Genomic DNA, 57671 nt, shown 5'->3' with positions numbered 1-57671 from the left:
AAAGGGTGTAAATTTAACGCTGAACAAAGGTGAAATGGTATCAATCGTCGGCGCATCCGGCTCGGGCAAAAGTACGCTGCTGCATGTACTCGGAGGATTGGATGCACCGACGAGCGGGAGCATTGAGATTCTCGGGCAGGATATCGCGAATATCAATGAAGAAGCACGGTGCCGGTTACGCAATGGTTCTCTGGGATTCATTTACCAATTTCACCATTTGTTACCGGAATTCAGCGCGCTGGAAAATGTCGCCATGCCGCTGCTGATCCGACGTTTGCCGAACCAGGAAGCGTATGACCGTGCGGCTGATATCTTGAAGCAAGTGGGTTTGAGCCACCGCCTGACGCATACCCCCGGTGAATTATCCGGCGGTGAACGCCAACGCGCTGCCGTTGCTCGTGCCTTGGTAACACAACCCGCGTGCATTCTGGCTGATGAACCCACAGGAAATCTTGATCGCCACACCGCTGAGGCGGTATTTGATTTAATGCTGGAGTTGAATCACAAAGTCAACGCCAGCCTGATCATCGTAACGCACGATGCGCGCCTGGCTAATCGCGCGCAACAGGTCAAGCAACTGATTGACGGTGTGTTATGTGATATTACGAATGTACCGTGAATATAAAATCATCAAAATGATATTTGTAGCGCTGATGGAAATTCAACGCATCAAATAAAAATGTTACGACAATCCCAAAAAGGATAACAATGATGAACATTACGACCATACTAGGCAATGAAAGCGACTTTCTACTCGATCATGTCTGCAACACCATACCCAAGAGCAGCTTGCAAGTACCTGGAACTGATTTTGTCGATCGCGTGATGGCCTTGAGCGACCGCAAACCCAGCGTATTACGCAATTTACAGATGCTGTATAACCATGGGCGCTTGGCTGGCACAGGCTATTTATCACTATTGCCTGTCGATCAAGGCGTTGAGCATTCCGCAGGCGCATCGTTTGCGCCCAACCCAATGTTTTTCGATCCGCGACACATTGTTGAGCTCGCGATTGCAGGCGGTTGCAATGGTGTGGCGTCCACACTGGGTGTGCTCGCCATCGTGGCGCGGCGCTATGCACATAAAATCCCGATGATTCTTAAAATTAATCATAATGAATTGCTCACCTATCCCAATAAATTCGACCAAACGCTTTTTGCCAGCGTCAATCAGGCTTTTGATATGGGCGCCTGCGCAGTCGGTGCGACGGTCTTTTTCGGTTCTGAAGAATCGCGTCGACAAATTCTGGAAGTTTCTCAGGCATTCGAACATGCGCATAGTCTGGGTATGGTGACCATATTGTGGGCTTATACACGCAATAACGCATTCAAAACCGCAGAGCAAGATTACCACGTAAGCGCTGATCTGACCGGTCAGGCCAATCACTTGGCAGTCACTATCGGCGCCGATATCGTCAAGCAAAAAATGGCTACCAACAATGGCGGTTATAACGCCATTAAATTCGGCAAAACGCATCCCAAGGTATACAGCGAATTGACCACCGATCATCCGATCGATCTGGTGCGTTATCAGGTCGCTAATTGTTATATGGGACGAATTGGAATGATTAATTCGGGTGGTGAGTCAGGCAGTGATGATCTGCACCAGGCAATCCGGACTGCGGTCATTAACAAGCGCGCAGGCGGCATGGGACTCATTTCTGGACGCAAGGCATTCCAAAAACCATTTGCGGAAGGTGTCAAGCTGCTGAATGCTATCCAGGATGTTTATCTATCTGAAGCCGTAACGATTGCCTAAATAATCCGGGCAACCTGCATCATGAACTCGAATTTATTTTCATCAACAACACACTGATGACTGATCAGTTTTTCTAACTCGCCTATGCGTACTTTATTTACGTACATTATGGTCTTTCCCCGGCGCAGTGCATTCGTTCTGATTGCATTGCTCATCGCCGGCATCGCCGAAGGATTGAGTTTAACTGCGTTACTGCCTTTATTATCGATCGCTGTGGGCGAATCCGGTGGAGCAAATGATTCCGGTATCGGCAAATTCATGGAGAAAGCGCTGCAAGATATCGGTATTGAGCCCACGCTGGACACAATCCTGCTGATTATCGTCGGCGGTATGTTCTTCAAAGGGTTGGTGCTGCTCCTGGCCAACCGCCAAGTGGGTTACACCGTCGCACATGTCGCGACAGCATTGCGCCTGGATCTCATTGAAGCGTTGCTGGCCAGTCGCTGGCAATATTATTTACGACAACCCGCCGGTTCCCTGGCCAACTCGGTTGCGACGGAAGCCTATCGCGCGGCCAATGGTTTCGAGCACAGCGTAAATGTACTGGCGCTTGCCATTCAAGTGCTGGTGTATTCCATCGTGGCATTATTCATTTCATGGGAAGCGACGCTGGCCTCATTAGTCATCGGCTTATTCTTATTGCTTGTATTGAATCGTTTAGTCAGCGCCACTCGCCGTGCAGGCACCAAACAAACTCATTTGCTGCGCGATTTATTGACTTATTTATCCGATGTACTGAGTTCGGTCAAATCACTGAAAGCGATGGCACGCGATAACGTTGCCGATGCCATTCTGCATGAACAAACACAGCACCTGGAAAAAGCCACGCGCCGGGAAGTCATGAACAGAGCGGCATTGACCGCATTACAGGAACCCATTCTCGCCGCGCTGACAGCCAGCGGTTTGTACCTTGCGCTGGTAGTTTGGGAATTATCCCTGCCGGAAGTCATGCTGATGGTTTTCTTGCTTACGCGCATTCTGGGGTTACTGAATAAAACACAGCGCCGACACCAGCAACTTGCCGCACAAGAAAGCGCTTACTGGGCTTTACGCAAGGCGGCCGATGATGCGCGTGCCGCAGCGGAGAGAGCAACCGGAACGCTGCAACCCACGCTGCAAAAAGGCATCACCTTGCAACACGTTAAATTTGATTATGATCAGAAAGTCATTTTCAAGAACCTGAACATCGAAATACCGATCAACACATTCACCGCAGTCATGGGATCATCCGGCGTCGGTAAAAGCACTTTGCTGGATTTACTGTGCGGACTGACTGAACCAAAGTCCGGCGAAGTGCAGATCGACGGCATATCCTTACACGACATCAATCTGCGTCAGTGGCGCCACATGATTGGTTATGTTTCGCAAGACACTGTGCTGCTGCACGACACCGTGATGAGCAACATCTTGGTCGGGGAACCCGCATTGACTGCTGCTGATGCAGAACGGGCACTGCGCCAAGCCGGCGCGTGGGATTTCGTCAGTATCTTGCCGGAAGGGCTGCAAACCGTTGTGGGTGAACGCGGTGGACTACTTTCCGGCGGACAGCGCCAACGTATCGCTATCGCACGTGCTCTGGCACACAGCCCGTCATTCCTGATTCTGGACGAACCCACCAGCGCACTGGACCCGGAAAGCGAGCAAACCATCTGCGAAACGTTGCAGAAACTCGCTCAGAATTTGACAATTATTGCTGTTTCTCACCAACCGGCGGTCATCAACGCGGCGGATCGCGTCTTTATCCTTTCCAATGGCGTGGCGGAACTGCTGTCGCAAGGTCCTGATCAGCACTAACAACCGTATTTATCTTATGTTTTCAAAAGTATCTCACACGACGTCTGTGATCAGTTTTTCGTAATAATTACCTTGCACCCAATCAAATCCCGCAGATGCAACGATGTCCACTTGTTCTCTCTGTTCGATTTGCTGCAATATCGTTTGTCCGCCGGCCAATTTTTGTAATTCTATCAATTTTTTTAGATCCGCTGGCCAGATGGCATTCGAATGTCGGATGGTTTCAATATTGGGCGTATTGATACGCAAATAATTCGCCGACATCTTAACAATCAAATCCCAAAGCCCGGTTGCAGTGTATAACGAGCCGATATTCAGTGCGATTTGATAGCCGCGGCGGCGATAATTGTATAAACCATCCAGCAACTCTTTGTGATTTAAAGCATGAGAACTATTGATTGCCGTTGAAATGACCACATTCTTGGTCGTCAATCCGCATTTGAAAATAATTTTCTCAAAATAAGCACCATGTTCTTGCTGAACACTCAGTATATGCCTTGGATCAACATCCAGAAAAACGACGCCATCGTTATGCGGATGATTTAGATAATTCAGCATATGCACTGTTCTGCATAGGCGATCCAGGCTGATAATCGATTGAAAATTGGCAGGTTGCGTAACCGTATCGGTAATCAAATTACCTATTTCTGCGGTCTGCTCGCTATGCGAGTTACTGTCATAGGGTGTAACGGATAGCTGCGCGATATGGCCGACAAGTCTTTCGTTATTATCCGCTTGCCGTACCGGCAAAAAAACACTACTCACCCGAATGGGTCCAAAAATACCACTGACCACCCCCCTGTCCAAAATAAATGGACGAAAACTGGAATGATGTTCGTGCTCAAAACGATCGTTAAAATAATCGACTAATTGTTGTAAAGGTATTACTTGTTGTATAGGCATAGTGACTCCATAGTTTAAGCGTGCGTTATCAAAGCGCAATTGGCTCATCAAGCGACATAAAACTTTGCAGCATGCTCAAAGATCGAAACGAATCTCATATTTTCCTTGAAGTCGTCATGCAAAACACCTCAACGTGTTTGCACGACATCATTCGTTCCATTCTTATGGCTTGGGAACAGATCCAGGCGGCGTGGCTTGATAAATACTTCATCGCCTTTTACCAATTGTAATTCACGAAAACGCTCCTTACTGATTTCAACTTGGATGGGGGTTTTTTGTTCGTCATTGTTACGCACCAGCTCCAGCCGTACAATCGGACCCACCGAAAGTACATGAACGACGCGCGCCGCCAGTGCGGCTTCACCATTTTGCGCACGCTCCACTTCGATTTCATGCGGGCGCACGTAGGCAACTGCCGCCAGTTCTTCGGCTTCAGCATGCTCCGGCGCATCCATTTCGATATCGCCGATCCAGGCACGACCGCGATGCAACCGGCTATGAAACAGATTGACGTTGCCGAGAAATTCATACACAAATGGACTGGCCGGTTGTTCGTACACCTCATCGGGTGTGCCGATTTGCTCAATACGTCCTTCATTCATGACCACCACCCGATCGGCGACTTCAAGGGCTTCTTCCTGATCATGCGTCACAAACACACTGGTGATATGCATGTCGTCATGCAATCTGCGCAACCAGGAACGCAACTCCTTGCGCACCTTGGCATCCAATGCACCAAAAGGCTCATCCAGCAACAATACTTTCGGTTCCACCGCCAGTGCTCGCGCCAGTGCAATACGCTGACGCTGACCGCCGGAGAGTTGGTGCGGGTAGCGATCCGCCAACCAATCCAGTTGCACCAGATGCAATAACTTCATAACGCGATCGTGGATTTCCGCATTGGAAGGACGGAACTTCTTGGGGCGCACGCGTAAACCAAACGCCACGTTTTCGAAAATCGTCATGTTGCGAAACAATGCGTAGTGCTGGAATACAAAACCGACTTGACGCTCGCGTACGTGTTGATCGGTGGCGTCTTCGCCATGAAACAACACTTGCCCGCTATCAGCGGTTTCAAGCCCGGCGATCACACGCAATAACGTGGTTTTTCCGGAACCCGAAGGACCCAACAACGCCAGCAGCTCACCAGAGTGCACTTGCAAGTTCACATCATGCAGCGCGGTGAAAGTACCAAATTGTTTGGATAAATTAAGGACTTCGATACTCATTCGTGACCTCTTGGTTGTTGATGTTGTTGATTACGAAATTCAATCAGTGTCTTCAGCGCCAGTGTCACCAGTGCCAGCAACGCCAGCAGTGAAGCCACGGCAAAAGCGGCTGCAAAGTTGTATTCGTTATAAAGAATTTCGACATGCAGCGGCATGGTATTGGTGCTGCCGCGAATATGCCCTGACACCACCGATACCGCGCCAAACTCTCCCATTGCCCGCGCATTACATAAGATAGCGCCATACAACAAACCCCATTTGATATTGGGCAGCGTCACCTTATAGAAGGTCTGCCAACCACTCGCACCCAGCACCACGGCCGCTTCTTCTTCCTCGGTGCCTTGCGCCTGCATCAGTGGAATCAACTCACGCGCGATGAATGGCACGGTCACGAAAACGGTCGCCAGCACAATCCCAGGTACAGCAAAAATAATTTTCATATCGTGCTCCGCCAGCCATGGGCCAAACCACCCTTGCAAACCAAAGACGAGCACATAAATCAGCCCGGAAACCACGGGAGATACTGAAAAAGGCAAATCGATCAGCGTGATCAGCAGATTCTTGCCGCGAAATTCAAATTTGGCGATGGCCCATGCCGCAGCAACGCCGAACACCAGATTCAGAGGTACCGCAATCGCCGCCACCGTCAGTGTCAGTTGGATCGCTGACACCGCATCGGGATCGGTAATCGCAGCAAAGTAGACATCGCTGCCTTTCTTGAATGCTTCATAAAAAACCGAAATCAGTGGAATAAAAAGAAACAGGGTTAAAAAAATAAGCGCCACGCCAATCAAGGACCAGCGTACCCAGGCAGGCTCCTGCGTCGCATGTTCTTTTTGAGCACTCGGGGACAAGGGAAAAGTAATCGTCGTCATTGTCATCACCTCATGACTCAATACTGCGGCGCCGACTCCACCATTGCAGCAAGTTGATAATTAGTAGCAAAATAAACGAAATCACCAGCATCACCACCGATAATGCCGTAGCACCCGCGTAGTCATACTGTTCCAACTTGGTAATAATCAGCAGCGGTGTGATTTCAGAAATCATTGGCATGTTTCCGGCAATGAAAATAACCGATCCGTACTCGCCAATCGCTCGCGCAAAGGCAAGTGCAAATCCGGTCATCAATGCCGGGAAAAGTGCCGGGAAGATTATTCGCGTAAAGGTTTGCCAGCGATTGGCGCCGAGCGTTGCTGCCGCTTCTTCCAACTCGGATTCAATATCCTCGAGTACTGGTTGCACTGTGCGCACCACAAATGGCAGACCGATAAAAGTCAGCGCCACAAAAATCCCCAGTGGTGTAAAAGCAACCTTGATACCCAGCGGCTCAAGGTGCTGACCAATCCAACCATTGCCCGCATACAACGCAGTCAACGCAATACCGGCCACGGCGGTTGGCAGCGCAAAAGGAAGATCCACCAAGGCATCGACTATTTTCTTACCGGGAAAGTGGTAACGTACCAACACCCAGGCCACCAAAAGACCAAATACTGCATTGACGACGGCAGCTGCAAATGACGCACCAAACGTCAAGCGGTACGAGGCCACCACGCGTGGTGTGGTGACAACCGACCAAAATTCCGGCCAGGTCAGTTCAGCGGTGCGAATAAACGCTGCCGACAGCGGGATCAATACGATCAAGCTGAGATACAGCAATGTAAACCCAAGCGCCAGATTGAATCCCGGTAAGATACTGTGCTGCTTAAAAGTATTCAATTAGGGACTCCCATGATTGATTTAGATTCACAAATCGACGGCTGGAAACTAATTCGCACGAAATACAATGACCTTCGATTCATTAACCGATGGCAGTTTTTTGTAGAACGCATATTTTCTTCTCCGGATATCAAAAGTTACCGCGCCCACCTTGGATACGGTGTAATGCAGTGACTAGCGCGTCAATATCCGCGCATGTGTTGTATAGCGCCAGTGACGGACGGACTGTGGCCTCCACGTCAAAGCGACGCAAGATAGGCTGTGCGCAGTGGTGACCGGAACGCACCGCAATGCCTTCACGATTCAATGCTTCACCCACTGCTTCGGAAGTAAATCCCTTTAATGTAAAAGACAGTACCCCGGCTTTTTCCGCTGCAGTACCAATAAGTCGCAAACCAGGAACTGTGCTGAGGCCGCGCGTCGCATAAGCCATCAATTGATGCTCATAGCGACTGATGTTATCAATGCCGATACGCTCTACATAATCAATCGCGGCACCCAGGCCGACGGCATCGGCAATATTGCCTGTCCCGGCTTCAAAGCGGGCAGGCGCACCATGGTAAGTGGTTTTCTCGAACGTAACATCCTGGATCATATTGCCACCGCCTTGCCAAGGCGGCATGGCATCCAGCAACTCAGCTTTGCCAAATAGCGCACCGATTCCGGTCGGACCGAATACCTTGTGACCGGAAAAAACAAACCAATCGCAATCGAGTTGTTGCACATCAACTCGCATATGTGAAACGGATTGCGCACCATCCACCAAGACACGCGCACCGACTCGATGTGCCATTTCTATCATTTGACGAGCCGGTGTAATGGTGCCCAGTGCATTCGATACTTGCGAGAATGCAACCAGCTTGGTACGCGAGCCGAGCAGTTTCTGGTATTCCTCCAGCAATATTTGCCCGTTATCGTCCACCGGCGCCACCCGCAATTGAGCTCCTTTTTCGGTGCACAATTGCTGCCAAGGCACGATATTGGCGTGATGTTCCAGCCAGGTGATAACGATTTCGTCTCCTTCAACGATGTTTTGCCGTCCCCAGCTTTGAGCAACCAGATTGATACCTTCGGTAGTACCACGAACAAAGATAATTTCGTTAGCGGATGGCGCATTCAGAAAACTGCGTACTTTTTCTCGCGATTCCTCATAAGCATCAGTGGCACGTGCCGCCAACTCATGGGCGGCACGATGAATGTTGGAGTTCTCGTGTTGATAGAAGTAGCTGAGGCGATTTATGACGGCCTGTGGCTTCTGCGTTGTGGCGGCATTATCCAACCAGATCAAGGGACGACCTTTCACAAGTTCTTTTAGAATCGGGAAATCACGCTTGATGGCATTAACATCGAAAGGCGGATGCGCAGAAGCAAACTCCACTCCCTGTCCGGTGCGATCCGGTGATGTTATTTCATCAAGAAAATAGAATGAAGATCCCCGGGCTGGATGAGTGAGTGTGCCAGCATCTACGGGTACGGCGCTCTGCACCGGTACAAATAGGGCACGTAATTCATCTTCAAACGGTAACGGGATAACTGAAGGTGGAACGGAAAAAGAATTTTTCGCACCGAAATGATCCGCGGCAAACGTCGGAATATCGAGTTTTGGTTCAGTTGTCGCCGGAAATGACACATCAGTGGCTGTTACCGTATTCGGCGAAGCAGAGAACATCTCGTTGACTATGCGCGTCAACAGCTCAACATCCGGCAGGTAACCGGATGCCGAGTTCACGCCTTCACCTGTCAGATTATCGAGATTACTTGTACTCATGATATTTACCCACCTCGACATTTTCGAGTACGCCGAGTGCATCTTCGGTCAATACTGCCAGCGAGCAATAGAGAGAGACCAGATAGGAAGCAATCGCTTTGTGATTGATGCCCATGAAGCGTACCGATAAGCCCATACCCTGTTGGCCCGGTAAATCGGGTTGATATAATCCGACCACACCTTGACGGCTTTCACCGGTGCGTAATAAAAGAACATTGGTCTTGCCGCCTGTGACGCGGAGTTTGTCGCAAGAAATCAGTGGAATTCCACGCCAGGTCAAGAACTGTGAGCCAAACAGCGTTGCGGTTGGAGGAGGCACACCACGGCGTGTGCACTCGCGGCCAAATGCAGCAATCGCCAGCGGATGTGCCAGAAAGAAAGCGGGTTCTTTCCAGACACGCGCGATTAGTTCATCGAGATCATCGGGTGTCGGGGCACCTGTACGCGGCTTTACTTTCATCGATTTAGCGATATTATTCAGCAAACCATATTCTTTGTTGTTAATCAGCTCGCTTTCCTGGCGTTCTTTTATGGTTTCTATGGTCAAACGAAGCTGTTCACGAATCTGGTTGTGCGGACTGCTGTAAAGATCTGAAACGCGGGTATGCACATCCAATACCGTATTCACCGCGTTCAATACATACTCCCTGCCCCATTCTTCGTAATCCACAAATGTAGCGGGCAATTCGCGCTCATCCTTGGCAGAGCAATCCACCTCAACCTGATCAGGATCTTTCACTTTATTGACACGGTAAATACCCGCCTCGACCGGCACCCATTGCAGCATGTGGGTCAGCCAACGCGGCGTGATGGTTCCCATCATAGGTACTGTCTTGGTGGCATTGGCAAGCGTTCGAGCCGCTACGTCGCCTAGTGCAGTATGTGCCTGATGAATATCAGTCATTCTATTCTCCTTGTCTTATTAAATATAAACACATTCATAATGTGATACTTGTATTTGTTCTTTTATGGATTGACTGCTCCAGAAACAGGTAAACGATCAATCACTTCAACTGCATGTGCCGGTTCTCTGAGTAAGTTTCCTTGCAGATAGTCTGCATTAGCTCGTACGGCAATCGCTAATTGCGCGGATGTTTCAATGTCCCGCACCAACAGCTTTGCGCCAAAGCCGTGTATGGTTTCTACCAGTGGCGTGATGGTTTCATGTCGTATCAGATCGCCCGCTTCAATGCGCACAATGTTCGGGTACAAACTCCCCAATTCCGCCATCCAATCACTACGATCACCGCTGTAATTCGCAGCGATTTGATAACCGCGAGAACGGTAATTGGTAATGACATGCTGCAGCAGTTTCCAGTTGCGATTGACGATGGCCGGGATCTCAATGACTATTCGCGACGTTTTCACACCGATCAAATCGAGAAAATTTTCAAATGCACGACCGTGATCGTCTTTAACACTTTCCAGAAGACGCGGATGAACTTCGACAAACAAGTTGTCCGATTTGGAAATATTATTAAAATAATAATTCAGTGCGTGAATTGCCCGGCATAAGCGGTCCAGATCAACCAGTTGATCATCTTTTGATGCCAACGAGAAAACCTGCCACGGCCAAAGCGCAACATCATTATTGGATTTGGAGCGGATATACGCTGCATGGCCAATGGTTTTGCCTTGCTCGATACTAAAAACGGGCTGAAAAACGCTCGTCAACTCGCAATGATAAAAATGTCCACTGATCCAGCCATTGTCAGCGCGCTTCAAAGAATAGTCGGTAGCTGATTGGATGAGCTCAAATTCATCCCTGACAGTAAACGTATTGTTTGCTAATGCATTCATGGAATAATCCCTGCATAAATTTATGATACTAGCCACAGACAGCAAGCCAAATTGTTCTGAAACCACTTTGCTGTCTTGCTCTTGGTTCTTGGCTGTTGCCGATCGGATCGATCAGTGAAATCTCTGAAATTGATCCTTGCTTCCACAAAAATTTTTACAACAACAATCCTGATCTGTTTGATCGATATTCCGTAACTTGCACTTCAGTTCATTGACCGAGCGATGGCAATACACTAACGGAATACCGCTACGACTCGCTTTTTCCTTCACTGCATTGGCCAGGCTATGATTGACGTAGTCGCAAATAACGACAACCAGCTGTGTTTCGTTTGGAAATGAACGTTTGTTCCATCCTTTCTTGCGACCACTCCAATGCTCAATACGCGCATGGCGCTGAGTAGAAATGAGATGCTTGAACGATGTCACATAATCCCCACCGACAATTAGAACAGTCATATTCAATCCTTTATAGGGTGTAGCGCGCTACACCGTGTCATTTATTGCTTCAGGTAAATCTGATCAAATGTGCCACCATCCGCGAAGTGGATTTTGTGCGCATTCTTCCAACCACCAAAAGCATCACCGATTTTGAATAACTCGACCTGTGGAAACTTGCTGGCATATTTTTCAGCAACTTTCGCATCAGTAGGGCGATAAAAATGCTTGGCAGCAATCTCCTGCCCTGCTTCGGAATACAAGTACTGAAGATAGGCTTCAGCAACCTGGCGTGTGCCTCTTTTGTCGACCACTTTATCGACGACCGCGACCGGTGGCTCTGCAAGAATACTCAGTGACGGTATGATGATTTCAAATTTATCCGCGCCATATTCCTTGATGGCTAGAAAGGCTTCGTTCTCCCAGGAGATCAACACATCGCCCACGCCACGCTCTACAAATGTTGTGGTTGAACCGCGTGCGCCGGAATCGAGAACAGGTACATTTTTGTAGAGATCTCTGACAAACCCTTGCGCCTTGTCTTCACCATAACGCTGCTTGCCGAACTCCCATGCCGCTAGATAATTCCATTGAGCACCGCCGGAGGTTTTCGGATTCGGTGTAATCACGGACACCCCGGAACGCGCCAAATCGTCCCAATCTTTAATACCTTTGGGATTGCCTTTGCGCACCAGGAAAATGATCGTCGAGGTATACGGCGTACTGTTGAGTGCCAGTCGCTTCTGCCAATCTTCTGGGAGTAATTTGGCTTTCTCTGCAATGGCATTGATATCGTTGGCCAAAGCTAACGTTACAACATCGGCTTCCAAACCATCAATGACGGAACGTGCCTGCTTACCGGAACCGCCATGCGATTGCTTGACGGTGACGGTTTCTTTGGATTTTTCCTGCCAATACTTGGCAAAAGCCGTATTAAATTCCTGATATAACTCCCGCGTTGGATCGTAGGAAACATTGAGTAATGTTTTTTGCGCCAATACGCTGCCACTGATCACGAGACTTGCAGTCAGAAAACTTGTTGTCAGCCATGTTTTAATGTTCATGATTTTTCCTCCAATAGAAATAATAGAAATTTAAGATGCTTTATAAGAGACTGATGAGTACTTCAAAGTATAGAAAGTCAGTATCGCCTGAACGTTGATCGACGCAAGGGTGCGAGTGACGGGTAGCGCAGGAATTCGCTGCAATGCGGTTTTTTACGAATTCACCCGCGGTAAAATGGGTATAGCCTAAAGTAGTGCTGATTCTTGAGGTAACCTGATAGCGTATGCGTCCTTCAAATGCGTGGCCACCGAAATCACCACTTTGCCCGGTCCGGTCGCGGTTGAATCCGGGATCCTTGACGGTATTACTGATGTTACCGTCGAGAATATCGAACATGCGGTCGGTGCTGCTGGCCAGGAAATACGCACCATAGCCGAGTTCAAATCCCAGTTTCTGGGTTGGGCTGAGTTCAAACCTGATTTTCGGCGCTTTCAAGTTCTCGTAAACCACATAGTGATCCGCTGACCAAGGCCGTGCGAATCCAAAGAAGCGATCAAAGCGATTGTCGACGCCGTCATTAGGATCCTTGTCACCGCTGGCGTAACCGTAGAAAAGGCCGATCCTGGGTTTCCAGGCGTAGTCAAAATTCCGTCCTACTTCGATGGTATAGCCTTGCGCATCCTGCCGCAAAGGTCCGCTATAACCGAGCTGATGGTTGTAGCTGACGTCAAAATCAAAATAATTACTGACTTTGCCGTAAGCGCGGAACCCTGGCATATGAATCTCCCGATCCAACTTATTGGTGTTGGTAAATCCATTTGGATCACCTTGCTGCTTCTGGCCCATGTAATAAGGTTGTATGGTGACGACGTCAGACCATTTGCGCCACGAGCCGATCGCACCAAAGAACCACAGATTGTCGTTAGCCTCATCAAATCTGGTTTGCAGGCGCCTGACCGGCTGCATGCCGAACAGATCGAGTTCCCAATCATTGGCTTCACGACCCAGATTCAGGCGAAATCCTTCAAATGTATTGGTGGTATTGCGCCATTCATTGCGCGCGACAAAACGCCGATCCGTCGCTTCGTACGCCATGCGGCCTACACGGAATCGAATTGGACGATCCTGATTCCGGTCATCGACACCGAGTCCTCTTTTGAAATACAATTCACCATAGGCGTTGAGCAGATCATATTCATTCCTTTCCTGATCCGTAATCGCATGCTTATTGTTGTACACTCTGGAATCCTGGAATTCGACCCCGAAGCGGAATGGATCCAGGATATCCCGTATCCCGATCCATGCACGATTGCGTAAAAAGAAGGGATTATCTGTTCCACCCTCAATGCGCCGTATGTCATCATGGCGCATCTCATAACGCGTACGATGCTCAAAGCCGATATCCAACCAGGTAACATCTTTAAATGCCTCGACACCGATATCACTTAACCGGCGCACATACCGTGGCGGATCGGAGTCCGGGTTGGTGGCATAACTGTTGGAGCGGCGATGATAACTGGTCCCTTGATTGCTCACTGCCGGCGCCTTTGCTTCCGGCACAATGGCAGGCAATGATTGTCCTGGCGCTTGCGGTTTAGCCTGATCTAGCGATTTGTCGATTGACTTGCCAGTGTCAACAGCGATCATCTGCTGTGCAACCTGCATGATATTCCGTTGCATCGCTTGAAAATCCACCGATGTTTTATGATCGGATGATGCTTTAGTGGAACTGACTGTCAGTCCGCTCAATGCCGCAATGTGTAAAAAAAACCAAAGAAACTTCACTTCACTCTCCTAAGTAAACCCTCCGGAAATCCGGTTGAGCCACTGATATTTTTTGCTATTTCACCGCCTATGTTATGGGTGGGCGTTATGTTGCCAGATGGATCCGTTGATCTTGATTCATCAAATCTAAAATAGATTACGCTATGCTTTCGATGCCTTACGTCCGGAGGATCCGTTTTGATTCATGCGAATTTTTTCCCGGCACTCTATTTGTACAACTTTGCCATCGTGTATGACGATTTCGACTGATCCATATTCAATACCGTCAACAGCGCGCAGAATTTCCTGCGCAACGTCTACAGACACCCGTTTAGAGTTCTCTTTAACAATTTTTGCTTCTACATCGGTATTCATTTACATCACCTTGTTGGTAAACAATATCAACGGGAGCGAACAGTAGCAGTGTTTTTATATAAACAAAAATACTGTTTAGTTAGAATGTTATTCTTATATGTTATATATGTTGTTTTTTAATGCTTATTCATTAACAGCTCGTTGAGAAACGTTTTTGAAGCAACCGATGCCCGGCAAAAACGGGCGAGAAAGCGCAGTTTATGCGTAAAAAATAAGCATTCTGAGCCTGTTTTTGATACCGTAGCGGCAGGGAAGTAGCGCATATGTACGGGTTAAACGATCGTGTAGATCTTTTTCGCTTTCCGGGAACGCAAAAAACTACAAAACCGGCTGTCCCGAAGGATCGAAGGATCGAAGAACAAATGACATCAATAGACTGTTGTTATTTTATTAAAAAAGTAAGGGAAACAATAAAATACTCCAATTGCTTTCCATACCTGATTCTGATGCAGTGCTAGAATTAACGGGATCAGCAATCCTTGGTTTTATATGAAACAACGCTTAGAAAAATTACCGGTCGTTCTCATTACACGCATCTTATTGTTAGCCGCAGCTTATTTTGTGGGGGGAAAACTTGGGTTAAGCATACCTTACGTAAACTCCAACATCACTCTGTTCTGGCCATCTTCCGGTATCGCCTTAGCGGCACTTTTAGTGTGGAGACTATCGTGCTGGCCCGGTATATTTCTGGGTGCATTTGCCATAAACCTGACTATCGGCGATCTTAGCCTGCTTGCTGCCATAGAAATCGCTTTCGGTAATACCATCGGTCCGATAGTAGGTGCTTTGCTGCTCAAACGAACCATGGGATTTCAAAACAGCTTCGTACGCGCATACGATGTGATCTCTTTCTTGCTGATCGGGCCAAGCAGCATGATTTTAACCGCAAGTATTGGTATTTATGCGCTGCATACAGGTGGAAACCTCCCAGCTGATCTAGCAACTCAAGCTTGGCTAGGTTGGTGGCTGGGCGACACGGTTGGCGTTTTGGTTTTTACTCCGCTGCTGCTGTTCTGTACAACCCACCAAATGACCGCCATATTCCAGCTTTCGCTCGCCAGGTTGGAGTTTATTTTAGTCATGGGGAGCTGTATCTCTTTAGCGTGGTTAATATTCGGAGGCGCTCCGGTAGCCGGTCTGCTCAAGTTATCGCTAGCTTTCATGGTGCTTCCCCCCTTGATATGGGCAGGTCTACGTCTTAGCTCGCTAGAAACTTTTATCGCAGTCTTGGCAATCGTTTCGGTTGCTGTCATTGGAACCGCGCACGGTTTTGGCCCTTTTGCCAAAGGAAACCCCCAGCTCGATCAATTGATTTTGTGCATTTTTGTAGCAACCACAACCTTGATTGCTTTCATGTTGATCGGTGTCCAGGCCAACCGACGTCAAATTGAGCAAAATTTGCGTGACAGTGAATCCCGCCTACGCTTGGCCCTGGCGGCGGCAAACCAAGGCCTTTTTGATCTCAATATACAGACAGGAGAGGTGATAGTAAGTCCCGAATACGCACTCATGCTGGGCTATGATCCACAATCTTTTGTAGAAACCAATATCAGTTGGCTTGACCGCATGCATCCCGAAGATCGTGATCCTGTTTATCAGATTTACAATGATTATATTACCGGGTTACGCAAAAACTATCAGGTGGAATTCCGGCAGCTCACTCAACAGGGCGAATGGAAATGGATACTTTCCTTAGGTAAAGTCATTGAATGGGATCATCAAGGTCGGCCGTCCCGAATGTTGGGTACACACACCGACATCAGTGATCGCAAAACCAAGGAACTTATCCTGCAACAAAACGGAGAAGCGCTGCTGCGTGCGCAAGCGCTCGCCAAGCTTGGCAGTTGGCACTTTGACTTAAAAACCGATGAGCTGACTTGGTCTAAAGAAGCTTTTCAAATTTTTGGTATTGAAGACAACACGCCGTTTACCTATCAAAGTTTTCTGGCGTGCGTCATTCCGGAGGATCGCGAGCGGGTTAACTTGGCCTGGCAAGCGGCTTTAAAAGGAGCAACCTATGACATCGAACATCGCATCAATGTGAGAGGACAAATAAAGTGGATCAGAGAACGCGCCGAGATTACAGTCAATAATGTCGGCAAGCTCGTTGAAGCACTTGGTACAGTGGAGGACATCAGTGATCACAAACAAGCAGAAGCAGAAATCAGTCAAGCTAAAAATCTATTGCGCACCGTAATCGATGCCACTCCCGACTGGATTTTTGTAAAAGATGAGCAGCACCGTTTTGTATTGGTAAACCAGGCCTTTGCAGACAGCCAAGGACTGAAGCCAGCTGCAATGCTGGGCAGGCCGGACACTGATTTCTGGGCAGAATATCTATGTTATGGCGATGTGGCGCAAAATATCCGAGGATTTCATGCGGATGACAACGCTGCACTCGCCGGTGAGAAAATACATAACTCTACTGATCCAGTAACATTGGCAAATGGACAATTACGCTGGTTCGATACTATCAAGTTGCCGTTACGGAATGGCAACAGCAGCGAAATCATTGGTATCGTGGGGTATGCGCGTGATATTACTGATCGTGTGAGTATCGAATCGAAATACCGAACACTGGTCGAACAAATCCCAGCAGTCACTTACACGATTGCCATCAATTCTGCGGATATCCAGACAGTTTATGTGAGTCCGCAAATCGAATCACAACTAGGTTTTACAGTAGAAGAATGGCTTGATAAGCCACAATTCTGGATTAATCAAATACATCCTGATGATCGGCAGCGCATTATGTCCAGTTTGTCAGTCAGTCTGATAACTGGAGCGCCTTATTACTCAGAATACCGTATCTATAAAAAAGATGGCGACATTGCCTGGGTTCGGGATGATGCAGCGTGGCTGAAGGACGCGGACGGCAAACCCAGGTTGCTGCAAGGTGTTATGCTGGATATTACACATCAGAGACAGACCGAGAATGAATTAAGCTTAACCTTAGAAGAATTACGCATGTCGGAGAAATATCAACGCGAGCTGCGCACACTCGCGGAGCAGGAACAAAGTCGTATGGGTGCATTATTGTCAGCCATGAGTATTGGCATTTTATTCGAAGATAATCAGCAACGGGTAGAATATGTCAATCCGGCATTTCTACACATGTGGAGTATCAGCACGCATGACAGTCTACTGAACGAACCGACAAAAGCTGTACTCGAGCGTTCTACCAAGCATTTTACGCAACCGACACACGCTTCCCAACACGTGCTCAACGCATTGGATACACATGAGACTAGTGAGCGGCTTGAGCTTGAATTGAATGACGGACGGATACTGACCCAGCTATCTTATCCCGTCAACGACATCGAAGGCCGAGTGATCGGGCGGCTCTGGATCTATGAAGATATTACACAGGAACGCCAAACCGCTCAGCAGCTCCTTCATCTCGCTGAACACGATCCATTGACCGGACTGTATAACCGCCACCGTTTTCAGGAAGAACTCAATCTGATGATTGCAACGTCGCTACGTAGCCATCATCAATTTGCACTGCTCTACTTTGATTTGGATGATTTCAAATACATCAACGATACGTTTGGACACAAAGCCGGCGATACGGTATTGATCCGTACTGCCGGAGAAATTTCCACTATTGTTCGCCATATCGAAGTATTTGCGCGGCTGGGGGGAGATGAGTTCGCCATTTTGAGTCTAATACAACCCCATGATGATATTAGTATATTACCTGCCCGTATTGTGGCATCTATTGCAGCTATCCCGTTACGTTTCCGTGGCACGAACATTCGTTTGACTACCAGCGTCGGCATCGCCATTTTTCCTCAGCATGGCGAAACAGCAGAAGATTTGGTTGCCCATGCCGATGCCGCTATGTATCAAGCCAAGAATCAAGGCAAGAACACCTGGACAATCTACGATCCTGCGCGCGACTCTTCCGAAATTATGATGCACCGGATGACTTGGTACAATCGAATCGCCCAGGCACTGGAGCAGGATCTTTTTGAAATCCATTTCCAGGGCATCTACGAAACTGCGCGCAACACCTTGTCTCATTTGGAAGTACTCGTCAGGATGCAGAATCCGAATGAGCCGGATAATTTGATCATGCCGGGACAATTCATACCGATTGCGGAGAAAAACGGGCAAATCGTCAACATCGATCGGTGGGTAATCAAGCGCAGTATCGAATTACTTCATCAAAATCCGGATATGCCGCCGGTTGCGATTAATATTTCTGGACGCACATTTGATGATCCAGCTATTCCGCACTATATCCGCAGCCTGCTGAATGAGCTGAATGTAGATCCGGGTCGTCTCATTATCGAATTAACTGAAACAGCGGCGGTATCCGATATCCAAGATGCCCAGCGTTTTATCGAGGCCGTTCATCAAACCGGTTGCCGTGTTTGCTTGGATGATTTTGGCAGCGGATTTTCAACTTTTGGTTATCTGAAATACTTGGGCGTCGAGATTCTCAAGATCGATGGATTATTCATTCGTGACCTCCCTAATAATCGGGACAATCAGATTTTTGTCAAAGCCATGGCAGAAGTCGCTCGCGGACTTGGCAAAATAGCCGTGGCGGAATTCGTTGAAGATGCGGCAACATTGGATATGGTAAAAAGCCTGGGCATCGAGCTTGCTCAAGGTTATTACTTCGGGTGTCCAACCGCAGAGGTCCCCGGTAAATCCTGAAATAGAGTAATCGATACCATGCAACTCCTCTTGGTTAGTAGTCTGTTAATTCAGCTTTTATTCTGGCGATACGTGCTTCACACACTTTGGCATTGATCGCGCCGGGTAATTCTGCTGCATCCAACTTCCGGCTCAGTTCAGCCGCAATTGCACCCGCATCGACGCGCTTAGCTGCGGCAAATGCTTTTTGTAATCGCTCCGCTTGAGGATACGGCTTGGCCGCATAGCCTGGTCGTCCATGAAAATCACAGGCGCAGGCTTGCAAGAATTCTTCGAATCTTTGTGGTTTGCGATAAGCATCGACCACTTGCAGCATATTTGCCATGGTGGAAGGTTTCAGTTCTCCAGCCCGATGCACATCGCCGTGATAGCGGGCAACCAGTAACGCAAGATCGCGGCAGTCTTTGGGAATTTTGATGCGCTCGCATAAATCCTGCGTCAACCGGACACTGCGTGCTTCATGACCGATGTGGCGCGGCCACTCTTCGGGAGGAGTTGTACCTTTGCCTAAATCGTGCGTCAGCGTTGCAAAACGCGCAGGCAGCGAATAGCTTTTCGCTGCGGCGTAATCAATGGCCAACATAACATGCACGCCGGTATCGATTTCAGGATGTGCGTGTGCAGGTTGCGGAACGCCAAACAGCGCATCGACCTCAGGCATGATCCGAGCCAGCGCACCACACTCGCGCAGAATATAGAACATTCTTGATGGATTATTTTCCATCAATCCTCTGGCAAGTTCTTGCCAAACACGCTCCGGTACCAGCGCATCGACTTCGCCGTTATGCACCATGTCATTCATCAGCATCAGTGTTTCCGGTGCCATATGGAAACTGAAACGTGCCGCAAAGCGTGCCGCCCTCAAGATACGCACAGGATCTTCGGAAAATGCAGGACTGACATGACGCAGGATGCCGGCCTCCAGATCCGCAACACCGTTAAACGGATCGATGATATTGCCTACTTCGTCTTTGGCAATCGAATTGATGGTCAAGTCACGCCGCGCCAAATCTTCCTGCAAGGTGACTTGAGGCGAAGCAAATACTTCAAATCCTTTATAGCCGCGGGAAACTTTCCGTTCTGTACGCGCTAACGCGTACTGTTCATGGGTTTGAGGGTGTAGAAAAACCGGAAAATCCTTACCAACCGGACGATAACCGAGTCGTGCCATGTCTTCCGGCGAGGCGCCCACAACAACATAATCATGATCTTTTACGGGAAGTCCCAGTAATTCATCGCGAACGGAACCGCCCACCAGATAGGTTTTCAATGTTTTTGCTGAGGTATTACAAAAGTTAATGGATCGATGATGCTGATTTGGAGAATCTTAAAGGCTATTGGTTATTCTCAAAATTCTTGGCCCAGATATCATAAACTTCATCCGGCCATAAGGATTTTATCCAGACAATCACATCATCCACCTGCTGTTCAGTCAATTTTCCTTCCCACGCCGGCATCGATCCAATCTCAGGGGGAGTACCTTTAAGTATGGTTTTCTTTAAAACTTCCGTCGAATGATGCCAGGCATGCGCTGTGCCATCCAGTGGCGGTGGCGGATATTTGCCATCCGCATTCGGTTTTCGCCAATCTGGCGTGCCTGCGCCATTCGGTCCATGACAACCGACGCAATTCGCAACATAAACCGCTTCACCGCGTTCAATTTGCGCTGCGTCAAAATTTCGCTCTACCAAACCCGTTTTGCTATTGATTTGAGGTTGCCCCGACAAGGCACGAAGCGGTGCAGAATCACCACAGCCCAGCATCAGCGCAGCGATGCCCAGCAGCACAACACAATATTTCGTCATGAAAAAACCACAATCACTTCAGGCGCATAACTGAGGTATTCTTCTCAGATTCAGGCGCCGGTTGTGATGGCTCTGCCTTTTTGGCATAAGGATCATAGCTATTATATATCGTCGTATCCTTGCGCTCTTCATCGCGTTCCTTAATCAGAAGCACGTTATAAGGATCGCTCCGAGCACCCTCCATACCCGGTGTTCCGTGTGGCATGTCAGGCACAGCTAAACCGACTGCTTTGGGCTTTTCTTTCAGTAGCCGTATGATATCTGCTGCCGGTACATGTCCTTCGATGGCATAACCATTGACCAAAGCGGTATGGCATGAACCCAGTGTATTTGAAATTCCGGATTTTTTTCTTATTTCTTTGTTGCCGACATCATGCGTTTTTACGGTAAAACCGTTATCGCGCATATGATCAACCCATTTATCACAGCATCCGCAGGTTGGGCTTTTATAAACATCAACCGTCGCGGTGGCAGCTGCTTGTGAGACAACACTCAATAGACTAACCGTCATGATTGATCCGACTAATAGGTTATTTATTCGTATTTTCATTTCTTCTCCACAGTGATTGTTCCACGCATCTTCTTAAAATGGCCAGGCAGCGGACAGGCAAAATCAATAACCCCTGCACTGGTAAATTGCCAGATTAACTCTTTTTGCTCGCCAGGCTCAAGCTGCATTAAATGTATTTCAGCGTGATCCTTTTCCGGAAACCTGCGCCGCGTGTTAGCAGCCTTTTTCAGTTCCGCCATCGAACCCATCAACATTTCATGTTTATTATTACCGCCATTTTTAATAATTAACCGGACTGTCTCGCCTTCACTGACCTTAATCTCAGCAGGCAAAAACATATTATCCACTTGGGTCAATTTGATGGTGTGCGACACCTTGTCTGAATCACCCGGCCTGCCAATATCAATTTCTCTGCTGGAATAGCCTGCACTTGAGTAGCTATTGGTTGAAAACAAGAACAAGGCTAGCAATGGTATAATTCGATAGTTCATAGGATTATCCTGAAAAATTACTCTCGAACCCATTTATCTGTCCGCTCATTAGAATCTGATCATGCTAAATTGTTCCACTTCATTTGTCTAATATTCTGCCACAAGATCCATATAGCTCACTATTTACACAATGAATATTTTCTCTCCTACCCGCTTATAGAAATCATGCAGAAAAAAGAGCAATACAATACCAATAAGCTACATAAGCGCTTACGGCGGCAAGTAGGAACAGCCGTTGCCGACTTCAACATGATTGAGGCCGGTGATCGGATCATGGTGTGCTTGTCCGGTGGCAAGGACAGCTATGCATTGCTGGATATTCTGCGCAATTTACAGGCTCACGCGCCATTGGAATTCGAATTGGTGGCGGTTAATCTGGACCAAAAACAGCCCGGCTTTCCTGAACAAGTACTCCCTGAATACTTGACGAAAATCGACATGCCTTTTCGTATCGTTGAACAAGATACTTACAGTGTCGTGAAACGTGTCATTGCGGAAGGAAAAACCACGTGCAGCCTGTGCTCTCGGTTGCGCCGGGGCGTGTTATATCGGGTTGCCAGTGAGTTGGGAGCCACCAAGGTAGCGCTGGGTCATCACCGCGATGATATTCTTGAAACCCTGTTTTTGAATATGTTTTATGGCGGGAAACTGAAAGCCATGCCACCCAAACTAGTCAGCGACGACGGTAAACACATCGTCATCCGGCCGCTGGCTTATTGCAAGGAAAAAGATTTGGCGGCTTACGCCGAAATTGCGGATTTTCCAATTATTCCGTGCAACCTGTGCGGATCGCAAAAAAACCTGCAACGTCAAGCCATCAAAGAAATGATGCAGCAGTGGGACAAAAAATTTCCCGGTCGATTGGAAACCATGTTTCGGGCTATACAAAACATTCAGCTGTCGCATCTGGCCGACGCAACTCGTTACGATTTCTTTAACTTGAAAGCACAAGGGCAACCTGTTATCGATGGCGACACTGCATTTGATGAAGAAACATTTGAACCGACCATCGAAGAAATGCTGATACCTGCCGCCGAAGAAAGAGATGACAATCCGCTGGTTTCAGGATAATGAACGACGATTCTCGCCAGCCTTGGGCGGTACCCATTTGAAAGTCACTGCAACCAAACCGGCAAACAGCACATACATTATCGTCAATACGCTCTCGGGCACGTTGTAAAACATGATTTCGTGTATCCAGCGCTGAATAAAACTTCCATCCATTTCGGCTTGGCGTAATGAATTTTCCCATGCAGTCAACGGGCACACGACCCCCAGAAAAGACTCGACCACGACAAATAAAATAGCGGCAAGGTGCGCATAACGAAACCAGCGGTTTCTGACAAATGGCAGCTTAAGCCACGCACCTAGCCAGATGACGGGCAGGCTTCCAACCACGAACAATACATACAAGAAGTGAATGATCAGCACCAGGTCGGCTAACAGCATATGATTAATTAATTGTTCGGAGACTTGTCGTATTCGCTGGTAAATTGAGCAGAGCACAAAGTCCCTGCCCAATTTGCAGTTAAGCCATTAATAATGATCGCCGACCCTCTGCAGCAGCCGTATGTCATTCTTGACTAATCCTATGCCCTTGATACTGCGTGCAATAGCGACCGCTCTTTCCATCTCATCCCGGGTATTGACGATACCGCTTAGCTCTACGACGCCTTTGATAGTACTGACATTAATCTCGTAGGGTCTCAAAGATCGCTCATCGAGAATTGCTTCATGAACCTTAGCGGTAATGACAATATCATCGAATTGTTCACTGCTTCCCTGATACCTAGATTCGGATGTCGATGCGCAACCCGAGAAAAAAACCATTTGAGTCATTAAAAAGAATACGATGAAACGGCTATTCAATTGCGTCATGATAAGGGTCTCCTAAATAATTAACGGAAAAAATACCCTCATTACATTTAGATTAAAGGTGCTTGCTTTACTACCTTCAATACGATACTCAATCTGAAATTTACGGCTTTATTGAATTCTCCGGTAAGTACTCGGCAAAAATCAGAATGCGGGGTATTGTAAGGATAGAGTAGCTCGTGTGTAAGCTAGCGTACAAAGCATTCCATTCCTGCGAACAATATTACATGATTATTGCTGACGGAAACAATGTTTGCTGGCCATGCCTTGCATGCGTCATCAACTGGCCTGCTGTGGTGACTGGGCTTGTGGAGTGTCTTTCAGCAGCGGCACCACCAGCTTTTCCAGTTTCTTCAGATTGACGCGACCCAGATAGGTTTCAACAATCTCCCCGGATCGATTGATAACCACCGTATAGGGTAGCGCAGACTGGCGATTTCCCGCCGCCTCTAACAGCGACCAGGTATTAAAACTACCGACCAATACCGGATAATTGATGCCTAGTTCCTGACTAAACATTTTTACTTTGTCGGTTTGATCAATCGCAATTCCCACAAACACCAATCCTTGATCGCGAAATTTTTTCTGCGCTTCAATGAACTCTGGGATTTCCTCGCGGCAGGGCGTACACCAAGTGGCCCAGAAATTCACCACCATCACGTTTCCCAGCCACTGCGAAACAGCCTGACTTTCTCCTTGAATATCCGGCAAATTGGCAGCGAGAATTGCTTTTGCACCCTGCTGAATTGCATCACCTGGCAGGACGGACTGCGAACCGCCCATGAGTTGTGCTCGCACCATAAAGCCCGTGGTAATAGCTAAAGCAGCTAAGGCTACATATATCAATAGTTGTCTCAATTTTGCCATCATGATTCCTTTAAATGAAACGACGAGTAGTAAGATGATTCATTTTTCTGCTTAGCTTTCTCTCACTAACAGGCGTTTAAAAACAATCTGCGTTGCCGCTACGGTATTAAAAACAAGCTCTAAAACGTTTCTCAACAGCCTGTTAAATCAACACCGCATTCAGCACGGTCAGAAAATCGTTTTTGTTGAGAAAACCAATAACCTTGATATCAGGGACATCATCACCCTGACGATCAATAAATAGTATCCCGGGAGGTCCAAACAGTTTAAAACGCTTGAGTAAAGCCGCATCATCAGGAGTACCCTCGGTCACATCAATCTGCAGCAGAACAACATCCTTTAAACGGGACTGTACTTTGGCATCGGAAAGCGTGAAGCGCTCCATTTCTTTACAAGAAACACACCAGTCCGCATAAAACTTAACCATGATGTATTTATCTTTGGATTGCCGAATCGTTTCATCCAATTCTGCAATGGTTTTCACACGCTGAAAAGGTAGTGATTCATAAGTAGAAGTAATTGCTTCCCCATTATTAGCGTTATTGACACTGGCCAAACCGATTTTTGACAGCGGCTGCAACACATCGCGACTGCCGGACAAAACACCAATCAGCAAAGCAATACCAACCAGCAATGCAATGACACCGATACCTTTGAGAAATTTCTGCAACCCTGAAGCCCGTTCCGACAATGGATCAATGGCATGCAGATAGATGGCGGAGATGATCAACAATGCCGCCCACAACAACATATGAACCACTTCGTTGATGACGGGAGAAATCAGCCAAATCGCCACTCCCAGCAACAATACGCCAAAAAACCGCTTGATTGATTCCATCCATGCGCCGGCTTTCGGCAGTAATGCACCTGCTGATGTGCCTAACAACAGCAATGGCACACCCATGCCTAGCGCCATGACAAACAATGCAGAACCGCCCAAGATCACGTCACGGGTTTGGCTAATGTACAACAACGCACCCGCCAATGGCGCAGCAACGCACGGACCGACAATCAATGCCGATAATGCCCCCATGCCAAATACACCGGTTAAATGCCCGCCTTTCAGATGCCCGGCTTCCTCCGATAATTTGGTTTGCAATACACCGGGTAATTGCAATTCGTAAAAACCAAACATGGAAAAGGACAGCAACACAAAGATTACCGCAAATGACCCCAATACCCACGCATTTTGCAGTGCCGCCGACAACATCGCACCCGACAGCCCGGCAGCCACACCCGCAATGGCATATGTGATCGCCATGCCTAGCACATACGCCAATGCCAGGATAAATCCATGACCTTTGGTCACATGCTTACCGCGATTGGCAATAATTCCCGACAAAATCGGGAACATCGGAAACACGCACGGCGTAAATGAGAGCAGCAAACCAATACCGAAAAATCCAGTTAAAATCAGCCAGAAATCACCAGTTTGAAACATCTGATCAATTTTGTACGCTTCAGTTTCGATAACCGGTGCTTTGGAAGGCATCTGAAACAATTCAGCCGTCGCATCAATCCCCGCCGCAGTCGCTTTGCCGCTCACCGCTTCAGCAACCGCGCCAATAGCCGCTTTCACCGTCGGTAATGTCAAATCGATGGCTTTATGTATCGGCGCATAACACACGCCAACCGGCTCATTACAACCTTGGTAAGTGGCGGTCAATGTCAGTGGCTGCTCGCTTGCGGAATTTTCGCGCTTTAACGCAATGATGGCCTGAATCGGACTGTAATACACTTCCGTCTGACCAAATGTTTGGTCTTCCTTCATTTTGCCCGGCGGCAACGTTACTTTTTCAATCACCGTACCGGCTTGTTGCGGTTCAAAAGCAATTTTATCGCGATAAAGATAATAATCCTTTGCTGGCGTCAATTTGGCAATCAGCGTATTGCCGTCACGCACTTCCACCGAGATCTTGAACGCCTCATCGGGTGGCAAAAGCTCTTGCGGGTTACTTTGACCCAGATTGATGCCCAGTCCCTGCAGTTTTTGGAACAAGCTGAAGGATCCGTTTTCTTGTGCAGAAACATTGGCACTCGCCAAACATAAAATCAGTAAAAAAAATTGGATTAATCGCATCAGTATTCAGTAGTTATTTAGTCAGATAGGGATGTCTCAGCGGCTATCCACTGCAAATAGGCTGGCAGTCCGCCCATGATAGGAACCATAATCACTTCCGGAAGTTCATAAGGATGCATCATCTTGATCAACTGTTCAACCCGTTCATAGTGTTGCCGCTGGGTTTTAATTAAAACAGGAATTTCTTCAGCCGATTCAATTTTTCCCTGCCAGCGGTAAACCGAAGTGCACGAATTCAGAATATTGATGCACGCAGCCAATTGTTGATCGATTAATACTTCCGCCAAAGCAGCCGCGCCCTTTTTATCAGGGAGATTGGTGATGATAAGAATGGGTTCCATCAGTGTTGTTCGCTGATACAAAACGCTTAATTCTATCTTGCTTAGCTGCTCAATGGACAGATGTAATAGCAAACTTTGGCATACTGGGAATACCGTGCCAATAAGCATATACTGTAAAAAAACAATCTATAAAAAGGACTTGCGCAAATGAAAGGATTATTTAATTTGGTAATTGTGTTATCGATAATTACCCCAGTCACAATATTTTTAGGTTACATCATCATGGACGAAGGCGATCAGTTCACATCCGAACACTATATGGTAACCGCACTGAGTACAGTCCCTTTTATTTTTGCCTTATTGGTAAAATTCCTGATGTCGGGCGTGGATAAGGAATAGTCGATACACTTTTCTCTAAAAAACCTAATTCAGCTTTCCTATCAAATCCAATGAAGAACCCCGCCGCAAGCAGCGGGGAATATACCTCTAAGAGATTTAAGACTCTTCCAAGCCAAGCAAATAGTGTATTTTACTATTGCTATTCCACCGTTATTTCATCTCGGATTTGATTAAGATACCTGCTAAAGAATAATTTGTTTCTTCCGCAAATCGTTTCTCACGTTCCATAAGCTATCAAATACCATTAAAATCAATGAATTATTGCAATAATTCTTGTTATGGATTTGCAAAGAAACTCACCCTTTTTGAGAGAAAGAAATGAGCATTTTGAATGATATGAAAATAGGCACCAAACTGATTGGTTCGTTTACGGTACTATCGGGCATCACGATTTGTTTGATTGTTTTTGCTCTATTTCAGATGAATCGCATGAACGAAGCAACGACTGAAATAACCTCCAACTGGCTGCCGTCAGTAAAAATTATTTCAGAAATAAATACGAATACCTCCGACTTTCGTATTGGTGAAATAAATCATGTTTTTTCAACTGATGACAAGGTTATGGAAAAATATGAGAAAGATATTATTGCCGGTCTTTCAATGACCATAGATAAAAACCTCAAGATATATAAAGATCTCATCAGTTCTCCCAAAGAACAAAGTTTGTATGAGGATTTCATGCAAAAATGGAATCTCTATCTTGCAGAACATCGAAAACTGCTCAATCTGTCTCGCGCGCACAAAACTGGAGAAGCAGGCACATTGATGACTGGTGAGTCTGAACGACTTTTCAATGACATGTCGATGCAATTGCTAAAATTAGTCGACCTTAATGTAGAAGGCGGCGCGGCAGCCAGCAAGCATTCCGATCAAATATTTGCATCATCGCAAACTTCTGTCATGGCAACACTGGCGATTGCTGTCATCATTGGACTTGCCTTAGCGTTAACGGTGACGCGCAGCCTAATGGCACAATTGGGCGGTGAACCGAAATATGTGTCTGAAATCATGCAAAAAATTGCTCATGGCGATTTATCCAGCAATATCTCGGCTAACACAAAATACCCGGATAGCATACTATGCGCAATGAAGGAAATGCAGGACAACCTGGTTAAGATCGTTAGCGAAGTAAGGAGTAGCACCAACTCAATTGACACAGCCTCGGAAGAGATTGCGCATGGCACCACAGATTTGAGCCAACGCACTGAAGAACAGGCTTCCAGTCTGGAAGAAACCGCATCTTCGATGGAAGAACTGACATCCACCGTGAAACAAAATGCAGACAATGCCCGCCAAGCGAATCAACTTGCCGCTGGCGCATCCGAAATCGCAATGAAAGGCGGTGCGGTGGTCAATCAAGTCGTTCAAACGATGAGCTCAATCAACGACAGCTCTAAAAAGATTGTTGACATCATCAGTGTGATTGATGGTATTGCTTTCCAAACCAATATCCTGGCGCTAAACGCAGCAGTAGAAGCAGCGCGGGCTGGTGAACAAGGGCGCGGTTTTGCTGTGGTGGCGACCGAAGTGCGCACACTGGCGCAACGTTCTGCAACGGCAGCCAAAGAGATCAAGGAACTGATCAGCGATTCGGTAACTAAAGTGGAAGACGGTACCCGCCTAGTGGATGAAGCAGGCGCAACCATGGATGAAATCGTCAACGCTGTCAAACGCGTAACGGACATCATGAATGAAATCTCCGCTGCATCGCATGAACAAAGCTCCGGCATTGAACAAGTCAATCAAGCGATAACACAGATGGATGAAGTGACCCAGCAGAATGCGGCGTTAGTGGAAGAAGCCGCAGCAGCGACTGAATCCATGAAGGAACAGGCACAAGTATTAACAAAAGCCGTTAGCGCATTTAAACTGTCAAGCGACAGCGGCCATACATCTACACCAATAAAAAGAAGTAATCGGTCAACGGTTGCCAAGCTGCCAAATCGCGGATCCGCCACAAAAAAGGCAAAAGCAGCATCGGCATCATCGGTAGCAATTCAACCTCGCAAGGTTGCAGCCGGTGGCAGCAGTGATGAGTGGGAAGAATTCTAAAGTATCTTCAGCAATACATTGACTAACCAATCAGCGCATTTTTCCTTAATCATCAATCAGCGTGCCTCGTGAACATTCACAGGCACGCTGATAAGCCAACCCAGCGACAGCCAAATCCCCCAACGCCAAGCCCCGAAATACAAAAGCAGTGCGCTCGTCATCTGTGCAGCGACCAGCCACCTTTCCAGTCACTAAACCGGTTAAATCGCCGCAAACTAGTGCTGGATCAACCAATGGGTTTGGCATGCTGGCTTCCTGTTCCAGATCATCGACAATAATTCGATCGAACGCCGACATACTTTCAGCCAACCATGGCGCCGCCAGATCCGTCATCGTGACAAAAGCGCCGGACTTCAACCAGCGTGCATTCAGAAATGCAACCAGTTGTGGTGACAATGTTACGGAAGTGACGACCAAATCCGCGTCTTGGACTGCTTCCTGCGCTGTTTTGCTGGTAATTGCCGACAAGCCCATTTTTTCCGCGCTGCGACAGAATGCATCGCGACTCGCAGCCCCACGCGCAAAGGCACGAATCTGTTTCAATGGAAATAGCTCGACCAATGCCTGCAAGTGGCTATGTGCCTGCATGCCGCAACCGACAAAGGCGGCGACGGATGCATCCGTCCGTGCGAGCCGTTTCGCGGCCACAGCACTCAATCCGGCGGTACGCACAGCGGTCACCCAATTGCCATCGATTATTGCGAGCGGTAATCCGCTATGGCTATCCAGCAATGTCACTAGCGCATTGATGCTGCTCAGTCCGTGTTGCGGGTTATCTGGATTCAGCACCAGGGCTTTGACCGCAAGAAACGGTGGATCATTGGCAGCCGCTAGTGTGGCCATCATATACCGGCCATCCGGTGGACTGATCACCGCCTTGGGCGCATTCCAGACTTGCTGCTGGCTTCGGCCAAGGATCAGGTGCTCAATACTGGCAACGATGTCTTGCGTTGTCAGTTGCAAATCCTGCAATGAACTTTGCGATAAGTAACGGATCAATGAAGGCATCTGTCTGAATCCTTTTTTACTTGTTATCACTTACAAAAAAATTTAAGTCAAGACATAAATTAGCCATATTAACAATCAACTGCTATAATGTTGCCCCCGCCGCCGCAACTAACAGCTTATTTTTTGAGGAATTATCTTATGTCTCGCCCAATCCGCAATATCGCCATCATCGCTCACGTTGACCATGGTAAAACTACCATGGTTGACAAACTTTTGCATCAAGCCGGCACGTTTGCTTCACACCAACAAATTTCCGAGCGTGTGATGGATTCCAACGATATTGAGCGCGAGCGTGGCATTACCATTTTAGCCAAAAATTGCGCCATTGATTACGAAGGCATCCACATCAATATCGTTGATACCCCAGGTCATGCTGATTTTGGCGGTGAAGTCGAACGTGTTTTGTCGATGGTCGACGGCGTATTGCTGCTGGTTGATGCGGTTGAAGGCCCTATGCCGCAAACCCGTTTTGTTACCAAAAAAGCACTGGCGCTGGGTTTGCGTCCGATCGTCGTGATCAATAAAATTGACCGGCCCGGCGCTCGTGCCGAATGGGTGGTCGATCAAACATTTGATTTGTTTGATAAACTTGGGGCTAACGATGAACAACTGGATTTTCCAGTCGTCTATGCCTCGGCATTGAATGGTTTTGCTACCTTGGATACGAAAAATCCCAGTACGGACATGCGCCCGCTGTTTGACACCATCGTCAAACATGTTCCCGCCCCTGTAGGCAATCCCGATGAACCCTTACAATTGCAAATCAGTGCACTGGACTATTCCAGTTTTGTCGGTCGCATCGGCATTGGACGCATCCGTCGCGGTAAATTAAAACCCGGGCAGGAAGTCATGGTATTGACCGGCGACAATACGCCTAAAAAAGCAAAAATCAACCAAGTCCTTGGTTTCCAAGGTCTGGAACGTATTCAGATGAAAGAAGCCATGGCGGGCGATATCGTACTGATTAATGGCGTGGAAGAGCTGAGCATCGGCACCACGCTGGCTGATATCGACAAACCGGAAGCATTGCCTATCCTGGCGGTGGACGAACCGACTTTAACCATGACATTCCAGGTCAATACCTCACCTTTTGCCGGTCAGGAAGGTAAATTCGTTACCAGTCGTCAATTACGTGAGCGTCTGGAAAAAGAGTTGTTAATCAACGTCGCGATGCGACTGGAAGAAACCAATGAAACCGATTCATTTTTAATCTCCGGACGCGGCGAACTGCATCTGACCATTTTGCTGGAAAATATGCGCCGGGAAGGCTATGAGCTTGCTGTTTCGCGCCCGCATGTCGTGATCCGTGAAATCGACGGTGTTAAATGCGAACCGCTTGAAATGCTGACCGTCGATGTTGAAGAAGCCAACCAAGGTGCTGTCATGGAAGCATTAGGCGCACGCCGTGGTGATTTGCTGGACATGGTATCGGACTCAAAAGGGCGCGTGCGACTGGATTATCGCATCCCTGCGCGCGGCTTGATCGGCTTTCAATCGGAATTCATGACCATGACACGCGGCACCGGCTTGATGAGTCATGTGTTTGATGAATTTGCACCAATGCGTCCGGAAATTCCGCCGCGCAGAAACGGCGTGCTGATTTCCGCCGAAAAAGGCGAAGCGGTTGCATATGCATTGTGGAAATTACAGGATCGTGGCCGCATGTTTGTGAGTCCTGGTGATCGTCTGTATGAAGGCATGGTGATCGGTATCCACAGCCGTGACAATGATCTGGTAGTGAATCCAATCAAAGGTAAGCAACTAACCAATATCCGTGCATCTGGAACCGACGAAGCCGTTACATTGGTTCCACCGATTCAGCTCACGCTGGAATCCGCGATTGAATTCATCGCGGATGACGAACTGGTGGAAATTACCCCAAAAACAATCCGTATCCGCAAACGTTATTTGCTGGAACACGAACGCAAACGCGCATCCCGCGTAGCGGCTTAAACAGCCATTTCGGCAGACAGCAAGCAACCCCGTGGCAAGACCACGGGGAATCACGAGTTCAAATCAGACTCCAGTAAACATTTTGCGCTCAGCAAGAAACACTGGATTTCCATCCATTCAAAACTCCAGCAGCAACATGTTTGACTAAACATCAGACTTTATCTATATTCAACTTTAGAAAAATATCTTTTATTTTCTGTACATTGCCACAGGAATGCGCGTTTTTCCTACAATCCATAAGGAGATCAACAGCATGAAAGCAATCACTATCCCCCTGTCACACCTTTTTCAGACACGCGTCGGCACCTGCAAGTCGTTAATATGGCTGGCAGTATTCATGCCGATCATGATGTCAGGTTGCAGCATTGGCGATAAAATCGACAAAGCAACCGACAAAGTGAGCGACATTGCCGGCGATACTGTGGCCACATTGGATGGAGCCATTGATGCCTTGGATCGTAATTCCGCATCCTGGCAAACGATATTGCAGGATACTACCCAACAATTGACTACCGATGCCCAGTCAACCATACGTAATGAAGTATCCGATCTGCTCAATCGCAGCGTTGCCGCTACCGGCACAGAGTTACGCTGTAATGCGGATTTCATCGGCGCCCGCGTGCGTCAGGCGCTGGTAAGAATTCGTGCTCGCCTGCTACATCAGTCGGTGCCTCCGGTTGAACCGGCATTGTGTCACGTAACTCCTGCAGCCGTGGATATGGCATTGGATGCAAGCCGCCGCAATAAGCTGGAATTTTTCGGTTACGATTTTGATACCACGCCGATCAAAGTAACGCTGCAGGACAAATCACGCACGCTGGATGTATCTTCCAGCCTGGATCGGCTTACCCACTATCATATGACGCTCAACCTCGGTGCCAATGGTGTACCCTTATCCAGCGCGAGTAATCGCCTAACCCTGGAATGGCAGGACCGTTCCATTTCCAGTATTGCCGTCATTCAACCAGCCACGCCGGTGTGTCGGGAAAAAACGGAAACCTATACGCGCAGCACTTATTTATCCTACACACCACCGCATACCCGAGGCGATAAAGAATATTCGGGTAACGGACCCGAGGTATGGGCAACCGCAAACTGGATCAGTGATGGCACGCATGTCAATTTGCGGCTTTGGATGAAAGCCAAGGAAACACGTAGCGATTGGACTACGGCAGAAGGAGAGCGCATCGAATCTTATTACACAGCGCCGTCCGGCTGGCGTATCGACAGCATACAGGGCAATGTGGAAAGCTCGGCGCACTACGTCGACACCGACCATAATGATGATCGCCAAGGCGGTGGCCCCAATGGCCCGGTCAAGGAGTTCAAATTCCGTGGTGATCGCGATGGCGACGATGCGGGAAGTTATACCGGCGTCGATGTCACCTTTAACCCACTCGTCGTTAAGCTAGTGGAAGTAGCCAATTGCGCACCGGCGTCAACGGTTAAAACCTTGCAAATAAAAGGCTTGATCGCTCCGGATACCGTTAAACGCATGCAACCGATGATGCTGAAACTACGACCCTAGAGGCGGAGTGTCGCTCAAACGACCACCGGTAAAGCCGGTGGTCGTTTGTGGCACCTGCGCTGAAAAAATACCGCAATCCTTATCAAAGCCTGTCAAACTTTAGCTTCTATTTCTCAGAAGCAATACAAAACTTGGTTATAACTCCTTTTGGCTTACCAAATTGGATAAATTTAGTAACTGGGTTCTAGATAAACTTGTTTGTGCAACATATTTACCCCCATTCAAATAATATGGGAGGCTACAAATACATTGATACAAAAACAATCTTCAGCGTATTATAGAATTTCCTGAACAGTAGAATAGGGCGATATCTCATGTTTACCACTAATCGTAACCTTGAAAATTTTCTGAACCCGAGGGTCAATCCATTCAAGCAGTGCCCCGTCATTATTGCTCTTGTTTTAATCGTCTCAGGACACTCAAGTTTCGCTGCAAGTTGGCCGGAACTCAGTTTCGTTCCAGTAGTGAATGGCCTGGAAAGACCCATTCATATTACACATGCAGGCGACGGCAAGGGACGGCTTTTTATCGTTGAACAATCGGGACGGATTCGCATTGTCAGTAATAGCTCGTTGCAACCGACACCATTTTTAGACATCAGCGATCGGGTTGGCTGTTGTGGTGAGCGTGGTCTGTTGAGCGCTGCTTTCCCGCCAGATTTTGCGGCTAAAGGTTATTTCTATGTCAACTACACCAATACGGCTGGGAATACCGTCGTGTCTCGCTTTTCTGCGACAGGAACTGGCGATGTCGCGGATGCAACCAGTGAAAGTATTATTTTGACTGTGGATCAACCTTTTTCCAATCATAACGGCGGCCAAATCGCATTTGGGCCTGACGGCATGCTGTATATTGGCATGGGGGACGGCGGTGGAGGCGGTGATCCACTGGAATCCGGTCAGAATCCATCGTCTTTGTTGGGCAAGCTGCTTAAAATTGATGTTGAATCGGGTGCGCAACCTTATGCCATTCCCGCGAACAACCCATTTGCTGGCGCAAGTAACACTCGCCCGGAAATTTGGGCCAGCGGCTTGCGTAATCCTTGGCGATTTTCGTTCGACCGCGAGAGTGGCGATCTCTACATAGCCGATGTCGGCCAAGGACAATACGAAGAAATCAACGTTCAAGCCGCGAATAGTCTCGGCGGCGAAAACTACGGTTGGAATATTCTCGAGGGTGCTCACTGCTTTCAACAGCCATCTTGCGATACCAGTGGTTTGATCAACCCGGTTCTAGAATATGATCATGTCACCGGTGGCCAATCGGTTACCGGCGGTCATGTTTATCGCGGCGGTATTTTCCCTCGCATGCGCGGCGTCTATCTGTTCGGTGATTTCGTCTCGGGACGTTTGGCCGGAATGAGACGCTCAGGCAGCGGCTTCGAATCCACCTTGCTGGCCGATACCGACTTTGGCATCAGCAGCTTGGGCGAGGATGAAAGTGGCGAAGTCTATGTTGCAGATATCAATGGCACCGTGTACCGCATCGAGGACAACGTCCGCTACAGTGAATTGACCTTCACAGGCTTACTCGCAAGTTATCAACCTGACGATCCGATTCATGTTACTGTTACGGAAATATCGCCGCAGCGCTCGGTCGCTCAAGATCTATGGGTGGCGATCAGTACCCCGGATGGCCAGTTTTTGTATCTGAGCGGCCAGCCAGGTGTTCAATTCAGCACCGAACCACAACCTTTTAAACACAAAATTGATCCCAATGTTAAGTTGCTCGAGGTTTTAAACCTCACGCTACCTTCCACCATTTTGCCAGGCACATACCGTTTGTATGCAATCTATAACGATCCGAACCCTGGTACCCTGGATTTATCCTCGACCTTACGTTCAAATATCGCAGAGGCGGTAATCGTCGTCGGTAATTGACCAACCACCCGCCACTCTTTACCGGCAATCAGGGCAAAGCCACTGAAATAAACACACCCGCATGATCGGATACGCTTGGCTGGCTGGGATCGACAATCGTGTTAAAAACCACCCGGCTTTCACGGACAGTCTTTGCCTGATTCATGAAAATATAATCGACGCGCCTGGCAGACCCTCCCGCATCCAGCGTAGAAACCTCTACCGTGCAATGCGCATCAGGTTGTTTCGGGTTGGCGCACAAACTGTCTAACGGCCTATTTTGTGCATAGGCATCAATCAAACCAGCATTAATGATCCTGTCATAGAAAAACCGTTCTACGAAGGGATCAACGCGAAAGCGATCGATATTGAAATCTCCGCCCAGAATTGCAAAGTTACCTTGAGGAAAAGACGCTTCTACCTCGCCAATGAACGGCAGTAAAACATCCATCTGGGCACTAAACTGTTCCTCAGTGCATGCAGAGCAAAGATGGGTATTGTAAATATTCAGTCGCTTGGAATTGGGAATATTAATACGTGTCATCATCACGTTTCTAGGCAGCTTGATGTCATGTCCTTGAAAATTCAATTCAGTCGCGTGAGGCAATCGCTTGGTCACCCTGTAGTCGATTTCGCAGCGACTCAATATGGCATTGGCTACGCCTAGCACACCCGGCAACCCAATTTCAAATGCCGTGTACAAGTCATAATCGCGCTTGCGGACACGAAGCTTCTTCTGCAGATCTTTTGCACTATTTTCAGTATGAACCAGCGCACCGCCAGCGACTTCTTGCAGCAGAATGACATCAACCGGTGTTTTTTCTGCAAATTCGGCAATCGCATCCAAACGCTGATCGCGAGTTTCAATTTCTTTGAAAAGCAGATTAATCGATAAGATATTGAGGTGATTTCGACCGGCCACATCACCACATTGAACCAGTGGCTCATTGCCGCTGCCACCACCGCTTTTGGCGCAACCGGACAGCACAATAATGCTAAAAATCGCGAATAACACTATGCCTTTCATACTCTAACTCCTTGATAAAAATTGAAATAGACAATTGATCAAGCATTTTGTATGATGTCTCACTACTGTCCCGTTAACTTTCAAAGTAGAGGCATGTGAATATTGGAGGCGTGATTAAGGTTAGGTGGATCACCTCGCAATAAAGCCATCAAGCCGCGTTTTTCAAATAAATCGAGCTATAGTAACCGCAATCTGCTGCATGGCTTTATTCATCTTTGACTGGAATTTGATGAAAGTCAGCAGCAAGTACACACACATAGCAATCCAGATCTATGTCATCACGGCATTTTTGCCCGTTCCAATAAAAAACTTAATCTTCAGGTTTTTCTTGATCCATTTGAAGAACAATTCCACTTGCCAACACGCACTCAACAGTGCTTTTTAATAGAATCTTGTTTCTGTTCATTCTTTTATTTTGAAAAACCTTATTCACCGCTGCCACAGAATCCACGGTGCTTCTAAAGGAATGGCAGCACCCTCATGCTGCGGTATTATTCTCGCTGTATAATCTTTTTCTGCACGGATAGCTGGCACACTGGCGCTGTAAACATAGCCACCCAACGAGCCCGTTAGTTCGCGCAAGCGTACCATCTCCAGCCGTTCAGGTTCGGCACCATTGATTCCGCTGGCATAAAGTTCTACTTGCACTGCATCTGGGTCGAGGTCATCGAGATACACTTGCACTTCAAATACATGCTGATCACCCTTTTTTTCAACCTTCATCTCTCCAAAGCGCAGTGCGGTCCACTTTTGATCCAGTGCTTGCTGCCAATTTAAAATATCCGCGCCGATTTTACCTTTGTCCGCGGCTCGCATTCGATAGGCTGAGGCGGTGGGGAGATAGTGTTGCTCGGTGTATTCACGCACCGTACGATTGGTGGAAAATTGTGGTGTCAACCGCGCCATACTTTCCCGCATCCGCGCAACCCAGGCGGTGGGAACACCTTGTTCATCACGAGTATAAAACTCAGGGACTACCTTGTGCTCAAGGAGATCATAAAGAGCCTCAGCTTCGATAGCGTCCCACGCGGGATCGCCATCATGTTCCAGACCATCTCCCAATGCCCAGCCCACTTCCGGCGTGTATGCTTCCGCCCACCAGCCATCCAATTCAGATAGATTAATACCGCCGTTGACCAGGACTTTCATGCCGCTCGTTCCGCACGCTTCCCAGGGGCGACGCGGCGTGTTGAGCCAGACATCCACACCCTGTACCAATTGTTCGGTCAGATGCATGTCGTAGTCACTGAGGAAGACTACATGTGGTCGTGCATCAGATTGGCGGATGAAATGTATCCATTCCTGAATCAGGGCTTGGCCCGCCAAATCTGCGGGATGAGCCTTTCCGGCCATGATGAGTTGTACCGGGCGTTGTGAATTAGACAGCAGACGCAGTAACCGTTCCGGATCGTGGAGCAGCAAATTCGGTCTCTTATAGGTTGCAAAGCGACGCGCAAAACCCAGCGTCAAAGTATTGGGGTCAAATAGATGTTGTGCGCCTTCAACTGCTTCGGGCGATGCCCCTGAAACGGCAAGTTGCTGGCGCAATCGTTTGCGAGCGAATTCAACCAACAATTTTCTGGCGGTGCTACGAAGTTGCCAAAGATCGGCATCGGAGATACAGCGAATATCTCGTTCCAGAGTATTTGTTGAACCCAGCCAGCGTTCTTTGTTACAAGCCCTCGTCCATAGTTCGTCGGCTGCCGCCGAATCCCAGGTTGGTATATGAACACCATTGGTCACGTATCCAACCGGTATTTCTCCTATTGGCCAACGTGGGAAGAGTGGTTCAAATAAGTGCCGGCTCACTTTACCATGCAAGCGACTCACACCATTCACCGTCTTGCTCCCACGTATCGCCAAATAAGCCATATTGAAGGGTTCTGACGAGTCATTTGGGTTTTGACGACCCAAGGCCAACAAATCGTCGCAAGTTATTCCGAGCTGTGTACGCACATAATTTGAGAGGTATTGCTCAATGAGCGCTGGAGAAAAACGATCAAAACCAGCAGCAACCGCTGTATGCGTGGTAAAGATATTGCCTGCTCGAGTAACGGCCAACGCAGATTCAAAGGTTTGCGCGGTCTCTTGCATGAAACTGCGGGCGCGTTCCAACACGACAAAGGCGGCGTGCCCTTCATTCAAATGACAGACTTCCGGTTGGATGCCGAGCGCTGTAAGCAGTCGATATCCACCAATCCCTAGGATCATTTCCTGTTTAAGGCGCAACTCCGGTCCGCCACCGTAAAGCTCACTCGTGATCCCTCGATGTGCAGGATAATTCGCTGCATCATTACTGTCTAATAGATACAGTTTTACGCGACCGACCTGTACTTGCCAAGTGCGCAACCAGACCGAGTAACCGGGTAACACAACCTCGAGCCGCAACCACTCTCCATCCGGTTTACGCAATGGTGTGATCGGCAACTGTCCGGGATCGTTATACGGGAACATGGCTTGTTGCGCGCCATCTTTATCGATCATCTGGCGAAAATAACCTTGCTGGTAAAGCAGTCCGATGCCGATCACGGGAACACCTAAATCGCTGGCGGCCTTAAGTTGATCGCCGGCCACATTACCCAGTCCACCCGAGTAAATAGGCAAAGCTTCGCTCAACATGAATTCCATGCTGAAATAAGCAACGCAGCTCAGTGGCGATTGCGGATAGGTTTGCTGAAACCATGCAGGAGCCTCTACCGCATCGCGCCTAGCTTGCACCAGATTATCAATTTTTTTGCGGAAAGTAGCATCGGTTAAAACACGCTGAAGTTTCTCTCGTGAGGCCGTCTGTATGATAACCCATGGATTATGCGTAAGTTCCCACAGTACAGAATCTAATTGCCGCCATACTTGATCGGTGGCATGATCCCACGACGAGCGCATATCCAAGGCAAGCTCAGCTAGGGAATCGAATCCATCTACGTCCGTGGACAAAAGAAGCTCCTTGGAATGACTGAACCTCGTTTTTACGTTCTTCATAACCTCTCCTTCAAATTTGTCTTGAGCCAAATCTTCAAATACATCAGTTAGGATCCCCTTCCTTACGCCATACTTCTTTGGCCTCACTTAATGTCTGTTGACAAGGTGCCAATGGTGCGCGATCTTTGTCCTAATTCGGTATCGCTGTAAGAACATCTCTAACCATCGTCTGGGCTTCCTCTTGAATGCGATGCAGATGATCTGCTCCCTTAAAGCTCTCAGCATAAATCTTGTAAATGTCTTCGGTACCGGATGGACGCGCCGCAAACCACCCACTTTTGGAAATCACCTTCAATCCACCGATGGGCGCATTGTTTCCTGGTGCGTGCGTGAGGATAGTCTGGATTTTTTCGCCAGCCAGCTCGGTAAACTTAACCTGCTGAGGCGAAAGCCTCGCCAGCAGTTCTTTTTGCTCCGGAGTTCCTGCCGCTTCGACACGATCGTATATAGACTCGCCGAATTTGAGTTCTAGTTCACGGTATATTTCGCCGGGATCTCGGCCCAAGCGCGCAATAATTTCAGCCGATAGCAAAGCCGGGACAATGCCGTCTTTATCTGTGGTCCAGACACTACCATTCAGGCGGAGAAAAGACGCACCCGCACTTTCTTCGCCTCCGAACCCGAGCGAACCTTGAAGTAGGCCATCTGCAAACCACTTGAAACCGACCGGGACCTCGTAGAGTTTCCGTCCGAGCTGCTCGGTAACACGATCGATCATCTGACTGCTGACTACCGTTTTGCCAATTGCTGCATCTTTGCTCCAATTCGGTCGATATTGGAAGAGATAGAAAATGGCCACAGAAAGATAATGATTAGGTGGCAATAATCCTGCATTCCTGGTGACAATCCCGTGCCGATCATGATCAGTGTCGCAGGCAAAAGCGATGTCGAAGCGATCCTTGTTGTCGATCAACCTTTGCATTGCATAGGACGAAGACGGATCCATCCGAATTTGACCATCCCAATCGAGTGTCATGAAATGGAAGGTGGGATCGACGGTTTCGCTCACTACCGTGAGATTTAAACCATAACGTTCAGCGATTGATCTCCAATAGTGAACGCCGGCACCACCAAGTGGATCCACGCCCATGTGGATATTTGCATCGCGAATCGCATCCATATCAAGCACGCTACTGAGATCGTTCACATAAGCATTGAGAAAGTCGTGCCGGTGCGTGGTAGCAACGCGTTGAGCCCGCTCAAAAGGGATTCTTTTCACGCCCTGCAGGCCGCTTGCCAAAAATGCATTTGCCATGGCCTCGATACATCCCGTAATGTCGCTACCCGCAGGCCCACCGTGGGTGGGATTGTACTTAAAACCACCACTATCGGGTGGGTTGTGTGAAGGAGTAATGACAATACCATCTGCCAGCCCTGACTTACGGCCGCGGTTATAAGTCAGTATGGCATGCGAAATCACGGGAGTGGGCGTGTATTCGTTTTTGTCTGCGATCATCACTTCTACACCGTTAGCGGACAGCACTTCAAGCGCGCTCGCATACGCCGATTCCGAAAGCGCGTGCGTATCAATGCCAAGAAACAGCGGACCGTTTATGCCATGCTCCTTGCGGTAATCACAAATAGCCTGACTGATGGCAAGCACATGCCATTCATTAAAGCTGGTCTCGAATGAGGAGCCACGATGGCCTGAGGTGCCGAATGCGACTCTTTGCGTGGGTATCGCAGCATCCGGCACCAGGCTGTAATAGGCCGTGATGAGTCGCGGTACATTGACCAGCATCGAAGTTTCTGCGGGTTTACCCGCCATTGGGTTTATTTTCATCGTTTATGCTGCATCTTAATTTTGATAAATTTAAACTACGCTTTGCTCGCTCACAAACGTTGTCGACGGTGAAACCGTATTCACGCAGCACCACTGAGGCTGGTGCAGAAGCACCAAAGTGCTCCACGCCGAGAATATCGCCGTGCGTGCCAACGTAGCGATGCCAGCCTTGTGTAATACCCAATTCGACCGCAAGTCGGGCATCGACCGAGGGAGGCAGTATTGCATCGCGCTGAGCTTGCGGCAAGGCCTCGAACAACTCCCAGCTTGGCATCGAGACACAGCGCACGGCGATACCTTGCTGTTGTAAACGTTCTGCGGCTGCTACGATCAGGCTGACTTCGGAACCGCTGGCGAGCAGGATTAGTTCGGGATCGCCATTAGTGGCATCGCTCAATACGTAAGCGCCATTGCGCAATCCATCCGCGGCGGCGTAACGGCTGCGATCAAGTGTGGGTAGTTCCTGCCGAGTCAACACCAGTATCACCGGCCGGTCGGATGTTTCCAGAGCAACGCGCCAGGCGACCGCGGTTTCATTAGCATCGCAGGGTCGGATTACGGTGAGATTCGGAATCGCACGCAAACTCGCTAGTTGTTCTACCGGTTGATGCGTGGGTCCATCTTCGCCGACAGCGATGCTATCGTGTGTGAACACATACACGACGTGCAGTCCCATCAATGCCGCTAGGCGGATCGACGGACGCACGTAGTCAGAGAAGACCAGAAAGGTCGAACCATACGGAACAAAACCGCCATGTACGGCGAGGCCATTGATGATAGCGCCCATTGCATGTTCACGTACGCCAAAGTGTAGATTGCGTCCGGCATAACTCCAGCCAGCGCTATCGGAACCTTGTTGGTCCGAATCTTTCAGCAGCGGCGGATTGAAGTCGCCCATACCTTTCAAGGCCGTTTTGGTAGATGGATCGAGATCGGCAGAACCACCGGTCAGCGCCGGCAGTTTAGGCGCAATGGCATTCATCACTTTGCCGGATGCATCACGCGTAGCGAGACCCTTGGCATCGGCCTGAAATACTGGAACGTCTGCGTCCCAACCCGATGGAAGTTCGTCGCGCAGGCGGCACCGAAATTCTTCTGCCATATCCGGAAATGCCTTGGTGTAGGCACTCAGCGCCATATTCCACGTCTCCTCGTCCTTTGCACCTCGTTTCACCGCTTCACGGAAATGCGCCAGCGCTTCGTCCGGTATCAGGAAATCCGGTTCGGTCGGCCAGCCTAGCGTTTGTTTCGTCTTGCGCACAACATCTATACCGAGCGGCGAGCCATGCGCCTTAAAACTATCTTGCCAGGGAGAGCCATAACCAATATGGGTACGTATCAGTAATAGCGATGGCCGGGCAGTTTCCGCATATGCTTCAGCTAATGCGGCATCAATTGCAGCCAAGTCGTTGCCATCATCCACCGACACGGTATGCCAGCCGTAGGCTTCGAAGCGCCGTGCGCGATCTTCGGAGAAGGCGATATCAGTGCTGGCGGACAGAGTGACGTGGTTATCGTCGTAAAGACAAATGAGTTTACCGAGCTTTAGATGGCCGGCCAGAGAAGCTGCCTCAGAGGCCACACCTTCCATCAGGTCGCCGTCACTGACAATAGCATAGGTGCGGTGATCAATGAGTGTGTGGCCGGGTCGGTTGTAGCGGGCCGATAGTTGGGCCTCAGCAATTGCCATGCCGACCGCATTGCCGAGGCCTTGACCCAGTGGTCCGGTGGTAATTTCCACCCCAGGTGTATGTCCGCGCTCGGGATGCCCCGGTGCTTTGCTGTTCCATTGACGGAATTGCCGGATATCATCCAGAGAAAGATCGTAGCCGCTCAGATGCAGTAAGCTGTAAAGTAGCGCCGAACCGTGTCCGGGCGAGAGGACAAAGCGATCGCGATTGAACCAGTGCGTGTTGCGCGGGTTATGCTTGAGAAAGCGCGTCCACAAAAGGTATGCCATAGGCGCTGCGCCGAGCGGCAGACCGGGATGTCCGCTGTTGGCCTTTTGCACCATATCCACCGACAGAAATCTAATGGTATTGATACACTGTTGATCGAGTTGCGTGGCAAATGTCATGATTATTCTCCGCCCGGATGTGTCTTTTGGGTAAGCGCACCACTTTTTTTTGCAATACAGGCCATCAGATCGTGCCAAGATTTAGCAAAAGATTCAGCACCTTCTCGCTGGAGTTCAGCGGCCAGCACTTCGCTGTAGACGCCATTAGAGGTGTATTCTGCGATTACCGCGTCCATTCTTGCAGTATATTTCTCATCAATCGGCAATATGGTTTGTATTTTGCCGTGTTCGGCAAAAGCAAGCAGCGTCTTTTCTGGAATGGTATTGACCGTATCCGGCGCAGCGAGCGCTTCAATGTATAGGGTATCTGGGGCTGCAGGATCCTTCGTGCCGGTGCTGGCCCATAGCAAGCGCTGCGGATGCGCTCCGGAAGTAGCCAATTTCTGCCAGCGTTTTGATGCCAATAAATCGCAATAGGCTCTATAGGCACTGCTAGCGATTGCAATGCCAAGTTGATTGTTGTGAAGCTCACCTTTAATCTTGTTCTTGACAGCTACATCCCAGCGACTGACGAAAACTGAAGCCACGGAGTCGATCTTCGGATCCAAACCCGCATCTATGCGTCGCTCGATGCCGCGCATATACGCTTCTGCCGCTGCAATGTAGTGTTCACGCGAGAACAGCAAGGTAACATTGACTGGCACGCCAGCAAAAATAGCTTCCTCGATTGCAGGAATACCTGCACGCGTACCTGGAATCTTAATGAAAAGATTGGGGCGTCGTGCGCGCGTGTGCAGTTGCACTGCCGCCTTTATCGTACCGGCGGTGTCGTCCGCAAGCAAGGGCGATACCTCCAGAGATACCCAGCCATCAATTCCGCCTGTGGCATCGTAGATTGGTCGAAAAAGATCGGCCGCCTGGACTAAATCTTCCAACGCAAGTTCAAAGAACAACGCTTCGCCCGATTTACCATCAAGTGTTTTTTGGCGGATCGCGTCATCGTAAAAATCACCATCTTCGATGGCGTGATCGAATATGGTGGGATTGGAGGTGAGTCCCGTCACCGATAATTCGCTGATATAGCGGATCAGCGTGCCGCTCGTGAGCAGTTCACGCGTTATGTTGTCGAGCCAGATACTCTGCCCCAGTTTGTGCAGTTGTTGTGTGGCATTCATTTTTTCTCCTTCATCGGTATCGGGTTATGCCAGCTTCCACCCGCACTAAAAAGCGCGTCAGCTTGCTTTGGCCCCCAGCTGCCCTGCTCGTAGGAGTAGACAGTTCGAGGAATATCAAGAATGGGATCAATCGCTGCCCAAGCGGCATCCACTGCGTCCGCGCGGGTGAAAAGCGCGCCATCACCCGCCATTGCGTCACTTAATAGTCGCTCGTAAGGTGTTTCCTCTGCCGGTTGTTCATCCAACAAGAAAAGCTCACGCTGATCGCCGACAAATTCCTTACCTACATGTTTGACACGCGCCGCAAGGGCAAGAGCAGAATTGGGGGAAAGTCGGAAACGCAGATAATTAGCGCGTTCATTCGGTGCTGCTGAATCATCGAACAATTTTTGCGGTGGCGGCTTTAATTCCACTAAGACCTCGGCTGCTGTAGCAGCCATAAATTTTCCGGATCGCAGGTACCAAGGCACTCCTTCCCAACGCCACGAATCTATATGCAACCGCATAGCGCAGAATGTCTCGACATTTGAGTTCTCCGCCACACCAGATTCTTGTCGATATCCAGTGTACTGTCCGCGCACTACGTCATCCGGATGCAAGGGGCGCATGGCCTGGAGCACTTTGGCTTTCTCGCTATGGACGGCACCAAAACCTTGATAGGCCGGTGCTTCCATAGCAAGCAGGGCAACGATCTGAAACAGGTGATTTTGAATAACGTCACGCAAACAACCGACACTTTCGTAAAAAGCACCACGACCCTTCACGCCAAAATCTTCGCATAACGTAATCTGTACGCTGGCAACATAGTTACGATTCCAGAACGGCTCAAGAAAAGAATTGGCAAAACGGAAATAGAGGATATTCATGATCGCCTCCTTTCCGAGGTAATGATCAATGCGGAAAATTGAATCTTCTGGAAATACCGCTAGTGCGGTGCGGTTAAGCTCTCGAGCAGAGGCCAGATCACGTCCGAACGGTTTTTCAACAATGATGCGCGCTTGGTTTGCCAAACCAGTGGCTCCAAGCTCTTTAATAACCGTTGCGAACAGCGTAGGCGGAATGGCAAGATAATGCGTCGGGCGCTGGGCATCGCCCAATGCTTGCTTCAGTGCCTTGAACGTATTGGGGTCATTGTAATCGCCGCTGACATATTGAAGCAAGGAAAGAAGGTGATTAAGGGCACTTTGATCATCAATCTCAACGGATTTCCTGATGCTTTCCCTCGCCTGATTGCGTAGTTGCACCAGATCCCATTCTGATGAGGCAACGCCTACCACTGGCACATTGAGGGTGCCATGCTTTGCCATCGCATAAAGTGCCGGAAAAATCATCTTGTGGGCGAGATCGCCGGTTACACCAAATATCACCAACGTATCGGCTAACGTCGTACGATCATAGATAATCCTCACCTCAGCCTCCCGTTTTTTTCTCGTTATGCCCGCCAAATTGCTTTCTCATCGCGGACAAAAGTCGGTCGGCATAGTCGGCTTCGCCGCGCGACGCGAAGCGTTCAAATAATGCCGCACTGATTACCGGAGTCGGCACGCCTTCATCAATAGCAGCCAAAGCCGTCCAGCGTCCCTCCCCTGAATCCGATACACGTCCGGAGAAGCCAGTAAGCTCTGCATCTTCGACCAGCGCCGCTGCTGTTAGATCAAGGAGCCATGATGCAACCACACTGCCGCGCCGCCAGACTTCCGCGATCTGTGGTAGATCCAGATCATATTGATAGTATTCCGGGTTGCGCATCGGTGTGGTCTCGGCATCACTATCGTGTGAGCACTTACCGACATTGGCATTATGTAGAATATTTAGTCCTTCGGCATAAGCCGCCATGAGACCATATTCAATGCCGTTGTGAACCATCTTGACGAAGTGTCCTGCGCCCGTGGGTCCGCAATGCAGATACCCATGCTCTGCAGGACTAGGCATGTTTTTCTTGCCTGGGGTGCGTGTCGCCGCTTCGACACCTGGTGCGATGCTCCTGAAAATTGGATCCAGGTGCTTGACGATCTGATCCTCTCCACCAATCATCAAACAATATCCGCGCTCTTCACCGAACACGCCACCGCTAGTGCCGCAGTCCACATAATGAATATTCTTTCGCTTGAGTTCTTTCGCTCTAAGGATATCGTCGTGGTAGTAGCTGTTACCGCCATCGATGATGATATCACCGGCATCCATGCTCGAAGCCAATTCTTCGATCGCTTTGCCTGTTACGGCTGCGGGAACCATCACCCATACCGCGCGTGGCTTAGTCAATTTCTTGACTAGATCGTCAATCGATGCAGCACCCTGAATGTCCTGGTCCGCGACCTGATTCACAACATCCTGATTTACATCGTAAACCACACACTTGTGACCTTTTTTGGTCAAGCGCCGCACCAAACTAGCTCCCATTCGCCCTAATCCAATCATGCCAATATGCATCTTGATTCTCCTTGCCAAATTGAACAAAGCCAACGTTACAAGCAGCTTTGACTTCATTAGTAAATCTACACCTGCCGCATTCATTGAAATCCATGTCATGCTAACCAGGAAAGTTTCAATTGTCATTAGATTGTTCCAACTTGCAGTGCAGGGATTGCGTCGTCGGTTCACGCAGATGCAGAATTTGCCTCGTGTTCAGCCCACCGGCACATCAATCTATTACATCGCTTTATCTTAAAAATATCAAGGTTTCCTGTTGTCTTATAGTAAAAGGCACATATTCATATTTTTTCAGCATGAGATTGACTGCGGATAACTATCTATTTCCACATTACATTGCACCCTTTGTTGGCTGCGGCAGTAAGCAGATTAATTAGTGGCAGCGCTCGATTAGCCAAGCTCACCACAGGCTCATTCGTATCCTCATCCTCTCCCTTATCCTCATCAATTAGCAACGAGGCATTTTCTGAATTAATAGCCGCTGTTAAACGATTCAGTGCCGCAGGCACATCTTCTGCCAAAATTGCACTGGGTATGGTTCCGCTATGCCCCATCATTTTCAACATGGTGTGTGCGTCTTTTTCAAACATGGTAATGTCGGCAAAAACATCGGTTGTAAATGTCACCAGCATACAGTCCTCCTAGAAAACTTTTAGTATCTACTTGCACATTTGTGCAGGCCCGTCGATGCTACGTTGGTAAAACAACACACGCTTACAAGTTTCCAATTAGCTTTCTTAATTTCGCCTGTACTTGAACGCACCACTATCCCGTCAACTTTCTAAGTAGAGACATTGAGTATCAGATGCGTGATTATGGTATGCCGGATCACCTCGTAATAAATCCATCAAGTCACATTCTTCAAATAAATTGAGCTGCAGTAACCGCAGATCTGCTGCATGGTTTTGTTCATCCTTAACTGAAATTTGATGAAAGTCAGAAACAAGTATAAACATAGCAATCCAGATTTGTGTCATCACAGTATTTTTGCTCGTTCCAATAAAAGACTTAATCTTCAGGTCTTGCTTGATCCATTCGAAGAACAATCCCACTTATCAGCACGCCTTATAGATATCAGCAATAGTTGCTTGCAGCAAGTTTAAATTTGTTGTCCAGGACAATGTTACCTGTATCAATATCTCGATAACTAACACGGCGAAGTTGACTCGGACATTTCTTCGCTGCCTGGATACTTGTCAGCCTGATAATTTGATCGCTGGCCAAGCCTCTATTCTTCAAAACCGGTTGGCAATTGATCACCCGGTAAATTGAATAAACTAGAATCCCCAATGTTTTCTAGCTGAAGATACTCTCTATTCCTTCCTAATTCCCATTTTTGTCATTATCTCTGTGAAATTTCATCAGCTCTGTACGGTTGCGCACATACCCTATATCTCGATACTTGATAAGCAGGCGCTTCAATGAAAACAATGCAGTGATCAGAACTACAGTCAATGCGTCAACCATAACAGTGATGCTCGATTTGAAGGGTTGCTCCAGGATGTGGGCACGAGATAGAAGCACAGTGATCGGTGCAGGTGTCGGCAGTACAGCGGTGGGTAACGCCATAGGCAAAACCTAGATTAGTGATGATCAAGGATATCGAAAGCAATCACACAGAATCTACATCTGGCGATTGGGATGTATCCTGAGTTTGTGTAAAACGGAGTTTAAATTAATAGGCGGTTACGCGCTTCTCAAACTGGATAGCAAACGGATTTAAAGCGGTTTTCCAGTTGGGAACGAAGCACATTCCATTTTCGGCTGATATTAATCTTAGCCTGGTAGAACAATTTCATTATCGCACTATTTACAGCTTATTCATCGGATTGTTTCTTTTCTTATGTGTTCCACCGCACTGACCTCACATAGTTTTGCCTATATTTTTGCTAAACCGTAATGAAGCACAAATTCCTCGTGCTAAACAATGAGAAGAACCACTTTAATGGGGCACCAGGATTCGATAAGTACCAATGATCCAACATAACAGATCCATCATGGACGAAAGATAGTTTAATTAAAAGGGCGTTTAGCATATGAGCTTGATCCGTTCGCTCCGTGCCACTCATTTTTAACATTGGAGAACAAAAAAACATGGCTAAACAAACACGCACCCCCGATAACCAAATACGCGATCCTAACATTACGTGGCGAGATACTTTCAGTCTTGGACAGCGCGAAGCGATGATTCGTGAGGTTGCCTACTCCTATTATGCGAAGCGCGGCTACATCCACGGGCATGATCTTGATGACTGGCTTGCGGCCGAAACCGAGCTTGATCTTAAAACGCCCGAGCCCCAGGAATCTCCCTCGGATATGGAGCCGCAGCTAAGCAGTGTCCATGGGCCTGCGATGGATGAGAAATTGGATCAGGTCATCACGCAGCACCCACTCAAGCTATATCACAAGTCGAGAGTATGGAGTCGAAAAATGCACCGTTAAAGGAATGACTGTTGACACCGGTAGAAAATTGACCAAGGTAACTCACGCAATCTGCTTAAGATTTAATCAGGAGGATTTAAGAGATTGATTACCATGGTTATACATACCAAGATACAGCGGATGTTTTACCGTGAGCATCTGTCGATCAATGAAGTTCAACGACGAACGAGTCTGTCACGGAACACGATAAAAAAGTGGCCGCAAGTGCCAAGCGACAGCACAGTGAAATATCAAAGGGCAAAGAAACCGGACAAGCTAATGCCATTTGAATCCAGGTTGATGCTGGCGCTGTCAGTGGATGTCCGTCGCCCCAAGAAAGATCACCGCGCGGCATCATTGTTGTTCAAAGAAATATTGAACGAAGGTTATGCGGGCGAATTACGATTGTTTGCGATTTCATCCATAGCTGGCGCAGTCAAGATAGCCAGAGCAACTCAGCGTGCACCCATCAGCAAAAGTTGGACAAAATAGCCTGATTGCCTAAGCGAGTTTTTTGGTTCATCGTTATTTAAAAAAGAACGATGATGACAGAAAAAACATTCAAAACCCGCGGTGTCGAGAAAACTGTACGCAATATACGTCGCGCTAACCCATCGCAATTGCTCGATATGCGGTTGTGGAATAATAGCCAACCACTCTGGTCATACCCACTAATCATTGTCTAAATTCCAACAAAATCAGTATATGAAGATACACATTGCTTGTAGCAGTGATTTTTAACACGCCCCTGATATGAATTCCCCTGTAGCATGTATCATTAGCAAACTTTAATGACTTTATCTTGAATTAGGAAAGGGAGACCAGGAATGATTATAGAAAAACGCGTGAACAGTACTATAGAGGGCGCACAATATGCGAGCTCTAATACGGGTCTGGCTGATGGCGGTTATTTAGTAACCTGGTCTTCGTACGGTCCACAACCTGGTATTTATTCACAGCGATATGACATCCATAACGTTAAACAAGGAACTGAGGTACTTGTTAATACAACGATAACGGGTTTTGAAAATTTGCCTGCAGTTACTGCATTAAATGATGGTGGATATGTGATCACATGGGGTTCCCCAGGTGCAGATGGGAATGACATTTTCGCACAACGCTATAACGCAAGCGGTGTTGCGCAAGGCAGTGAATTTCGGGTCAACAATTCGGTTGCCGAGCACCAGGATGGTGCATCAATAACTACTCTAAACAATGGCGATTTTGTCATAACTTGGCATTCTGAGGATTGGAATAATTCTACAACAGATATTTATGGTCAACGTTATAACGCTAACGGTGTTGAAAAGGGTGCAGAATTTCTTGTCACTACCGGAAATTTTATATCGGGGCAAGTGACCGCATTATCAGATGGTGATTTTGTAGTTACTTGGACAGCTGATTTTCAGGACATCCATGGTCAACGCTATGATGTCAATGGTGTTGCTCAGGGAGCGGAATTTGTAATCGGCTCGCAAAACACGTCAGGTGTACAAGGATTGTCAGTAGCTGCACTAAACAATGGCAGTTTTGTCATCACCTGGAGTAATGGCGGTGAAATATATGGACAGCTTCTAAGTGCTAACAACACTACGATAGGTTCTGAATTTAGAATCAGTACGCTTTCAGGAGGGTATCAACTCAGTACTTTTGTAACTAATTTGAGTAATGGGGACTTTGTAGTCATTTGGCCATCAAGCCCCCAAGACGGTTATTCATCCTCTGATTTTGGTATTTATGGACAGATTTTTGGTGCGAACGGGGTTAAAAAAGGTGAAGAGTTTCATGCTAATACCTTTATAGCAGGCAACCAGCTAAATCCTCATGTGTCAGCTCTAAATGATGGTGGTTTTGTAGTGACATGGGACTCTGAATTCCAGGATGGCGCTGATTTGGGTGTTTACGTTCAGCGCTTTGATGCTAATGGCAAGGCTACTAACATGCTCGTTAGCACGGCGGGCAATGATATATTGACAGGATCAGCCTTCGATGACGATACAGCCAGTTATGCAAATGCTGCGGCGGCAGTAACGGTTTCACTCAATATTAACGAGCAGCAAAATACAATTGGTGCAGGACTAGATACTTTGGTTGGTATTGAGCATCTGGTTGGAAGTGCCCTTGATGATACTTTAACCGGAAATGACAAGGATAATGCTCTATTCGGCGGGAATGGCAACGATACCATTGTCGGCTGGTCTGGTGCAGATACCATGGTAGGTGGATCAGGTAATGACATTTATTTTGTAGAGAATATCGATGACGAAGTCATTGAGAAACTTAATGAAGGCATTGATACTGTTAATAGCAGGGTGACCTATGTCTCGCTTGAAAATATCGAAAATATCACCCTTACTGGAACAGCAGCCATTGATGGTATAGGAAACAGTCAAGCTAATACCATTACAGGCAATGCTGCAGCCAATGGGCTTAGTGGAGGGATTGGTAATGACAAGCTCGCAGGTGGGACTGGTAACGATACTCTTCGAGGCGATAGCGGCAATGATACGCTTCTAGGTGGAACCGGCAATGATACGCTTAGTGGTGGACGTGGGAATGACAAGCTGGATGGTGGTACAGGAAATAATATTCTAACGGGTGACGGAGGCAATGATGCCTTCAAGTTCACAACTACCGGACATATCGACACGATCACCGACTTTAGCGTTATCAATGACACTATTCAGTTAGACAATGCTGTGTTTACCGCATTGACAACAACAGGCACCCTGGCAGCCACACAATTCAGGATTGGCACAAAAGCATTGGATGCAAATGACTACCTCATTTATAACAGCTCTACAGGTGTGTTGCTCTATGATGCAGATGGCAGTGGAGCAGGGACGATACAACAAATTGCCATTCTCAGTGCCGGGTTAGCAATGACTAACGCAGATATTGTGGTGATATAGTCAGTCGGGATTGCAGTTAAGTAATTGACCAATAAGTGACAAGAGCTGCTACCGATGACGCTGGATATTCATTGCATCCCAAAATACATTCGCAGTGATAATGGATCAGAATTCGTGGCCAATCATTTGGCGTCAAAATGGCTTATATCATGCCTGACAATCCTTGAGAGAGCGGGTACTGTGAAAGCTCCAACGGAACGCCGCGTGATAATTTACTCAATGGCGAAATCTTCTATGGAGTGTGAGAAGCTCAAGCTATCGTAAACCTCTCAGGAATTTTGCTAAATATCAGTTGGCAAAATTTATCTTTTACCAGCAGCTAAAAGAAATCGAATTTCGTTTTAACTGCAGACGTGATAGTCTCTAATTTGTAAAACTCAAAGCACTACGTTTAAACCGTCGAAGGTTGCCTATTGAGGAAACAGCATGAGCCATTGCAAGCACAATTAATCCGATGGGTAAACAGCTAACAATTGGGCTACTAGTTCTGATTAGTCTCATCATGTTTGCTGGGGTTGGTCTTTATGCGTTTCGCCATTCCTTGCTGGAAGCGCTTATCAATGATCAGTTGCGCAAACAAGGCTTACCGCTTCAGTCCATTGCAGTTGAAGAATTTTCATTCAGTACGCTCCGATTGCACGATTTGGCAGCAGGTAATAACAAGGAGCTGCGTGTTGATAAAATTTTGGTGACCTGGGATTTACAGGATCTGCTCGCCGAAAAGCCGATCTCGGTTGAGATTAGCGGTCTTAAGGTGGTATTCGATCTGAATCGAGAACGCTCTCCTGTGAATTCTCTGCAACCCATGACCTCAGCATCTGGGACAGATATCAACATCGCTTGGTTACCTGTCTTTTCACTTAAGGATTCAACGATTCATCTGCATTCGACGGCGGGTGATGCAATGATTGCTTTGTCTGGCGACATTGCACAAAACCAGCCGGGTGCACGGGTGATACGCCTTAATACCATCACCACCGGTTCACTGGGTCAAGCCAAGGTCATGTTGACTGCGACTCTGGATGCACAAGGCAATGTACAGGGCAAACTCACCGTTGCAGATGGCATGCTGAACATCCCTGAAGCCAAAATTTCCAGCTTTACAGGCGAAACAGCTTTTACACTTGCTGCATTACAGTTACAGCATGCCCGGACAGAGTTCATGCTATCAGGTATCAAACTACAGGCAAAAGAATCAGAAAAACCAGTATCTGCGCCAGCTGATGAAAACCCGGCAGCATTGTCATTACGTGATGCGGCCATTCATCACATCGCCCTTAAAGGAGACATCCGTGGCCTACCAAATGCCTGGACTGGCGAACTCGACGTGGCCGTCGATGGTGGACAACTGGCTGCGGACTCGTTGAATATCCAGCAATTATCCATTGCCTTGCCGCTGCAAATTAATTCCAGCCAGGATATCTGGCGCATCGGATTGCGCAATCCGGGACAAGTGACATTGGGCAAGATTGAGTCTGACTATCCCCTACGCTTCCAAAATGCCCCTGGCCTTGCAATTTCTCAGGCAAATCTAGAGCTGGTAAAAAAACCACAAGGCTTCACTCTCAAACATGATATCGCAGTCGTACCCAGCAACCTTACATTGCATGCCGAACGCACCGGATCTCCAACCACTGAAATACAGGTTCGCCCAGGAAAAATAGCCTTAACTGGAGAATTCGATACCCACAAAGAATACCGGGGACAACTTGTCATCAATGACACAGCCTTGCATCTGCCACAGTCTCACTTGCAAGTGCAGAATATCTCAGCCATCGTACACGTGAACGATACCGAAATTGGCAATGCTGCCGATTTTGCCATCGGCCGGCTACAGCATCTGGCACCCGAGCCTCTATTTGCGACATTGTCAATTTCCGGCAACATTCGCAACAAAGCGGCCGATGGAAAACCGGCAGTTTATGCATTGGATGTTACAGGTGGTTTGCCAAGCTTACCTTATTTAAAAGTTACCGGCAGGCATGAACCAAGCAGTGGTAATGGCACGCTAAAGGCCGAGATTACGCCGTTAAAGTTTTCACCGCATAAACTGCAGCCCGGAGCGCTATCCCCGGCTCTGGCACAACTCGAAGATGTGAGTGGTCAAATCAGCGTCAGCACCCAATTCAAATGGTCTACGAAAGGTATGCGCACCAGTCGTGGCACGTTTGAACTGCACAACATGTCGTTTGCACGTGAAGCCGTAAAAGTGAACGATCTAAACGTGACGCTTAATTTAGATAATTTGTTAGCACTCAGCAGTCCACCCCGGCAAACGATCACCATCCGGCGGATTGATGCTGGCATTCCGCTGGAGAACTTGCTGATTTCCTACCGTATTATAGGCGCCGATTCTCCTCGCATCGCGCTTGAAAAAGCGCAATTTTCCATGATGGACGGTGTGGTGTCAGTGGTGCCCACTGTTATCGACCCTGCTGCTGCGCACTCCGATATGCTGATCCAGATAAACAACATTGATCTGGAGACTTTTTTTAACCTGATCAAGGTTGACGGGCTTGTAGGCAGTGGGCATCTGGACGGCCAGATTCCATTTACGCTGGAAAATAATCAAGTGACGATAACCAACGGCCATCTCGTAGCCAAGGCGCCGGGTACGTTGCACTTCAAATCCGAGAAGGCTTCGCAACTGTTAACCTCTGCCGGTGACGAAATGAATTTGTTGCTGCAAGCCATGGAAGATTTTCATTACACCGAACTGTCACTGAATCTGGATAAATCAGTGACGCATGATTTAGTAGTTAAATTTTCCATGCTGGGAAATAATCCCAAGATTAAAGACGGGCAAGCATTCCGTTTAAATATCAAGCTTGAAACGAATATTGATAAAATTCTGCAGGCGATCAATCAAGGGTACAGCTTATCCCATGAAATTCTGCGTAGCTCATTCAAGCTATATTAAGCTATGCTGCACTAAATTGCGGACATGGCGCAAAGAAAAGCCCATTATCGAATTTCCGGGAGGAACATGGTTCGGGAATCTATCAAAAAAGGAGTGCAATCATGCGCAACATGGATCGAATAACCAATAGAATAAGTATCAAAATAATACCGATTCTTTGCAGCTTAATAATCACTGCGTGCGCACCCACAGTGAAAGTCGAAGCACCGCAGGAACCGATCACGATTAACCTCAATATCAAGCTGGATGCAGATATTCGAGTAAAGCTTGAAGAAGAGGCTAAGAAAGATATAGCCGCCAATCCTAGTATCTTCTAAGACTTCATCAGATAAGGAGAACAAATATGCAACGTATTCAAAAGGTAACGACGACAAAGCCCTTGTTGGGAATGATAAATGCTATTGTGCTGGCACTATCGCTTTGCGGAACATCCGTATGGGCCGACAATCTGGAGAATTTGCGCGCATCCGGGGCAATTGGTGAGCGTTATGACGGCTATGTCGTGGCCAGAGAACCCGGTGCCCGGGCAGAAGCTGACGCGATTAACGCACAACGCAAAATAATCTACCAACAAAAGGCAGCTGCTCAGGGTGTCGCTATTGATCAAGTGGGAAAAGTATATGCAGAAGAAATATTCAAGAAAGTACCTGCAGGAACCTGGATTCAAGTCAATGGCAACTGGATAAAGAAATAGCGCATAACGGCAGTCAGTTACAGCTTTAACAGGCCTGTTAAGCGATACCATGATCGCGCATCAGGGCAATGGTTTCAGCGGTGTGTAAACCAGATATCCCCATACCATGCTGTCGCAACCAAACCGGTATTGTCAGTATCGGTCATAATTGCCACAGCATCGACATGCCCCGGTTCTTCACCAAACGCACGCCGGTAATCGACACGTACGTCCCGGCGTTCGCGCACCCACTGACCAGCCCGATCGGCGCCTGATTCAATTGCGATCATGTGCGCACGCTCGGTAAACGCATTGGGCCAACCACTACCGATCGGCTGGTTGTTCGACCATACATAATTGATGGCACGGGTGCGCCAGAACATCGCGCCGCCGGAAAATACCACGTAAACACGTGCAGGATAATCATCACCCTTACGAGTACGCTCATCATTGCCTGTCAATATACCGTCAACTTTCCACATCCAATTCAGAATGGGCGTTTTGTTGAGGTCGACGCTGACTTCACGATAACGCCCCGAAGCGGCGGCACTGCTGTCAGCGCGCAAAGCGATTTGTCCATTCGAGTTTTCCAGAAAATAGTGGGTTTCTCCAGCAAAAACCTTTGTCTGCCAACCATTCAGATCGCCTCGTGAAAAGCGAGCGATATCGATGTGCTCACCTTGCGCCCAGGCGATTACCGGCAGACAGAGTACTATCCCAAAGAAGCATTTTCTCATTCTTTATGGTGTCCTCTCAAATAGCGACTCGATAAGAAAAGCATCATCAAAATGTCGGCGCCCGACAAAAGCCGTGGCATGGCGTCCCCATTGGCGCATTGCGCCGGGCGAGCGGACACCCATTGGCCACAACAGAAAACGCTCTGATCGTTCCGTTCCGGCGATCAGTCCATGAAGACCGAATACGCTGCGATATCCGCCATCATAGGGCAGGGAACGCAATTCATTATAATCTTCCCACAGCATCGGCAGATCTGTTCGTATCGCCGATGCTTGACTATCCGGCGCGTTGTCATGATAAATCCTCTGAATGAAGTGAGTATGGTGTGCAATGCGTAGCACCACTGGCTGTTGTTCTGGCGCCGGTTGCGGTAGTAGCGGTGATTCAAAATAGGTAGAAGGAAGATCCTTACGCAAGCGCAGCTGATGACTCAGAAAAAATTGATGGTAACAGCCACAGTTATGAATAGTATCGTAAAGCCACGGTTCACCATCCGGTCCTAAAGTCACGCGCCAATTGATGCCATCGAGCTGGCCGGCATAAATATCATTCCCCGATCGTGCTGGAAACCAGACGATGTAATTCAGTTGCAGTAACACCTGATTATCAAAGCGCGTGTGTGAAATCTTGCGATACACAGTGGAATGATCGGTATCAACGACCGGTCCA

48 protein-coding genes and 1 pseudogene (2 of these 49 cut by a window edge) are annotated in these 57671 nt (G+C 48.1%); 18 read left to right on the top strand and 31 right to left on the bottom strand.

The window, feature by feature from the left end; translation table 11 throughout:
* The 3 genes from lolD to C8R34_RS05705 form a co-directional block, all read left to right on the top strand.
* A protein-coding gene (gene lolD, locus C8R34_RS05715) for a lipoprotein-releasing ABC transporter ATP-binding protein LolD (protein ID WP_110338693.1) crosses the window boundary here: on the top strand, positions 1-619 show its 3' portion. Its footprint begins 74 nt before the window's first position; 619 of the gene's 693 nt are visible here — the last part of the coding sequence; the start codon falls outside the window, past its left edge; it ends in the stop codon at positions 617-619.
* Positions 620-708: 89 nt separating this feature from the next.
* Positions 709-1758 (top strand): class I fructose-bisphosphate aldolase, encoded by a 1050-nt coding sequence (locus C8R34_RS05710; protein ID WP_110338691.1) that lies wholly within the window; start codon positions 709-711, stop codon positions 1756-1758.
* 84 nt (positions 1759-1842) lie between these two features.
* Positions 1843-3552 carry an ABC transporter ATP-binding protein gene (locus C8R34_RS05705; protein ID WP_110338689.1) on the top strand — a complete coding sequence of 570 codons (1710 nt, stop codon included), beginning with the start codon at positions 1843-1845 and terminating at the stop codon, positions 3550-3552.
* Positions 3553-3585: 33 nt separating this feature from the next.
* Here C8R34_RS05705 and C8R34_RS05700 read toward each other — a convergent pair whose 3' ends face one another.
* From C8R34_RS05700 to C8R34_RS05650, 11 genes are all read right to left on the bottom strand, one after another.
* Entirely contained in the window at positions 3586-4455 is an 870-nt protein-coding gene (locus C8R34_RS05700) for a hypothetical protein (RefSeq protein ID WP_258364373.1), read from the bottom strand.
* A gap of 128 nt (positions 4456-4583) precedes the next feature.
* Positions 4584-5684, bottom strand: coding sequence for a sulfate/molybdate ABC transporter ATP-binding protein (locus C8R34_RS05695; RefSeq protein WP_110338687.1), 1101 nt, complete (start codon positions 5682-5684; stop codon positions 4584-4586).
* Complete coding sequence (cysW, locus tag C8R34_RS05690) at positions 5681-6559, bottom strand: sulfate ABC transporter permease subunit CysW (RefSeq protein ID WP_110338685.1); 879 nt, start codon at positions 6557-6559, stop codon at positions 5681-5683. The genes C8R34_RS05695 and cysW overlap by 4 nt, the downstream gene beginning before the upstream one ends.
* Before the next feature lie 10 nt (positions 6560-6569).
* Complete coding sequence (gene cysT, locus C8R34_RS05685; RefSeq protein WP_110338683.1) at positions 6570-7403, bottom strand: sulfate ABC transporter permease subunit CysT; 834 nt, start codon at positions 7401-7403, stop codon at positions 6570-6572.
* Between the two features lie 130 nt (positions 7404-7533).
* On the bottom strand, positions 7534-9171 hold the full coding sequence (locus C8R34_RS05680; protein WP_110338681.1) for a family 2A encapsulin nanocompartment cargo protein cysteine desulfurase: 1638 nt from the start codon (positions 9169-9171) through the stop codon (positions 7534-7536).
* Complete coding sequence (locus tag C8R34_RS05675; protein WP_110338679.1) at positions 9158-10075, bottom strand: family 2A encapsulin nanocompartment shell protein; 918 nt, start codon at positions 10073-10075, stop codon at positions 9158-9160. Before C8R34_RS05675 ends, C8R34_RS05680 begins: the two co-directional genes overlap by 14 nt.
* Before the next feature lie 62 nt (positions 10076-10137).
* Positions 10138-10971 carry an EAL domain-containing protein gene (locus tag C8R34_RS05670; RefSeq protein ID WP_110338677.1) on the bottom strand — a complete coding sequence of 278 codons (834 nt, stop codon included), beginning with the start codon at positions 10969-10971 and terminating at the stop codon, positions 10138-10140.
* A gap of 111 nt (positions 10972-11082) precedes the next feature.
* A complete protein-coding gene (locus tag C8R34_RS05665) occupies positions 11083-11427 on the bottom strand; it encodes a DUF2325 domain-containing protein (protein WP_110338675.1) in 345 nt (114 codons plus the stop codon).
* Between the two features lie 41 nt (positions 11428-11468).
* Entirely contained in the window at positions 11469-12470 is a 1002-nt protein-coding gene (locus C8R34_RS05660) for a sulfate ABC transporter substrate-binding protein (RefSeq protein ID WP_110338667.1), read from the bottom strand.
* 40 nt (positions 12471-12510) lie between these two features.
* A complete protein-coding gene (locus C8R34_RS05655; protein ID WP_110338665.1) occupies positions 12511-14196 on the bottom strand; it encodes an alginate export family protein in 1686 nt (561 codons plus the stop codon).
* A gap of 141 nt (positions 14197-14337) precedes the next feature.
* Positions 14338-14550: a YezD family protein gene (locus tag C8R34_RS05650; protein ID WP_110338663.1), complete on the bottom strand. Its 213-nt coding sequence runs from the start codon at positions 14548-14550 to the stop codon at positions 14338-14340.
* 489 nt (positions 14551-15039) lie between these two features.
* On the opposite strand from C8R34_RS05650, the gene C8R34_RS05645 reads away from it, so the two are divergent.
* The gene (locus C8R34_RS05645) at positions 15040-19218 is read left to right on the top strand and encodes an EAL domain-containing protein (RefSeq protein WP_110338661.1); all 4179 of its coding nucleotides are present in this window, start codon (positions 15040-15042) and stop codon (positions 19216-19218) included.
* A gap of 34 nt (positions 19219-19252) precedes the next feature.
* Here C8R34_RS05645 and C8R34_RS05640 read toward each other — a convergent pair whose 3' ends face one another.
* From C8R34_RS05640 to C8R34_RS05625, 4 genes are all read right to left on the bottom strand, one after another.
* Positions 19253-20488 carry a multifunctional CCA addition/repair protein gene (locus tag C8R34_RS05640; RefSeq protein WP_110338659.1) on the bottom strand — a complete coding sequence of 412 codons (1236 nt, stop codon included), beginning with the start codon at positions 20486-20488 and terminating at the stop codon, positions 19253-19255.
* A gap of 64 nt (positions 20489-20552) precedes the next feature.
* Positions 20553-21023, bottom strand: coding sequence for a cytochrome c (locus tag C8R34_RS05635; protein ID WP_110338657.1), 471 nt, complete (start codon positions 21021-21023; stop codon positions 20553-20555).
* Between the two features lie 13 nt (positions 21024-21036).
* The gene (locus tag C8R34_RS05630) at positions 21037-21573 is read right to left on the bottom strand and encodes a DUF411 domain-containing protein (protein ID WP_110338655.1); all 537 of its coding nucleotides are present in this window, start codon (positions 21571-21573) and stop codon (positions 21037-21039) included.
* On the bottom strand, positions 21570-22025 hold the full coding sequence (locus tag C8R34_RS05625) for a cupredoxin domain-containing protein (protein WP_110338653.1): 456 nt from the start codon (positions 22023-22025) through the stop codon (positions 21570-21572). The genes C8R34_RS05630 and C8R34_RS05625 overlap by 4 nt, the downstream gene beginning before the upstream one ends.
* A gap of 165 nt (positions 22026-22190) precedes the next feature.
* Between C8R34_RS05625 and ttcA the strand changes: the two genes are divergently transcribed.
* Positions 22191-23096 carry a tRNA 2-thiocytidine(32) synthetase TtcA gene (gene ttcA / locus C8R34_RS05620; protein ID WP_110338651.1) on the top strand — a complete coding sequence of 302 codons (906 nt, stop codon included), beginning with the start codon at positions 22191-22193 and terminating at the stop codon, positions 23094-23096.
* Here the strand turns inward: ttcA and C8R34_RS05615 are convergent.
* From C8R34_RS05615 to cutA, 5 genes are all read right to left on the bottom strand, one after another.
* Positions 23088-23474: a DUF2784 domain-containing protein gene (locus C8R34_RS05615; protein WP_110338649.1), complete on the bottom strand. Its 387-nt coding sequence runs from the start codon at positions 23472-23474 to the stop codon at positions 23088-23090. The two genes, ttcA and C8R34_RS05615, sit on opposite strands and share 9 nt — an antisense overlap.
* Positions 23475-23561: 87 nt before the next feature.
* Positions 23562-23903, bottom strand: a complete 342-nt coding sequence (locus C8R34_RS05610; RefSeq protein ID WP_110338647.1) for a BON domain-containing protein — start codon at positions 23901-23903, stop codon at positions 23562-23564.
* Positions 23904-24179: 276 nt separating this feature from the next.
* A complete protein-coding gene (locus C8R34_RS05605) occupies positions 24180-24770 on the bottom strand; it encodes a TlpA disulfide reductase family protein (RefSeq protein ID WP_258364372.1) in 591 nt (196 codons plus the stop codon).
* Between the two features lie 139 nt (positions 24771-24909).
* Positions 24910-26847 (bottom strand): protein-disulfide reductase DsbD, encoded by a 1938-nt coding sequence (gene dsbD / locus C8R34_RS05600; RefSeq protein ID WP_110338643.1) that lies wholly within the window; start codon positions 26845-26847, stop codon positions 24910-24912.
* A 17-nt stretch (positions 26848-26864) separates the two neighbouring features.
* Positions 26865-27188 (bottom strand): divalent-cation tolerance protein CutA, encoded by a 324-nt coding sequence (gene cutA, locus C8R34_RS05595; RefSeq protein WP_110338719.1) that lies wholly within the window; start codon positions 27186-27188, stop codon positions 26865-26867.
* Between the two features lie 147 nt (positions 27189-27335).
* Here cutA and C8R34_RS05590 point away from each other — a divergent pair, with 147 nt between their 5' ends.
* Positions 27336-27527, top strand: a complete 192-nt coding sequence (locus C8R34_RS05590; protein ID WP_110338641.1) for a hypothetical protein — start codon at positions 27336-27338, stop codon at positions 27525-27527.
* 318 nt (positions 27528-27845) lie between these two features.
* The gene (locus tag C8R34_RS17245) at positions 27846-29579 is read left to right on the top strand and encodes a methyl-accepting chemotaxis protein (protein WP_309146175.1); all 1734 of its coding nucleotides are present in this window, start codon (positions 27846-27848) and stop codon (positions 29577-29579) included.
* A gap of 45 nt (positions 29580-29624) precedes the next feature.
* Here C8R34_RS17245 and C8R34_RS05580 read toward each other — a convergent pair whose 3' ends face one another.
* A complete protein-coding gene (locus tag C8R34_RS05580) occupies positions 29625-30587 on the bottom strand; it encodes an ornithine cyclodeaminase family protein (protein ID WP_110338639.1) in 963 nt (320 codons plus the stop codon).
* A gap of 138 nt (positions 30588-30725) precedes the next feature.
* Here C8R34_RS05580 and typA point away from each other — a divergent pair, with 138 nt between their 5' ends.
* The 3 genes from typA (at position 30726) to C8R34_RS05565 (ending at position 35948) form a co-directional block, all read left to right on the top strand.
* Positions 30726-32540 (top strand): translational GTPase TypA, encoded by a 1815-nt coding sequence (gene typA / locus C8R34_RS05575; RefSeq protein ID WP_110338637.1) that lies wholly within the window; start codon positions 30726-30728, stop codon positions 32538-32540.
* A 253-nt stretch (positions 32541-32793) separates the two neighbouring features.
* Complete coding sequence (locus C8R34_RS05570) at positions 32794-34068, top strand: hypothetical protein (protein WP_258364371.1); 1275 nt, start codon at positions 32794-32796, stop codon at positions 34066-34068.
* A gap of 314 nt (positions 34069-34382) precedes the next feature.
* Positions 34383-35948: a sorbosone dehydrogenase family protein gene (locus C8R34_RS05565; protein ID WP_110338635.1), complete on the top strand. Its 1566-nt coding sequence runs from the start codon at positions 34383-34385 to the stop codon at positions 35946-35948.
* 28 nt (positions 35949-35976) lie between these two features.
* On the opposite strand, the gene C8R34_RS05560 is transcribed toward C8R34_RS05565, so the two are convergent.
* From C8R34_RS05560 to C8R34_RS05520, 8 genes are all read right to left on the bottom strand, one after another.
* A complete protein-coding gene (locus tag C8R34_RS05560; protein ID WP_110338633.1) occupies positions 35977-36954 on the bottom strand; it encodes an endonuclease/exonuclease/phosphatase family protein in 978 nt (325 codons plus the stop codon).
* Between the two features lie 429 nt (positions 36955-37383).
* A complete protein-coding gene (gene glgP, locus C8R34_RS05550; protein ID WP_110338631.1) occupies positions 37384-39933 on the bottom strand; it encodes an alpha-glucan family phosphorylase in 2550 nt (849 codons plus the stop codon).
* A gap of 130 nt (positions 39934-40063) precedes the next feature.
* Entirely contained in the window at positions 40064-41716 is a 1653-nt protein-coding gene (gene pgm / locus C8R34_RS05545) for a phosphoglucomutase (alpha-D-glucose-1,6-bisphosphate-dependent) (protein ID WP_110338629.1), read from the bottom strand.
* Positions 41691-43793: a transketolase gene (tkt, locus tag C8R34_RS05540; protein WP_110338627.1), complete on the bottom strand. Its 2103-nt coding sequence runs from the start codon at positions 43791-43793 to the stop codon at positions 41691-41693. The genes pgm and tkt overlap by 26 nt, the downstream gene beginning before the upstream one ends.
* Before the next feature lie 2 nt (positions 43794-43795).
* Positions 43796-44908, bottom strand: coding sequence for a transaldolase (tal, locus tag C8R34_RS05535; protein ID WP_110338625.1), 1113 nt, complete (start codon positions 44906-44908; stop codon positions 43796-43798).
* Positions 44905-46317: a glucose-6-phosphate dehydrogenase gene (gene zwf, locus C8R34_RS05530; RefSeq protein ID WP_110338623.1), complete on the bottom strand. Its 1413-nt coding sequence runs from the start codon at positions 46315-46317 to the stop codon at positions 44905-44907. Before zwf ends, tal begins: the two co-directional genes overlap by 4 nt.
* A gap of 1 nt (position 46318) precedes the next feature.
* A complete protein-coding gene (gene gnd, locus C8R34_RS05525; RefSeq protein ID WP_309146174.1) occupies positions 46319-47464 on the bottom strand; it encodes a phosphogluconate dehydrogenase (NAD(+)-dependent, decarboxylating) in 1146 nt (381 codons plus the stop codon).
* Between the two features lie 194 nt (positions 47465-47658).
* Positions 47659-47970, bottom strand: a complete 312-nt coding sequence (locus C8R34_RS05520) for a DUF1840 domain-containing protein (protein WP_110338621.1) — start codon at positions 47968-47970, stop codon at positions 47659-47661.
* 803 nt (positions 47971-48773) lie between these two features.
* On the opposite strand from C8R34_RS05520, the gene C8R34_RS16425 reads away from it, so the two are divergent.
* The 8 genes and pseudogenes from C8R34_RS16425 to C8R34_RS05475 all read left to right on the top strand — a co-directional run bounded on the left by C8R34_RS16425 (position 48774) and on the right by C8R34_RS05475 (position 56285).
* Entirely contained in the window at positions 48774-48920 is a 147-nt protein-coding gene (locus C8R34_RS16425) for a hypothetical protein (protein WP_165872531.1), read from the top strand.
* Positions 48921-49432: 512 nt separating this feature from the next.
* Positions 49433-49780, top strand: coding sequence for a DUF2934 domain-containing protein (locus C8R34_RS05505; protein ID WP_110338614.1), 348 nt, complete (start codon positions 49433-49435; stop codon positions 49778-49780).
* 93 nt (positions 49781-49873) lie between these two features.
* A complete protein-coding gene (locus C8R34_RS05500; protein WP_258364370.1) occupies positions 49874-50251 on the top strand; it encodes a hypothetical protein in 378 nt (125 codons plus the stop codon).
* 335 nt (positions 50252-50586) lie between these two features.
* Positions 50587-52671 (top strand): calcium-binding protein, encoded by a 2085-nt coding sequence (locus C8R34_RS16645; protein ID WP_207896446.1) that lies wholly within the window; start codon positions 50587-50589, stop codon positions 52669-52671.
* A gap of 78 nt (positions 52672-52749) precedes the next feature.
* A pseudogene (locus C8R34_RS17345) lies at positions 52750-52913 on the top strand (integrase core domain-containing protein); the annotation flags it as partial.
* Between the two features lie 212 nt (positions 52914-53125).
* Positions 53126-55591 carry a YdbH domain-containing protein gene (locus tag C8R34_RS05485; RefSeq protein WP_110338612.1) on the top strand — a complete coding sequence of 822 codons (2466 nt, stop codon included), beginning with the start codon at positions 53126-53128 and terminating at the stop codon, positions 55589-55591.
* Positions 55592-55692: 101 nt separating this feature from the next.
* On the top strand, positions 55693-55908 hold the full coding sequence (locus tag C8R34_RS05480; protein ID WP_110338610.1) for a YnbE family lipoprotein: 216 nt from the start codon (positions 55693-55695) through the stop codon (positions 55906-55908).
* A 26-nt stretch (positions 55909-55934) separates the two neighbouring features.
* Complete coding sequence (locus tag C8R34_RS05475) at positions 55935-56285, top strand: YdbL family protein (RefSeq protein WP_110338608.1); 351 nt, start codon at positions 55935-55937, stop codon at positions 56283-56285.
* Positions 56286-56359: 74 nt separating this feature from the next.
* Here the strand turns inward: C8R34_RS05475 and C8R34_RS05470 are convergent, their stop codons facing one another.
* Together C8R34_RS05470 and C8R34_RS05465 are read right to left on the bottom strand one after the other, a co-directional pair.
* The gene (locus C8R34_RS05470; RefSeq protein ID WP_110338606.1) at positions 56360-57001 is read right to left on the bottom strand and encodes a DUF3047 domain-containing protein; all 642 of its coding nucleotides are present in this window, start codon (positions 56999-57001) and stop codon (positions 56360-56362) included.
* Positions 57002-57004: 3 nt separating this feature from the next.
* A protein-coding gene (locus C8R34_RS05465; RefSeq protein WP_110338604.1) for a hypothetical protein crosses the window boundary here: on the bottom strand, positions 57005-57671 show its 3' end. The gene runs 863 nt beyond the window's last position; 667 of the gene's 1530 nt are visible here — the last part of the coding sequence; the start codon falls outside the window, past its right edge; the stop codon is at positions 57005-57007.

Source organism: Nitrosomonas sp. Nm84 (assembly GCF_003201565.1).
In the GTDB taxonomy this organism is placed as follows: domain Bacteria; phylum Pseudomonadota; class Gammaproteobacteria; order Burkholderiales; family Nitrosomonadaceae; genus Nitrosomonas.
The sequence above is the reverse complement of the archived record's forward strand: the minus strand, read 5'-3'. Positions and strand labels throughout refer to the sequence as shown.

What these genes read in the sequence shown, in the direction of transcription:
- C8R34_RS05560 (WP_110338633.1), bottom strand. Translation starts at nt 36,954, where the DNA reads ATGAAAGGCATAGTGTTATTCGCGATTTTTAGCATTATTGTGCTGTCC.
- C8R34_RS16645 (WP_207896446.1), top strand. Translation starts at nt 50,587, where the DNA reads ATGATTATAGAAAAACGCGTGAACAGTACTATAGAGGGCGCACAATAT.
- glgP (WP_110338631.1), bottom strand. Translation starts at nt 39,933, where the DNA reads ATGAAGAACGTAAAAACGAGGTTCAGTCATTCCAAGGAGCTTCTTTTG.
- C8R34_RS05705 (WP_110338689.1), top strand. Translation starts at nt 1,843, where the DNA reads ATGCGTACTTTATTTACGTACATTATGGTCTTTCCCCGGCGCAGTGCA.
- typA (WP_110338637.1), top strand. Translation starts at nt 30,726, where the DNA reads ATGTCTCGCCCAATCCGCAATATCGCCATCATCGCTCACGTTGACCAT.
- C8R34_RS05630 (WP_110338655.1), bottom strand. Translation starts at nt 21,573, where the DNA reads ATGAAAATACGAATAAATAACCTATTAGTCGGATCAATCATGACGGTT.
- ttcA (WP_110338651.1), top strand. Translation starts at nt 22,191, where the DNA reads ATGCAGAAAAAAGAGCAATACAATACCAATAAGCTACATAAGCGCTTA.
- C8R34_RS05665 (WP_110338675.1), bottom strand. Translation starts at nt 11,427, where the DNA reads ATGACTGTTCTAATTGTCGGTGGGGATTATGTGACATCGTTCAAGCAT.
- cysW (WP_110338685.1), bottom strand. Translation starts at nt 6,559, where the DNA reads ATGACGACGATTACTTTTCCCTTGTCCCCGAGTGCTCAAAAAGAACAT.
- C8R34_RS05695 (WP_110338687.1), bottom strand. Translation starts at nt 5,684, where the DNA reads ATGAGTATCGAAGTCCTTAATTTATCCAAACAATTTGGTACTTTCACC.
- C8R34_RS05660 (WP_110338667.1), bottom strand. Translation starts at nt 12,470, where the DNA reads ATGAACATTAAAACATGGCTGACAACAAGTTTTCTGACTGCAAGTCTC.
- C8R34_RS05480 (WP_110338610.1), top strand. Translation starts at nt 55,693, where the DNA reads ATGCGCAACATGGATCGAATAACCAATAGAATAAGTATCAAAATAATA.
- C8R34_RS05475 (WP_110338608.1), top strand. Translation starts at nt 55,935, where the DNA reads ATGCAACGTATTCAAAAGGTAACGACGACAAAGCCCTTGTTGGGAATG.
- pgm (WP_110338629.1), bottom strand. Translation starts at nt 41,716, where the DNA reads ATGAAAATAAACCCAATGGCGGGTAAACCCGCAGAAACTTCGATGCTG.
- C8R34_RS05580 (WP_110338639.1), bottom strand. Translation starts at nt 30,587, where the DNA reads ATGCCTTCATTGATCCGTTACTTATCGCAAAGTTCATTGCAGGATTTG.
- C8R34_RS05635 (WP_110338657.1), bottom strand. Translation starts at nt 21,023, where the DNA reads ATGACGAAATATTGTGTTGTGCTGCTGGGCATCGCTGCGCTGATGCTG.
- C8R34_RS05520 (WP_110338621.1), bottom strand. Translation starts at nt 47,970, where the DNA reads ATGCTGGTGACATTTACAACCGATGTTTTTGCCGACATTACCATGTTT.
- tal (WP_110338625.1), bottom strand. Translation starts at nt 44,908, where the DNA reads ATGAATGCCACACAACAACTGCACAAACTGGGGCAGAGTATCTGGCTC.
- C8R34_RS05670 (WP_110338677.1), bottom strand. Translation starts at nt 10,971, where the DNA reads ATGAATGCATTAGCAAACAATACGTTTACTGTCAGGGATGAATTTGAG.
- C8R34_RS05615 (WP_110338649.1), bottom strand. Translation starts at nt 23,474, where the DNA reads ATGCTGTTAGCCGACCTGGTGCTGATCATTCACTTCTTGTATGTATTG.
- C8R34_RS05680 (WP_110338681.1), bottom strand. Translation starts at nt 9,171, where the DNA reads ATGAGTACAAGTAATCTCGATAATCTGACAGGTGAAGGCGTGAACTCG.
- cutA (WP_110338719.1), bottom strand. Translation starts at nt 27,188, where the DNA reads ATGGAACCCATTCTTATCATCACCAATCTCCCTGATAAAAAGGGCGCG.
- C8R34_RS05650 (WP_110338663.1), bottom strand. Translation starts at nt 14,550, where the DNA reads ATGAATACCGATGTAGAAGCAAAAATTGTTAAAGAGAACTCTAAACGG.
- C8R34_RS05500 (WP_258364370.1), top strand. Translation starts at nt 49,874, where the DNA reads ATGGTTATACATACCAAGATACAGCGGATGTTTTACCGTGAGCATCTG.
- C8R34_RS05590 (WP_110338641.1), top strand. Translation starts at nt 27,336, where the DNA reads ATGAAAGGATTATTTAATTTGGTAATTGTGTTATCGATAATTACCCCA.
- C8R34_RS17245 (WP_309146175.1), top strand. Translation starts at nt 27,846, where the DNA reads ATGAGCATTTTGAATGATATGAAAATAGGCACCAAACTGATTGGTTCG.
- C8R34_RS05610 (WP_110338647.1), bottom strand. Translation starts at nt 23,903, where the DNA reads ATGACGCAATTGAATAGCCGTTTCATCGTATTCTTTTTAATGACTCAA.
- C8R34_RS05645 (WP_110338661.1), top strand. Translation starts at nt 15,040, where the DNA reads ATGAAACAACGCTTAGAAAAATTACCGGTCGTTCTCATTACACGCATC.
- C8R34_RS05605 (WP_258364372.1), bottom strand. Translation starts at nt 24,770, where the DNA reads ATGATGGCAAAATTGAGACAACTATTGATATATGTAGCCTTAGCTGCT.
- C8R34_RS05470 (WP_110338606.1), bottom strand. Translation starts at nt 57,001, where the DNA reads ATGAGAAAATGCTTCTTTGGGATAGTACTCTGTCTGCCGGTAATCGCC.
- C8R34_RS05710 (WP_110338691.1), top strand. Translation starts at nt 709, where the DNA reads ATGATGAACATTACGACCATACTAGGCAATGAAAGCGACTTTCTACTC.
- C8R34_RS05570 (WP_258364371.1), top strand. Translation starts at nt 32,794, where the DNA reads ATGAAAGCAATCACTATCCCCCTGTCACACCTTTTTCAGACACGCGTC.
- tkt (WP_110338627.1), bottom strand. Translation starts at nt 43,793, where the DNA reads ATGACATTTGCCACGCAACTCGATCAACAGTGTATCAATACCATTAGA.
- C8R34_RS05675 (WP_110338679.1), bottom strand. Translation starts at nt 10,075, where the DNA reads ATGACTGATATTCATCAGGCACATACTGCACTAGGCGACGTAGCGGCT.
- C8R34_RS05625 (WP_110338653.1), bottom strand. Translation starts at nt 22,025, where the DNA reads ATGAACTATCGAATTATACCATTGCTAGCCTTGTTCTTGTTTTCAACC.
- C8R34_RS05700 (WP_258364373.1), bottom strand. Translation starts at nt 4,455, where the DNA reads ATGCCTATACAACAAGTAATACCTTTACAACAATTAGTCGATTATTTT.
- C8R34_RS05485 (WP_110338612.1), top strand. Translation starts at nt 53,126, where the DNA reads ATGGGTAAACAGCTAACAATTGGGCTACTAGTTCTGATTAGTCTCATC.
- gnd (WP_309146174.1), bottom strand. Translation starts at nt 47,464, where the DNA reads ATGACAATTGAAACTTTCCTGGTTAGCATGACATGGATTTCAATGAAT.
- C8R34_RS05565 (WP_110338635.1), top strand. Translation starts at nt 34,383, where the DNA reads ATGTTTACCACTAATCGTAACCTTGAAAATTTTCTGAACCCGAGGGTC.
- C8R34_RS05505 (WP_110338614.1), top strand. Translation starts at nt 49,433, where the DNA reads ATGGCTAAACAAACACGCACCCCCGATAACCAAATACGCGATCCTAAC.
- dsbD (WP_110338643.1), bottom strand. Translation starts at nt 26,847, where the DNA reads ATGCGATTAATCCAATTTTTTTTACTGATTTTATGTTTGGCGAGTGCC.